The 55281-nt window shown below is 71.9% G+C and carries 53 protein-coding genes and 1 pseudogene (2 of these 54 running past the window's edge); 21 read left to right on the plus strand and 33 right to left on the minus strand.

Annotated features, from left to right (window positions below; genetic code table 11):
* Positions 1-406, minus strand: the 5' end (the start) of a protein-coding gene (locus ACIA5D_RS33880; protein ID WP_396034466.1) for a putative bifunctional diguanylate cyclase/phosphodiesterase. The gene continues 1880 nt to the left of window position 1, outside the view; 406 of the gene's 2286 nt are visible here — the first part of the coding sequence; its start codon is at positions 404-406; the stop codon falls past the left edge of the window.
* A 96-nt stretch (positions 407-502) separates the two neighbouring features.
* Between ACIA5D_RS33880 and ACIA5D_RS33885 the strand changes: the two genes are divergently transcribed.
* Positions 503-880, plus strand: a complete 378-nt coding sequence (locus ACIA5D_RS33885) for an Hpt domain-containing protein (RefSeq protein WP_396034467.1) — start codon at positions 503-505, stop codon at positions 878-880.
* On the opposite strand, the gene ACIA5D_RS33890 is transcribed toward ACIA5D_RS33885, so the two are convergent.
* The 7 genes and pseudogenes from ACIA5D_RS33890 to ACIA5D_RS33920 all read right to left on the minus strand — a co-directional run bounded on the left by ACIA5D_RS33890 (position 874) and on the right by ACIA5D_RS33920 (position 4891).
* Positions 874-1512 carry a hypothetical protein gene (locus tag ACIA5D_RS33890; RefSeq protein WP_396034468.1) on the minus strand — a complete coding sequence of 213 codons (639 nt, stop codon included), beginning with the start codon at positions 1510-1512 and terminating at the stop codon, positions 874-876. The two genes, ACIA5D_RS33885 and ACIA5D_RS33890, sit on opposite strands and share 7 nt — an antisense overlap.
* 62 nt (positions 1513-1574) lie before the next feature.
* Positions 1575-1763, minus strand: a pseudogene (locus tag ACIA5D_RS33895) (response regulator); the annotation flags it as partial.
* A gap of 16 nt (positions 1764-1779) precedes the next feature.
* A complete protein-coding gene (locus ACIA5D_RS33900; RefSeq protein WP_396034469.1) occupies positions 1780-2478 on the minus strand; it encodes a pyridoxamine 5'-phosphate oxidase family protein in 699 nt (232 codons plus the stop codon).
* Between the two features lie 20 nt (positions 2479-2498).
* On the minus strand, positions 2499-3119 hold the full coding sequence (locus ACIA5D_RS33905) for an NIPSNAP family protein (RefSeq protein ID WP_396034470.1): 621 nt from the start codon (positions 3117-3119) through the stop codon (positions 2499-2501).
* Complete coding sequence (locus ACIA5D_RS33910; protein WP_396034472.1) at positions 3116-3541, minus strand: Rrf2 family transcriptional regulator; 426 nt, start codon at positions 3539-3541, stop codon at positions 3116-3118. Before ACIA5D_RS33910 ends, ACIA5D_RS33905 begins: the two co-directional genes overlap by 4 nt.
* A gap of 45 nt (positions 3542-3586) precedes the next feature.
* Positions 3587-4009, minus strand: a complete 423-nt coding sequence (locus tag ACIA5D_RS33915) for a response regulator (RefSeq protein WP_396034473.1) — start codon at positions 4007-4009, stop codon at positions 3587-3589.
* Between the two features lie 78 nt (positions 4010-4087).
* Complete coding sequence (locus ACIA5D_RS33920; RefSeq protein ID WP_396034474.1) at positions 4088-4891, minus strand: SAM-dependent methyltransferase; 804 nt, start codon at positions 4889-4891, stop codon at positions 4088-4090.
* Between the two features lie 117 nt (positions 4892-5008).
* Between ACIA5D_RS33920 and ACIA5D_RS33925 the strand changes: the two genes are divergently transcribed.
* Positions 5009-6991 (plus strand): PAS domain S-box protein, encoded by a 1983-nt coding sequence (locus ACIA5D_RS33925; RefSeq protein WP_396034475.1) that lies wholly within the window; start codon positions 5009-5011, stop codon positions 6989-6991.
* Between the two features lie 21 nt (positions 6992-7012).
* Entirely contained in the window at positions 7013-7669 is a 657-nt protein-coding gene (locus ACIA5D_RS33930) for an aspartate/glutamate racemase family protein (RefSeq protein ID WP_396034476.1), read from the plus strand.
* 30 nt (positions 7670-7699) lie between these two features.
* Here ACIA5D_RS33930 and ACIA5D_RS33935 read toward each other — a convergent pair whose 3' ends face one another.
* Positions 7700-8440: a hypothetical protein gene (locus ACIA5D_RS33935; protein ID WP_396034477.1), complete on the minus strand. Its 741-nt coding sequence runs from the start codon at positions 8438-8440 to the stop codon at positions 7700-7702.
* Positions 8441-8724: 284 nt separating this feature from the next.
* Here ACIA5D_RS33935 and ACIA5D_RS33940 point away from each other — a divergent pair, with 284 nt between their 5' ends.
* Complete coding sequence (locus tag ACIA5D_RS33940) at positions 8725-10233, plus strand: PP2C family protein-serine/threonine phosphatase (RefSeq protein ID WP_396034478.1); 1509 nt, start codon at positions 8725-8727, stop codon at positions 10231-10233.
* A 540-nt stretch (positions 10234-10773) separates the two neighbouring features.
* A complete protein-coding gene (locus ACIA5D_RS33945) occupies positions 10774-11028 on the plus strand; it encodes a hypothetical protein (RefSeq protein ID WP_396034479.1) in 255 nt (84 codons plus the stop codon).
* Between the two features lie 695 nt (positions 11029-11723).
* On the opposite strand, the gene ACIA5D_RS33950 is transcribed toward ACIA5D_RS33945, so the two are convergent.
* Positions 11724-12110 carry an ATP-binding protein gene (locus tag ACIA5D_RS33950; protein WP_396034480.1) on the minus strand — a complete coding sequence of 129 codons (387 nt, stop codon included), beginning with the start codon at positions 12108-12110 and terminating at the stop codon, positions 11724-11726.
* Between the two features lie 3 nt (positions 12111-12113).
* Positions 12114-12452, minus strand: coding sequence for an STAS domain-containing protein (locus tag ACIA5D_RS33955; RefSeq protein ID WP_396034481.1), 339 nt, complete (start codon positions 12450-12452; stop codon positions 12114-12116).
* Positions 12453-12624: 172 nt separating this feature from the next.
* Between ACIA5D_RS33955 and ACIA5D_RS33960 the strand changes: the two genes are divergently transcribed.
* Both ACIA5D_RS33960 and ACIA5D_RS33965 read left to right on the plus strand, forming a co-directional pair.
* Positions 12625-13332 carry a laminin G domain-containing protein gene (locus tag ACIA5D_RS33960; protein ID WP_396034482.1) on the plus strand — a complete coding sequence of 236 codons (708 nt, stop codon included), beginning with the start codon at positions 12625-12627 and terminating at the stop codon, positions 13330-13332.
* Positions 13333-13416: 84 nt separating this feature from the next.
* The gene (locus tag ACIA5D_RS33965; protein ID WP_396034483.1) at positions 13417-15084 is read left to right on the plus strand and encodes a serine/threonine-protein kinase; all 1668 of its coding nucleotides are present in this window, start codon (positions 13417-13419) and stop codon (positions 15082-15084) included.
* A 176-nt stretch (positions 15085-15260) separates the two neighbouring features.
* On the opposite strand, the gene ACIA5D_RS33970 is transcribed toward ACIA5D_RS33965, so the two are convergent.
* Positions 15261-15782 carry a TetR/AcrR family transcriptional regulator gene (locus ACIA5D_RS33970; protein WP_396034484.1) on the minus strand — a complete coding sequence of 174 codons (522 nt, stop codon included), beginning with the start codon at positions 15780-15782 and terminating at the stop codon, positions 15261-15263.
* A 79-nt stretch (positions 15783-15861) separates the two neighbouring features.
* Between ACIA5D_RS33970 and ACIA5D_RS33975 the strand changes: the two genes are divergently transcribed.
* Positions 15862-16194: an ester cyclase gene (locus ACIA5D_RS33975; protein ID WP_396034485.1), complete on the plus strand. Its 333-nt coding sequence runs from the start codon at positions 15862-15864 to the stop codon at positions 16192-16194.
* 57 nt (positions 16195-16251) lie between these two features.
* Here the strand turns inward: ACIA5D_RS33975 and ACIA5D_RS33980 are convergent, their stop codons facing one another.
* The gene (locus ACIA5D_RS33980; RefSeq protein ID WP_396034486.1) at positions 16252-17502 is read right to left on the minus strand and encodes an endonuclease/exonuclease/phosphatase family protein; all 1251 of its coding nucleotides are present in this window, start codon (positions 17500-17502) and stop codon (positions 16252-16254) included.
* Positions 17503-17605: 103 nt separating this feature from the next.
* Positions 17606-18616 carry a LacI family DNA-binding transcriptional regulator gene (locus ACIA5D_RS33985; protein WP_396034487.1) on the minus strand — a complete coding sequence of 337 codons (1011 nt, stop codon included), beginning with the start codon at positions 18614-18616 and terminating at the stop codon, positions 17606-17608.
* 398 nt (positions 18617-19014) lie between these two features.
* Here ACIA5D_RS33985 and ACIA5D_RS33990 point away from each other — a divergent pair, with 398 nt between their 5' ends.
* Both ACIA5D_RS33990 and ACIA5D_RS33995 read left to right on the plus strand, forming a co-directional pair.
* Positions 19015-21156, plus strand: coding sequence for a glycoside hydrolase family 3 N-terminal domain-containing protein (locus ACIA5D_RS33990; RefSeq protein WP_396034488.1), 2142 nt, complete (start codon positions 19015-19017; stop codon positions 21154-21156).
* Between the two features lie 33 nt (positions 21157-21189).
* The gene (locus tag ACIA5D_RS33995) at positions 21190-22773 is read left to right on the plus strand and encodes a cellulase family glycosylhydrolase (RefSeq protein ID WP_396034489.1); all 1584 of its coding nucleotides are present in this window, start codon (positions 21190-21192) and stop codon (positions 22771-22773) included.
* 76 nt (positions 22774-22849) lie between these two features.
* On the opposite strand, the gene ACIA5D_RS34000 is transcribed toward ACIA5D_RS33995, so the two are convergent.
* Positions 22850-23464: a hypothetical protein gene (locus ACIA5D_RS34000; RefSeq protein WP_396034490.1), complete on the minus strand. Its 615-nt coding sequence runs from the start codon at positions 23462-23464 to the stop codon at positions 22850-22852.
* Positions 23465-23605: 141 nt separating this feature from the next.
* Between ACIA5D_RS34000 and ACIA5D_RS34005 the strand changes: the two genes are divergently transcribed.
* A complete protein-coding gene (locus ACIA5D_RS34005) occupies positions 23606-24607 on the plus strand; it encodes a LacI family DNA-binding transcriptional regulator (protein ID WP_396034491.1) in 1002 nt (333 codons plus the stop codon).
* On the opposite strand, the gene ACIA5D_RS34010 is transcribed toward ACIA5D_RS34005, so the two are convergent.
* A complete protein-coding gene (locus tag ACIA5D_RS34010) occupies positions 24604-25806 on the minus strand; it encodes an ATP-binding protein (protein WP_396034493.1) in 1203 nt (400 codons plus the stop codon). The two genes, ACIA5D_RS34005 and ACIA5D_RS34010, sit on opposite strands and share 4 nt — an antisense overlap.
* Before the next feature lie 49 nt (positions 25807-25855).
* Positions 25856-26341, minus strand: a complete 486-nt coding sequence (locus tag ACIA5D_RS34015) for an Lrp/AsnC family transcriptional regulator (RefSeq protein WP_396034494.1) — start codon at positions 26339-26341, stop codon at positions 25856-25858.
* A gap of 113 nt (positions 26342-26454) precedes the next feature.
* On the opposite strand from ACIA5D_RS34015, the gene ald reads away from it, so the two are divergent.
* Complete coding sequence (gene ald / locus ACIA5D_RS34020; RefSeq protein WP_396034495.1) at positions 26455-27570, plus strand: alanine dehydrogenase; 1116 nt, start codon at positions 26455-26457, stop codon at positions 27568-27570.
* A gap of 54 nt (positions 27571-27624) precedes the next feature.
* Here the strand turns inward: ald and ACIA5D_RS34025 are convergent, their stop codons facing one another.
* Complete coding sequence (locus ACIA5D_RS34025; protein ID WP_396034496.1) at positions 27625-28677, minus strand: aldo/keto reductase; 1053 nt, start codon at positions 28675-28677, stop codon at positions 27625-27627.
* Between the two features lie 135 nt (positions 28678-28812).
* Between ACIA5D_RS34025 and ACIA5D_RS34030 the strand changes: the two genes are divergently transcribed.
* Positions 28813-30906, plus strand: coding sequence for a glycoside hydrolase family 15 protein (locus tag ACIA5D_RS34030; protein WP_396034497.1), 2094 nt, complete (start codon positions 28813-28815; stop codon positions 30904-30906).
* 125 nt (positions 30907-31031) lie between these two features.
* Here ACIA5D_RS34030 and ACIA5D_RS34035 read toward each other — a convergent pair whose 3' ends face one another.
* Positions 31032-32282, minus strand: a complete 1251-nt coding sequence (locus ACIA5D_RS34035) for a PP2C family protein-serine/threonine phosphatase (protein WP_396034498.1) — start codon at positions 32280-32282, stop codon at positions 31032-31034.
* Between the two features lie 500 nt (positions 32283-32782).
* Between ACIA5D_RS34035 and ACIA5D_RS34040 the strand changes: the two genes are divergently transcribed.
* Together ACIA5D_RS34040 and ACIA5D_RS34045 are read left to right on the plus strand one after the other, a co-directional pair.
* Positions 32783-35044 (plus strand): helix-turn-helix domain-containing protein, encoded by a 2262-nt coding sequence (locus tag ACIA5D_RS34040; RefSeq protein WP_396034499.1) that lies wholly within the window; start codon positions 32783-32785, stop codon positions 35042-35044.
* A 64-nt stretch (positions 35045-35108) separates the two neighbouring features.
* Positions 35109-35663 (plus strand): alpha/beta hydrolase, encoded by a 555-nt coding sequence (locus ACIA5D_RS34045; protein ID WP_396034500.1) that lies wholly within the window; start codon positions 35109-35111, stop codon positions 35661-35663.
* Here ACIA5D_RS34045 and ACIA5D_RS34050 read toward each other — a convergent pair.
* Entirely contained in the window at positions 35660-36214 is a 555-nt protein-coding gene (locus ACIA5D_RS34050) for a hypothetical protein (protein ID WP_396034501.1), read from the minus strand. The genes ACIA5D_RS34045 and ACIA5D_RS34050 overlap by 4 nt on opposite strands.
* Before the next feature lie 153 nt (positions 36215-36367).
* Entirely contained in the window at positions 36368-37975 is a 1608-nt protein-coding gene (locus ACIA5D_RS34055; RefSeq protein WP_396034502.1) for a D-alanyl-D-alanine carboxypeptidase, read from the minus strand.
* Between the two features lie 190 nt (positions 37976-38165).
* Between ACIA5D_RS34055 and ACIA5D_RS34060 the strand changes: the two genes are divergently transcribed.
* Both ACIA5D_RS34060 and ACIA5D_RS34065 read left to right on the plus strand, forming a co-directional pair.
* Positions 38166-39518 (plus strand): ferric reductase-like transmembrane domain-containing protein, encoded by a 1353-nt coding sequence (locus tag ACIA5D_RS34060; RefSeq protein WP_396034503.1) that lies wholly within the window; start codon positions 38166-38168, stop codon positions 39516-39518.
* Positions 39519-39897: 379 nt separating this feature from the next.
* Positions 39898-41124: a polysaccharide deacetylase family protein gene (locus ACIA5D_RS34065; RefSeq protein ID WP_396034504.1), complete on the plus strand. Its 1227-nt coding sequence runs from the start codon at positions 39898-39900 to the stop codon at positions 41122-41124.
* Here the strand turns inward: ACIA5D_RS34065 and ACIA5D_RS34070 are convergent.
* From ACIA5D_RS34070 to ACIA5D_RS34095, 6 genes are all read right to left on the minus strand, one after another.
* Positions 41115-41783: a phosphoribosyltransferase gene (locus ACIA5D_RS34070; protein ID WP_396034505.1), complete on the minus strand. Its 669-nt coding sequence runs from the start codon at positions 41781-41783 to the stop codon at positions 41115-41117. The genes ACIA5D_RS34065 and ACIA5D_RS34070 overlap by 10 nt on opposite strands.
* Positions 41759-42406, minus strand: a complete 648-nt coding sequence (locus ACIA5D_RS34075) for a dienelactone hydrolase family protein (protein WP_396034506.1) — start codon at positions 42404-42406, stop codon at positions 41759-41761. Before ACIA5D_RS34075 ends, ACIA5D_RS34070 begins: the two co-directional genes overlap by 25 nt.
* A 79-nt stretch (positions 42407-42485) precedes the next feature.
* Positions 42486-42758, minus strand: a complete 273-nt coding sequence (locus ACIA5D_RS34080; protein WP_396034507.1) for a YciI family protein — start codon at positions 42756-42758, stop codon at positions 42486-42488.
* Positions 42755-43222, minus strand: a complete 468-nt coding sequence (locus ACIA5D_RS34085) for an SRPBCC family protein (RefSeq protein ID WP_396034508.1) — start codon at positions 43220-43222, stop codon at positions 42755-42757. Before ACIA5D_RS34085 ends, ACIA5D_RS34080 begins: the two co-directional genes overlap by 4 nt.
* Entirely contained in the window at positions 43206-43538 is a 333-nt protein-coding gene (locus ACIA5D_RS34090) for an ArsR/SmtB family transcription factor (RefSeq protein WP_396034509.1), read from the minus strand. Before ACIA5D_RS34090 ends, ACIA5D_RS34085 begins: the two co-directional genes overlap by 17 nt.
* Before the next feature lie 135 nt (positions 43539-43673).
* Positions 43674-44600 carry a LysR family transcriptional regulator gene (locus ACIA5D_RS34095; RefSeq protein ID WP_396034510.1) on the minus strand — a complete coding sequence of 309 codons (927 nt, stop codon included), beginning with the start codon at positions 44598-44600 and terminating at the stop codon, positions 43674-43676.
* A 70-nt stretch (positions 44601-44670) separates the two neighbouring features.
* Here ACIA5D_RS34095 and ACIA5D_RS34100 point away from each other — a divergent pair, with 70 nt between their 5' ends.
* On the plus strand, positions 44671-45102 hold the full coding sequence (locus tag ACIA5D_RS34100; protein ID WP_396034511.1) for a RidA family protein: 432 nt from the start codon (positions 44671-44673) through the stop codon (positions 45100-45102).
* Here the strand turns inward: ACIA5D_RS34100 and ACIA5D_RS34105 are convergent.
* Positions 45014-45913 (minus strand): sigma-70 family RNA polymerase sigma factor, encoded by a 900-nt coding sequence (locus ACIA5D_RS34105; protein WP_396034512.1) that lies wholly within the window; start codon positions 45911-45913, stop codon positions 45014-45016. The genes ACIA5D_RS34100 and ACIA5D_RS34105 overlap by 89 nt on opposite strands.
* A gap of 60 nt (positions 45914-45973) precedes the next feature.
* On the opposite strand from ACIA5D_RS34105, the gene ACIA5D_RS34110 reads away from it, so the two are divergent.
* Positions 45974-46741: an SDR family oxidoreductase gene (locus ACIA5D_RS34110; protein WP_396034513.1), complete on the plus strand. Its 768-nt coding sequence runs from the start codon at positions 45974-45976 to the stop codon at positions 46739-46741.
* On the opposite strand, the gene ACIA5D_RS34115 is transcribed toward ACIA5D_RS34110, so the two are convergent.
* The 5 genes from ACIA5D_RS34115 to ACIA5D_RS34135 form a co-directional block, all read right to left on the minus strand.
* A complete protein-coding gene (locus ACIA5D_RS34115; RefSeq protein WP_396034514.1) occupies positions 46725-47894 on the minus strand; it encodes an MFS transporter in 1170 nt (389 codons plus the stop codon). The two genes, ACIA5D_RS34110 and ACIA5D_RS34115, sit on opposite strands and share 17 nt — an antisense overlap.
* A 136-nt stretch (positions 47895-48030) precedes the next feature.
* A complete protein-coding gene (selB, locus tag ACIA5D_RS34120; RefSeq protein ID WP_396034515.1) occupies positions 48031-49788 on the minus strand; it encodes a selenocysteine-specific translation elongation factor in 1758 nt (585 codons plus the stop codon).
* A gap of 5 nt (positions 49789-49793) precedes the next feature.
* On the minus strand, positions 49794-51092 hold the full coding sequence (selA, locus tag ACIA5D_RS34125) for an L-seryl-tRNA(Sec) selenium transferase (RefSeq protein ID WP_396034516.1): 1299 nt from the start codon (positions 51090-51092) through the stop codon (positions 49794-49796).
* Positions 51093-51263: 171 nt separating this feature from the next.
* Positions 51264-51677 (minus strand): hypothetical protein, encoded by a 414-nt coding sequence (locus ACIA5D_RS34130; RefSeq protein ID WP_396034517.1) that lies wholly within the window; start codon positions 51675-51677, stop codon positions 51264-51266.
* Positions 51678-51685: 8 nt separating this feature from the next.
* On the minus strand, positions 51686-52078 hold the full coding sequence (locus tag ACIA5D_RS34135) for a winged helix-turn-helix transcriptional regulator (protein WP_396034518.1): 393 nt from the start codon (positions 52076-52078) through the stop codon (positions 51686-51688).
* A 48-nt stretch (positions 52079-52126) separates the two neighbouring features.
* Between ACIA5D_RS34135 and ACIA5D_RS34140 the strand changes: the two genes are divergently transcribed.
* Complete coding sequence (locus ACIA5D_RS34140) at positions 52127-52921, plus strand: SDR family NAD(P)-dependent oxidoreductase (RefSeq protein ID WP_396034519.1); 795 nt, start codon at positions 52127-52129, stop codon at positions 52919-52921.
* A 10-nt stretch (positions 52922-52931) separates the two neighbouring features.
* Positions 52932-55281, plus strand: the 5' portion of a protein-coding gene (gene fdh, locus ACIA5D_RS34145; protein WP_396034520.1) for a formate dehydrogenase. The gene runs 881 nt beyond the window's last position; the window shows 2350 of its 3231 coding nt (coding positions 1-2350); the start codon lies at positions 52932-52934; the stop codon falls past the right edge of the window.

Below are 55281 nucleotides of genomic sequence, written 5' to 3' on the forward strand. Positions count from 1 at the left end.
AGCGCTCGGCCCGCGCGGTCTCGCCCAGCGGCACGAAGCAGATGGCGATTATCGCGGCGACCAGGCCGGCAGTGCTGAACAGCGCGACCCACGCCGGCGGGTCCGGCCGCTCGGGGTAGGCCGCGAACGCGTACCCGGCCTGGATGGCGCGGCCGATGGCGACGCCGGCCTCGAGGCCGAGGATCAGCCACCAGAAGCGCCGTGCCGCCGGCGCCATGGGCACCGTGCGCAGCAGCGCGAAGATGGCGACGGCGCCGAGCGCGGAGGCGAGCGGCCCGCCGACGTACGCGAGGACCGAGGGCCCCCCGAATGTCAGGTAGCCCAGGTACCAGAGCGTCGACAGCCCCGCGACGGCGGCCGTGGCCAGCGTGTACCGGCGTGGCGTGGACACCCGAGGATCGGTCATGCCTGGAAATCGGCCGTGAGCCCGGCCACTGTAGGAGTTGCCTCAGGGTTGCGCGGTTTACCTTCGCCGGAAACCCCGGCGGCGCACGATGGGCGCATGGATGTGAGGACCCGGGAGGGAGAGATCCGGGCGCGGCTGGCCGACATCGGCGGCGACGATCCCGGCCCCGAGGAGCGGGCCCTGCTGACCCGCCTGATCCGTTCGTTCGCCGCGAAGACGCCCGGCGGGGTGGAGCAGCTGGGCGAGCTGCTGCGCGGCGGCGATCCGCCGGCCGTACGCGATCACGCGCACGGCCTGAAGGGGTCGGCCTCGAACATCGGGGCGGGCACGCTGTCGGAGATCTTCGCCGAGGTCGAGCACGCGGCGGGCGGCGGCGTGATCCCGGACGCCGATCTCACGCTGGGGCGGATCTGCGCCGAGCAGGCCCTGGTGCTGGGCCTGCTCGACGATCTGGCCGAAGAGCTCGATCACTGATCCAGCGCGCCGGGCACGGTCAGCACCGGCTCGACGATCTCGATCATGCGGGCGTAGTTGCCCAGGCGGTCCAGCAGCAGCGACGTGACGATCATGCCGCGGCCGATGAGGACGAGGCCGTTGGTGGCGACGATGTCCTCGGCCACGCGCATGCCGACCTCGAGGTCGGCCACCCGCAGGCCGCGTACCTTCGACGCGGTGACCTGCACGATGCCCTTGACGGCGCGCAGGTTGCCGAGAACGTCGAGGTCGCTGTGGTCGCGCTCTCGAGCACGGCGATCGCGCTCTCCACCTCGAGCCCGCGGCTCTCCAGCGGCGACCTCGATCTCCCAGAGCGCGTCCAGCTGCATCGCGTGGCAGAGCTCGGCGACCAGCGTACGGATCCGGCCGGCCCGGGCGAACGCGGCCGGGCTGGCCAGCTCGAGGACGCCGAACAGCGCCTGGATGCTGGACTTGAGGGTGGTGTCGAGCAGGTGCCGCTCGGTCGTCGACCGGCCGTGCAGCTCGACCGCCTCCCGCACGGTGGCCCGCAGCTCGTCTCTCTCGACCGGCTTCGCCAGGTAGCGGTAGACGCCGCCGGAGTTGATCGCCGCGATGGCCGCGTCGAGGTCGCTCTGGGCGGTGTGCAGCACGCGGGTGGTGTCGGGTACTCGAGCTGGACGCGGCGCAGCAGCTCGACGCCGTCCATGCCGGGCATCCGCAGGTCGCTGACGACGGCGGCGACCGGGCCGGTCCCGGCCAGGGCGAGCAGGCGCAGCGCGTCGTCGCCGCTCTCGGCGGTGATCACCCTGTGGTCGCGGCGCAGCTGCAGCGCGAGCGTCTCGAGGATCTGGGTCTCGTCGTCGACCAGCAGCACGGTCGAACGCCCCTGCTCGTTGCCCATTGTCTGACCTACCCCATCAAGCGGTACCCGTCTCTTGTCCGGCTATTCGGACGGCGGGCGCTGCGGGATGAGCGTTTGAGCCCGAACGACCGGCGATGTGCGCGGGCGGCTCGATGCCGGCGGCGAGCAGCGGGTCGGCCTCGGGCGTCCCCCAGGTGGTGACCATCGGCAGCCGCCCGGCCCAGAGCCCGAGGGCGGCGTCCGGCCCGTCGCCGTCCGAGGGGAAACCGTCGCTGATCTTGACGGAGGCCTCGGTGAGCGGCAGGGCCAGCAGCCGGGTGGCGGCCAGCTCCTTCTTCGAGGGTTGCCGGACGTAGTCCCACTGGCCGGGCGCCGAGTGCTCGCTGAGCAGGCGCAGGCCGTGGAGGATCTCGGCGGGCTCGGTGACCCGCCGGGGCGCGCCGTAGATCATCGCGCTGCGGTAGTTCACGCCGTGCTCGAACACCGACCGGGCCAGGACCAGCCCGTCCATGACCGTGACGGTCACGCACACCTCCTTCTCGAGCAGGAGGCTCCGGCTCGCCACCGATCCGTGCAGGAAGATGTGGTCCTCGTCGTAGCCGTACACGGTCGGCACCACCATCGGATGCCCGTCGATCACGATGCCCAGGTGGGCCACCAGGCCGGCCGCGAGCACCGCGACCAGGTCGGCGGGGTCGGTGCGGCCGTTCTCTTTGATCCGGCGGTGGCGGGTACGCGGCGTTTCGGAGAGCACGCGCACACTCTAGGGCGGCGTCACCGGAAAGCGGATCGGGCAGTCGGCGCGAGACGCAGCCGTTCCGTCCGGGTCACGCCGAACTGGCCCGGCACCTCGATCCCCTCGCCGTCCATGGGCCCGGTGGCTCGCGTGAACCACACGAAGGCGTGCTCGCCCTCGCGCACCGGCAGGGCCGGGAAGTCGTTCGCGGCGTACTCCGTCGACAGGACCGCCGCGCCGCCGGCGTCGCGGCCACGGAACCACCGGGTGAACGCGTCGTCGAACGGCCGGTCGCGGTACCAGATCGTCGCCGTCACCACGGACGCCGGCCGGTGATCGTCGCGGGGCGACGCCGGCGGCGGCACGATCGCGCGCAGGAGCAGCACGTCGTCGGAGTCGAGCATCGTGGCGTTCGCCGCCGGCCCGTGTTGTTTCCACACCGGCCCGCCGTAGAACTCCCGCAGGGCCCGGCCGCGCACCGTCATGTCGGGGAAGCCGCGCAGCCACACGAACGAATCGGGCCGGTCGAGGTCGCGGAACTGGCCCAGCACGGCCATGCCCAGCTCCTCCTGAGACTCGACGAACTGCCGGTCGAAGAGCTCGATCAGCTCGTCGCGACGGCCGGGGCGCAGGGTGTAGCGCCGCAGCTCGACGATCACGTCAGGATCCTTTCCAGCACGTCGGCGATCGTGCGACGGGCCAGCGCCGACCCGAACGCGGCCGTCGCCTCGTCGTACACGTCGGTCAGCACGGGACGGATCCCGCGGCCCACCGGGCACTGCAGGTTCGGTTCCGAGTGGTGCAGAGCCAGCAGCGGCTCCGCGGCGACGGCCGTCCACACGTCGTACAGGGAGATCTCGGCGGCGGGCCGGGCCAGGGCGAAGCCGGCGCCGGCGCCGCGCCGGGCGGTGACCAGACCGGCCCGGCGCAGATCGCCGAGGCTGCGCCGCAGAATCACCGGGTTGGTGTTGACGCTCGCGGCCACCTCGTCGGAGGTGAGCGACGCCCGCCCGCGCCGCCGGGCGAGCTCCAGCCACGCCAGCGCGTGCGCCGCGATCGTCAGTCTGCTGTTCGAAGCCATCGTAACTGTTTCTATTACAATGGCCGGTCGGCCGCAACCCCGCTGTCAGGCGGTCACCGGCCAATGCGCCGGGCAGCCGGTCGACGCCTCGTCGTGCGCGTGCGGTCCGCGATCGAGCAGGTCCTGGACGACCGCGCGCAGCTTGTCGTTCGGGCAGGGCTTGAGCAGCACCGCGCACACCCCTGCCGCCGTCGGCTGGCCGTCGCCGGGGTGCAGGTGCCCGCTGAGCATCACGACCGGCGTGTCCGCGAGCTCGGGATGGCGGCGGATCGCACGGGTGAGCTCGAGCCCGTCCATCTGGGGCATGCCGAGGTCGGTGAGCACGACGTCGGGGCGATCCGCCACCGCGCGCTCGAAGGCGGCCATGCCGTCCGGCGTGTGGAGCACGGTGTGCCCGGCCCGGGTGAGCAACCTGGTGAGGATCGCCGCGATGTCCTGGTCGTCCTCGGCGACGAGTACTACGGCCATGTCCGCTCCGGCACGCTGGTGGCTGACAGTTCCCCTCAGCATGCGCTCGATACGTCCCCGATGTAGGGGATTCGCGGGTTATGGCTTGACTGCCACGCCCGCGATGATCTCGCCGCGCACCGACGGCCCGGGCTCCGGATCGCCGCCGGTAGGCCGCCAGTCCGCCGCGGCCACGACGCCGGGCGCCAGCAGCGGCCAGTCGCCGAAGAAGGCCCGGAACTCCTCCTTCTCCCGCAGGATCATCGGCGAGGTCGTCTGGTTGTAGATGCGCAGGAGCTGCTTGGCGTGCGGCGGTTCCCCCTCCGCGCACGCGTGCGACATGACGAGGTGGCTGCCGGGCGCCAGCGCCTCCCGGTATCTCTCGAGGGCCCGGCCGAGCCGCTCCGTGTCCGGGATGAAATGCGCCACCGCCACCGCGAGCAGGCAAACCGGGCGATCAACGGCCAAGATTTCGCGTACGGGCTCAGCACCGAGCACGGCTTCCGCATCGGTGAGGTCCGCGAGCAGCACCCCCGACCTCGGATCACCGGCCGCCGCCCGCCGCGTGTGCACCACGGCGACCGGATCCAGGTCGACCGAGACGATCCGCGCCTCGGGCCGGATCTGCCGGGCGACCTCGGGCACCGAGCCCCGCGCGGGGATTCCGGCGCCCAGGTCGAGGAACTGGTCGATGCCCGCCTCCGCGGCGAAGGCGACCGCCCGGCGCATGAAGGCGCGCCCCATCTTCAGCACCGCGGGCAGTTCCGGCATGGCGGCGAGCGCGACGGCGGCGGCCTGCCGGTCGGCCGCGAAGTTGTGCGTGCCGCCCAGGTAGTAGTCGTACACGCGGGCGCCGCTGGGCCGCTGCGGATCGACCTCCGGCACCCCATCCAACCGCCCCACCCACCACCCTTGATCGGACTGAAGGCCCACCTGATCTCCCCAGGGTCCCGGCCACCTTCTCCGAGCGTAGGGAAACCCCCGCCCTAGCCGTGCGGAATCGATAATGTAGGTCCGGTTATGGGGGAAACGCGCGGTTCGCAGGGCTCACCGCGGCGCTCGGCGTCGCTGCGAGCCGATGACCTGCTGCGAGCGATGATCCACTCCTCCCACGACGCGATCTTCGCGATCGACCGCGACTTCACCGTGCTGACCTGGAACCCGGCCGCCGAGGCCCTGTTCGGCTACCCCGGCGAGGAGATCGTCGGGCACGGCGTCGACATCCTGATCCCGGCCGACCGGCGGGCCGACCAGCGCGAGATGCTGCTGCTGATGGAGTCGGGCGCCCGGCTCGAGCGGTTCCGCAGCCGCCGCCGGCACCGCGACGGCCACTGGCTGCAGGTCACGCTCACCATGTCGCCGCTCTACGGCCCCGCCGACGCCGCCGGCCCGGCCGACGCCGCCGGCCCGGAGATGATCGGCTACACCGTGATCGCCCGCGCGGTGAGCACCCGCGAGCGCCTCGAGTCGAGCTTCCAGGCGCTGCTCGAGGCGGCGCCGGACGCGTTCCTCGGCGTCGGCGACGACGGCCGGGTGGTGCTCGCGAACACGCAGGCCGAGACGTTGTTCGGGCTGACCCGGCACGGGCTGATCGGCAAGGAGATCGACAAGCTGCTGGCCCCGCCGCTGGCCGGCGAGGTGGCCGCGCTCCCCGACGATGACCCGCACGGGCCGACCGCGGTCGGCCACCGGGCCGACGGGACGACCGTCCCGGTCGAGGTGTCGGTGAGCATCCTGCCGACCGACGACGGGCGGATCCGCTGCGCCGTCATCCGGGACATCACCGAACGCGTACGCGCTCAGGAGAGGTTCCTGCAGTTGCAGGCCGAGGCCGACCGCGCGCACGTCGAGGCCCAGCTGCAGCGGACCCAGCGCCTGGAGGGCCTGGGTCAGCTGGCCGGCGGCGTCGCCCACGACTTCAACAACCTCATCGCGGTGATCAGCAACTACGCCACCTTCATCGCCGAGGCGGCCGCCGAGGACGGGCTCGCCGAGATCGCCGGCGACGCCGCCCAGATCACCAAGGCCGCCCAGCGCGGCGCCGACCTCACCCACCAGCTGCTCGCGTTCGCCCGGCGCGAGGTGGTGCGCCCCCGGCCGCTCAACCTCAACGACGTCGTCACCGACATCGAGCAGATGCTGCGCCGCTCGATCGGCGAGCACATCACCCTCGACGTACGCCTGGACCCGGCCATCTCCTCGATCACCGCCGACCCGGGCCAGCTCGACCAGGTGCTGGTGAACCTCGCGGTGAACGCCCGGGACGCCATGCCGCGGGGCGGGACGCTCACCATCGAGACCTGCGACCTGTCCGTCGACGGCGACTACGCGGCCGCCCGCCCGCACCTGCGCACCGGCGGCTACGTGCGGCTGCGGGTCAGCGACACCGGCACCGGCATGCCGCCCGAGGTGATCGAGCGGGCGTTCGAGCCGTTCTACACCACCAAGCCGGCCGGCAAGGGCACCGGCCTGGGCCTGGCCACCGTGTACGGCATCATCACGGCGGCCGGCGGCGACCTGAGCATCTACTCCGAGCCGGGCCTGGGCACCACGTTCACGATCCTGATGCCCACCACCGACGCGCAGCCCGCCGGCGTGGAGGAGCCCCCCGAGCCCCCGCCGTCCGACGGCCGCCGTGGCACGATCCTCGCGGTCGAGGACGAGCCGGCCCTGCGCGACGTCCTGGTGCGCATCCTCGCCGGCGCCGGGCACGAGGTGCTGATCGCCGCGGACGGCCCGGCCGCGCTGGTCCTCGCCCACGACCACCCGGGCCGGATCGACCTGCTGCTCACCGACGTGGTCATGCCGCACATGCTCGGCAAGGACCTCGCCGAGCACTTCCTGATCATCTCGCCCGGCGCGAACGTGCTGTTCATGTCCGGCTACGCCCGGCCCGCGCTGGCCTCCCAGGGCACCCTGGATCCCGAGGTCACGCTGGTGGAGAAGCCGTTCTCGAAGACGCAGCTGCTCGCCGCCGTCCAGCAGTGCCTCGAGCGTCCCTGAGCGGTGTGTCAATCTTGTGCGGTGACCACGATCGGGTTCCTGCACACCGGCGACGTCCACGTGTCCACGTTCCGCCGCCTTCGCGAGGAACTCGCCCCCGGCTGGCAGGACCTGCACATCGTCGACGAGAGCCTGCTGGCCGACGCCCGGCGTGCGGGCATCACGGCGGGGCTGGCCGCGCGGGTCGACGCGCGGCTGCACGAGCTCGCCGATCGCGGCGCCGACATCATCGTCTGCACCTGCTCCTCGCTGGGCGAGCACGCCGAGGGCCGGACCGCCGACCTGGGCGTCCCGGTGCTGCGGGCCGACCGGCCGATGGCCGAGGCCGCGGTGGCGGCGGGCCGGCGGATCGCGGTGGTGGCGACCGTCGACTCGACCCTGGCGCCGACCGGCAATCTGCTGCGCGACGCGGCGGCCCGGGCCGGACAGGACGTCGAGCTCGTCGAGGTGCGCTGCCCCGAGGCCTTCGCGCTCTTCGAGGCCGGCGAGCTCGGCGCGTACGCGGAATTGATCGCCCGGAAAGCGCGAGAGGCCGCACCCGGCGTGGATGTCATCGTGCTCGCCCAACCCAGCGCCGCGCCGGCCGCGGCACTGCTGAACGACCTGCCGATCCCCGTCCTGGCCAGCCCGCGCACGGCGGTCGGGAGGGCCATAGCAGAGGCCGGCCCGGTCCGCTAGGAACCGGGCCGGCCGATCGGCTGCGAGAGGTCAGCGGTCGCCGACCTCTTCCTCCTCGCCCTCGACGACCTCGTCCTCGGCGGACTGACGCTGCGCCGGAACCGGATCTTCGGCCTCGTCGGCGCCGTGGCGCCCGCCGCCCGACACCGGGGCCTCGACCGGCTGCGGCCCGAAGGACTGCTCCGGAAGCTCGGCGTTGACCTGCGGCTGGTCCACCCAGAGCGCCCGCAGCTGGCCCTGCATGAACGTGGTCAGGCGCTGGCGGTACTCGCGGTCGAACTGCTCCATCGCCTCGATCTGCTGCTGCAGCGCCTCGCGCTTGGTGCCGAGGCTGCCCACCACGTCGTCGTAGCGCTGGCGCGCCTGCAGGTTGAGGTGGTCGGCGTTGGCCTGCGCGTCGAGGCCGATCTGCTCGGCCGTCGCGCGCGAGTCGTTGACGATCTTCTCGGCGGTACGGCGCGCCTCTTCGGTGCGGGCGTGCGAGTCGCGGGCGATCTGCTCGGCGGCCGCCCGGGCGTCGGTGAGGATCTTCTCGGCCTCGCGGCGCACGTTGTGGGCGTGCACCTGCGCGTCGCGGGCGATCTGCTCGGCGGCCGCGAGGGCGTCCGTGCGGATCTTGTCGGCTTGGTGGTGAGCCCGGGCGACGTGCTCCTCGGCGGTGCGCTGCGCGAGCGTCAGCACCTGAAGAGCCTGGTTGGGGTGGGCCTGCGGCGGCGGAACCACCGCCTGCTCGGAGGTCTGGCTGTCCGCTGACGTCCCATTGAGAAGCACTTTGACTCGATCCTTCATGCGGTTGTCGGACAAGAGTTTGACCTCCGTGTGCCCCGGTGCCGCGGGCGGTGGCGTGATCCGGCGGGGATGTTACCAACGTGAGCAGGCATTTCGCGAGGGCCGAAGGTGCGTGATATGGCCGCAATCTTTGCGGCGGCGTTTTGTGGATAGAGCCCAGCTAGTGACGCTTGTCCGGGTCTGCCCTTCAGGCCCGGGTCGCCGCCATCGGGTTCACCCGTCTGTCGTAGTCGGATCGGCAGCCCCCGCGCCATTACGCTGAAACCGTGGCGGACGATGCGGTGACCTATGCCATACGCGAGGTGCTCTCCGTGATCCCGGCGGGGTGCACCTGGCTGCTTCCGATCAGCGACCCCGACGGCGAGATCGCCGACTTCGAGATCGCCGCGGCCAGCGGCAGCGGCGACGACATCTACCGGCGCGGCACCGATCGGGTCGCCTCGCGGCTCAGCGAGCTCTACCCGAGCATCGTGGGCGGGTCGCTCTGGCGGCTCTACCTCGCGGTGCTGCGCACCGGCGAGCCCGGGGAGATCAGCGAGTTCCGGTACGAGGAGAAGCGCGCCGGCGTCGTGCCGCGCTCGGTGTTCGACGTGACCGTCCATCGCGTGCTCGGCGGCCTGCTGGTCTGGTGGCAGCGCCTCGACGAGGACCGTCGCCGCATCGAGCGCACCGAGCAGCTGGGCAACCTCGGCTGGGCCGAGTACGACCTGATCACCGGCGAGAGCCAGTGGTCGGCGGGGATGTACCGCCTGTTCGAGCGCGACCCCGGCCTCGGCCCGATGACCCGCCTCGAGCAGGCCGCCGCGATCGACCCCGACGACCGGGGGCTGGCCGAGTCGGCGTGGCTGACCATGGAGAGCGGCGGCGTCTCCGACGTGACCGTGCGTTTCCGGGTCGGCTCGACGGTCAAGCACACCCGCATCCTCTCCGACGTGGTCAGCGACGCCGAGGGAGCGCCGCTCAAGGTGCACGCGGTGGTGCAGGACGTCACGGCCCGCGAGCAGACCCGCGGGGCGATCGAAAGGCTCAGCGACCAATTGCGTACGAGGGAGCTCACCGCCCTCGCCGAGCATCGCCTCGCCGCCCAGCTGCAGCAGATGATCCAGCCGGTGCCGGCGGCGCCGCTCGCCCTGCCCGGCCTGGAGGTGATGGTCGGTTACCTGCCGGCCGAGAGCGCGGTGCGGGTCGGCGGAGACTGGTACCACGCGCAGGAGCTGGCGGACGGCCGCACGGTGCTGGCGGTCGGCGACGTGGCCGGTCACGGGCTGGCAGCTGCCAACAGCATGGCCCACCTGCGGTTCGCGCTGATCGCGTGGCTGGCGATCGGCATCGACGACCCCGCCCTGCTCCTGAAACACCTCAACCGGCTCAGCGGCCGGTTGCGGGTCACCGGGACGGCGGTCATCGCCGTGTACGACCCCGGGTCGCGGGCCCTGACGTGGGCGCGGGCCGGGCACGCGTCGCCGCTGCTGGCCCGGGCCGGGACGGCAATGCCGCTGGAGCCGCCGGCGGGCTTGCTGCTGGGCGCCGACGACGAGTCGTCCTACCAGGTGCTGACGCCGTGCCTGTCCAGCGGCGACCTGCTGCTGCTCTACACCGACGGGCTGGTCGAGCGACGGGTGCCGGGAACGCCGAGCCTGCTCACCGACGTGATGGCCACACTCGGCGCGGCCTCGGCGGCGCCGGGTGAGGTGGCGCTCGCTTCGCTGGCCGGGCGTTTGAACCGGCCGAGCCCCGACGACGACACGTGCACGGTGGCGGTGCGGGTTCTTTAGACATCTCTTCGGGTGGGGGTCTGTTTGAGCGGGCTTTGGTGGTGATGGCCGAGCCGGGGCCGGTGTCGGAAGCGCCAGCCACGGGTGACCGCGACGGGCGGCACTCATCGTCGTTGGCCGCCCTCGATCAACTGCCGGCACATGGACGGATCTGCCGGGTGGTGGCGGGCCGCGCCCATCGACGCTCCGGGCCATGGCGGCCGCCCGGTCTCGCCACGGCAGGCTGCGGCCGCCCGGTCTCGCCACGGCAGGCTGCGGCCGCCCGGTCTCGCCACGGCGGGCTGCGGCCGCCCGGTCTCGCCACGGCGGGCTGCGGCGGCGCGGTGCGTCGACTGCGGCACCGCGGGGTGGGGCGTGCGGCGTGCCGGGCGCGATATGCCGGACATTGGTGCGGTGGGCTGCGCGAGTCTCCGTTGTAATCGGCGCCGATTTCACCCGCCCCCGTCCCACGCCGATGCGACCGGCATTTGCTATCGTCGGTGGAGGCTGTTGAATGGTGCTTACCGCTGCGGAAGAATGACGCGGAACAGCGCTGACGGAATGGTAAGCACGGCGGCCGAATATGGTCGGCGCCGCGGGCCGGGTGGTGTGGTCCTGGTCGGCGGAGTCCAGCGGCTCGGCCGCGGCAAGCATGGCCTGCTGGGTGGGTGCGGGCGGCGTGACCTGTTCGCCGGTGGCGGGCGTGGCCTGTGGGGTGGGTGCGGGCGGCGTGACCTGCCCGACCGCGGCGGGCACCGCCGGGGTGGGCTGCGTGATCTGGTTGCCCGCCGGGTGCACCACCCGCTGTGCTGGTGAGCCGAGGCCCTGGCCGGTGCGGGCGGGAGCGGGCGGCGCCACCGGCGCTACGGGGGCCACGGGGGCCACGGGGCGTCCAGGTGTGCCCGCGCCGCCGGACCAGAGCAGCCGCTCGGCCGCCGTCAAGGGTGAACCGTCGTCACCGCCGTGCAGGCGGCGCAGCTTACGAGCGTGCCGCTCGACAAGCCCCCACGCGCGCTGCCGGGCGTGCACGCGGCGGAACTCTTCACGCGCCGGCGAATAACGACGCGACCGCGTCGGATCGCGCATTTGCGCTAGCTGGGACCTGGTGAAGAACTCCATCTGCCGCACCCCAGAATTATCCCACCCCAAAGGACCCGGCGGTAAGCCCAGAACCGTTCTGGATCATGCCAATCTCAACCCGGAATAGCCGCCGCCAACAATGGTGATATCCGGTCCGATCCCGAAATAGCCGGGACAGCCCCAGCCGCGACGGCCGCTGCCCGGCGCGACCAGGCAGGCACCGGGCGATGGCATCCCCGGCCCGACCACCATCACGCCGTAACCGGCCGCACCCAAGCCGGTCGGTAATGGCACCCCGACCGGACACCACAGCCGAACCCGACCAGCCAGCCGCCAGCCGCGGCAACCGCAAACCGGCCACCCCCACAGTGGGCAACGAGAGATGCAGCACCACCAGGTGGGGGAAGCGAGACCCCAACCCCAGAACGTCGCTAGAACAGCAACGCGAGGCTGACGACGGTGCCGGCGCCGTCGGGGTGGATGCCGACCTCGTCGCAGATGCGCTCGACGATCGCGAGGCCCCGGCCGCGGGGCTGGTCGGCCGCAGGCATGGCGCGGCCGAAGCCCGGGGCGGCGCCGCCGTCGACGACGTCGCAGCGGACCCGGTCGGGCTCGGCCCAGATGCGGACCAGGCCGCCGCCCGCCGTGTGCTGCAGGGTGTTGGTGGCCAGCTCGCTGACCGCGACGGTGAGCAGGTCGGCGCGCAGGCGGGACAGGCCGAGCGCGATCGCCTCGTCGCGGACGAACTCACGGACGACGGCCAGGTCGGTGGGCTCGGTGTAGGCGGTCTCGGCGGGGCGGGTGGCGCGTGTGGACATGGATCAATGCCCGCCGTTCCGGCCGTTGCGGCTATCGCCGGGCCCCAGCAGGTCGCGGACGCCGGTCACGTCGAGCACCGCGGCCACCGAGCCGCTCGGATTCTCCACGACGACGCGGCCGCCCCGCTCGACGGCAGCGCGGTGCGCGGCGACCAACCCATGGATGCCGCTCGAGTCGAGGAAGTCCACGTCGGCGAGGTCCACGATCACGGTGGCGGATCGGCCGACGGCGGCCAGCAGCGTGGTGACGAGCTCATCGCGTACGGCGAGATCGCAGTCACCCGCGAGTGACACACGGAGCCGTGACCCCTCGTCGGAGGTCGTGGCCGCGAAGCGTGCCATCGGCGCCTCCTCCCCTGCCCGGTCGCAGCCATCATGTCATCCGCCCACCGGGGTTCCAACGGGTTCCAACCCTGGAACGACCCTAAGTGCGACTTCCTGTAATACGAGCCTTATCTACCGATTAGGATCAGTGTGTCCAATCAAACAGTGACGCGGCATCGGGGGACGAGCCATGGGATTGCGACGTTGGTGGATCGTCACGCTGGCCGCCTCGGCCGCGGTGCCGGCGGGAGTCGTGCCGGCCCAGGCCGTCGTGTCCGCCCCGGCCTTCGGGGTCTACACCGTGGCCGCCTGGGGCATGAACGAGCGGGCCGGGAGCCGGGTCATGTACGACAGCAGCGGGAACGGGTTCAACGGGTCGATCGGGCCGGAGGTCGGCACCGGCGGCATCTACCGCTTCGGCCGGCTCGAGCCGGACACGCCGCCGGCCCACCCGGGCCACCTGGTCGTCGTGCCCGACTACACCGCGCTCGACCCCGGCACCCGCGACTTCGAGATCACCATGCGGCTGCGCACGGTCTACCAGTTCGGCAACATCGTCCAGAAGGGACAGGCCACGGTCGCCGGCGGCAGCTACAAGCTGCAGATCCCCAGCGGCAAGGTGCAGTGCTGGTTCCGCGGCGCCGCCGGGCAGGTGCTCGTCACCGCCCCGAAGCCGATCAACGACGGCCGCTGGCACGTGGTGACCTGTACTCGCTACTCCGACGGCGTCGCCCTGGTGATCGACGGGAACAAGGTCGCCGGCCGCTGGGGGCCGACGGGCCGGATCGACAACTCGTGGCCGCTGTCGATCGGCGGGAAGACGACGTGCGACCAGGAGACGGTCGGCTGCGACTACTTCGCCGGCGATCTGGACTACGTCCGCATCGACGCCAGGTAGCGTCCGCGCCACGCTCCGAATGCTGGGCCGCCCGCTTGTCCCGCGAGGTTGACACTCGGGGCCGAGCCGGGCGAATGTTCGTCAATGACCGATGAGTGGCCCAGCGCGGGAACCCTGCTGGCGACGCGCTACCGCCTGGTCGCCCTGCTCGAGACCGGCGGCATGGCGCAGATCTGGCACGCCAGCGACGAACTGCTGGGCCGCGCGGTCGCCATCAAGCTCCCGACCGGCCCGCAGGTGGCCTGGCGCGAGGCCCGCATGGCCGCGAAGCTGTCGCATCCCGGCATCGCCGCCGTCCACGACTTCCGCGAGGCCGTCCGCGCCGACGGCACGGTGGCGCCGTTCGTCGTGATGGAGCTGCTGGCCGGCGAGACCGTGGCCGCGCGGCTCGTACGGGAGACCTTCTCCTGGCAGGAGGCCGCCCGCGTCGGTGCGGCCGTGGCCGACGCGCTGGCGGCCGCCCACAAGGGCGGGGTCGTGCACCGCGACATCAAGCCGGGCAACGTCATGCTCACCCCCACCGGGGTGAAGATCCTCGACTTCGGCATCAGCGCGGCGGCCGGCGAACCGGACGACGACGACACCGGAGCGACCTTCGGGACGCCGGCCTATGTGGCGCCCGAGCGTCTCGACGGGATGCCGGCCGAGCCGGCCACCGACGTGTACGGCCTGGGCGTGCTGCTGTTCGAGATGGTGACCGGGCAGCCGCCGTACCCGGTGGAGACGTGGGAGGAGCTGGACGAGGCCCGGCTGGAGGGGCCGGACACGCTGCCGTCGTCGTTGCCGGCGGACTTCCGGGCGGTGGTGGATCATTGCCTGTCGGAGGGTCCGGCGGACCGGCCGCGGGCGGACGCCATTCGCTTCGACCTGACGGCGTTGTGGCTGGCCGACCAGCCGGAGCCGGCGGAGCAGCCCGCGGCCTCGAAACCGACCCTCGCGGCCCCGGCGGCCGGCCCTGGCTCCGCCGGCCCTGGCTCCGCCGGCCCTGGCTCCGCCGGCCCTGGTTCCGCCGGCCCTGGTTCCGCCGGTCAATCTCCAGCCGTGGTCTCGCCTGCCCCTGCGGCGCCCGCCGCCCCTTTGCCGCCCGCCGCTCGTTCCGCGGAACGCCCGCCCGCCGCTCGTTCCGCGGAACGCCCGCCCGCCGAGCGGCCGCGCGTCGCCGAGCTGTGGCCCTCGCGCCCGCAGTCCCCGGACCGGCCGACCTCGCCCAACGGCTTCACCGCGGGCCGGGTGGCGGCCGCGACCCTGCCGATGGCCGAGCCGCAGCCCAAGCGCCGGCTGGCTCTCGCCCTGGCGCTGCTGGCCCTGCTGGTCACCGCCGGCGGCATCTACGTCGTGATCAACCGCCCCAAGGAAAAGACCGACGCCACTCCCCCGGCCCCGACCCATCCGGCGACCATGCTCTTCTCCCCCGAGCCGACGACCGCCCTGCCCACCACGCCCGCCACCACCGCGCCGGCCTCGCCCTCGGTGTCCCCGTCGCCCAAGCTGAGCTTCGACGACGCCGTGAGCCGCCTCCAGACCGCGGTGGAGGACGGCGCCACTGGCGGCCAGATCCGCGGCGATGTGGCCACCGACCTGTTGAATCTGATCCACTCTTTGCAGAACGCCGACGCCAAGGACGTGGACGGCCAGGTGACCCAGCTACGCCGCAAGATCGCAGGCCGCGTCGGCGAAGGCAGCCTGAGCAGCGCCCAGGCGGCGATCCTGCGGGCCCGATTGACCGATTTGGATCGCGCCGCCGGCGTGTAGTCCAGTCGGCACGCCCGGCACCGCTTCGGTCCGGGCGGTTGCCGTCGGCGGCACCCTCACCCGCCCGCACCCTGCCGCCCACGGCGCCCTGCCGCCCTGACGCGACGCAGGCCCGCGCGGCACCTGCCCGCGACGCTTGCGCCCGTCTGCGCCCTCCGGCCGGCACGCGGCGTCCGTCAGGCGCTGAGGGCGGCCTGGGCGGCGGCTATCAGCTCCGCACGGGCGGCAGGGGAAGGCGGGCCGCCCGTGGCCTCGATGTGTGCGAGGGTGCCGTTCTTGATCGCCGCGTAGGCTGCCCGCGCTCGCGGGGTGATCTGACCGCCGCCGAGGGCTGCGGTCAGCTCCTCGTTGAGCGCCTGAGACTGCGGGCGGGCGGTCGCGCGCATGGCCCGGCGCACCGACGGGTCGTCGCCGAGGAGGCGGCTGACCGCGTACATCTCGGTGGTGGTGTCGAGGATCTCGGCGAGCAGGTCGGGCGTGGAGCGCTCGGCGGCGGTGCGGGTGAGCTCGCGGTAGCGGGTCAGCGGCGCGGCGACCAGCGCTTCGAGGATCTCGTCCTTGGCGCCGAAGTGGTAGTAGAGCGCGGCCTTGCTGATGCCCAGCCGGGCGGTGATGTCGGCGATCGACGTGCCGGCGTAACCGCGTTCGCCGAACAGGTCCAGCGCCACCTCGAGGATGCGTCGGCGGGTGTCAGCCATGGTCGGAGATCGTACTTGACGACCGGTCGGTAAGTGCGCCAGGCTCCTCCTTACCGACCGATCGGTAAGGGGAACGGGCATGGATGCGACAGCCACGGTGGAGCGGATGTACGCGGCCGCGAACGGGCGGAACCTCGACGCGTTGCCGGAAATTTTCGCTGCGGATTTCTACAGTCATCCGCTCCGGCAGCGGGGCGTCGAGCCGATCCGCGCGGCCTGGAAAACAATCTTCGAAACTTTCCCGGAGCTCCGTGTCACGCCCCGGCGGATGATCGCCGCGGGCGACCGGGTCGCGGTCTGGTCGGTGATCGAGAACGTGCCGGGCGAGCCGGAGCTGATGGAGCTGATCCGGGTCGCCGACGACCGGATCGCTGAGCTGTGGGGACTGAGCAGCACGAACCTGCGGCCATAGAACGACCGCCGCGCCGTCCAGGGTGCGGGACCGGCCGGCCCCGCACCCACAAATCCCCTAGTGGTGGCCGCCGCGGGGCAGCACCAGGTCGGCCCAGACAAGACGGTGGTCGGAGGTCGGGAAGCCGTTGACCGCCGACCATTGCGGGTCGAAGACGCCGGTCAGGCGGAACAGCGGGTCGCTGCGCACCGGCCAGAAGACGCCCGAGCGGACGATCCTCGTGTCGAAGCGGGGCAGCACGTAGTCGGCGTGCAGGTTGCCGGGCGCGGTGTCGGCGAAGTCGGCCGTGTCGTAGCGCGGGTCGCCCTTGTGGGTCAGGTTGGCGCCGCCCTGCAGCGCGCTCGCCTCCACGGCGCCGGCGCTCGCCGGGAAGGTGCGGGCGTTGATCCGCGGGTTGTCGGTGAGCTGCCGCACCGCGTTCTGGTACGAGTCGCCGTCGTACGGGTCGGCGTTCTCGTCCCCGGCGATGACGAAAGTTCCACCGCGTTCGAGCCCGCCCGGGTGCCCCTTGTCGTCGTAGATGTATCGCGACTTCGCCGGGTTGATGTAGTCGGCCCAGAACCGGATCTCGTCGTGGTTACGCCGGCCGTTGCGGTCCTCCGGGCCGTCGAAAGTGGGCGGCGTCGGGTGCGAGACGAGGAAGTGCACGGTCTTCCCGCGCACCTTGATCGGCACGTCCCAGTGGCTCTTGGAGGACAAGCGCAGGACCGCCTGCTCCTGCGGCGAGTAGAAGTCCACCGGCATCGCGTTGCCGGGCATGTCCTTCCACTTGAACAGCTGGAACGTCCGGGCGTCACGAAGATCGATCGGGTACTTCGAGTAGACGACCATGCCGTACTGGCCGGGGAAGATCCCGAAACCGTACGAGTCGTCGCCGTAGGCCTGATCGCCCGGCGTCGTGTCGGTGACGCCGTTGTTGTTGAGGTCGAACCCGGACGGGATGCCGGTGTTCGACGGCGCGACGAACCGGTAGGGATATCGCTGCGCCGGGGCGCCGTTCTGCGAGACCGCGAGGAAGTTGTCGGCGAAGAGCCGGGCGGCCACCGGGTCGTAGTCGAACTCGTTGATGAGCACGACGTCGGGGTGGGCCCGCTGGATGACCTCGGCGACGTTGTGCGCCTGCCGCCGGTAGACGTCGTCGACGTCCGGGTTGGCGAGGTGCTCGCGCAGGAGGCCCAGCGCGGGCCGGTTGAGCGAAAGGTTGTAGGTCGCGAAGCGAACGGACTCGTCGTGCCTGCCCGTAGCGCTCGCCGGTGATGCGCCGATGATCGCCGTGCACAGCACGGCGGCGGTGAGGAGTCGCTTCATCACCTCCCCTCGATACCGGCCCGCGGCACGGGCGCGCAATGCCCGTCACCAACCGTTCAGGGGTTGTTGCGGGTGTCGGAGAACCAGACGAGCAGCGCGCCGATCAGGCCGAGCCGCGGATCACCAGGCGGGTGGGGAGCACGACCTCGCTGTCGCCCAGGTCGTCGCCGTCCAGCTTGGCCAGCAGGAGCCGGACCATTTCGCGGCCCATCTCGGCTATCGGCTGGTCGACGCTGGTCAGCGGGGGCTCCGTGTGGCGGGCGATCACCGAGTCGTCGAAGCCGATCAGGGCGACGTCCTCCGGCACGCGGCGGCCGAACTGCCGCAGCACGCGCAGGGCGCCGGCGGCCATCGTGTCGGACGCCGCAAAAACGCCGTCCACCTCGGGGTACTGCTCCAGCAGCCGGTACATGGCCGCGGCACCGCTCTCCTGGCTGAAGTCGCCGAACGCCACCGGGCCGTCGCCGACGACGTCGCGGTAGCCGTCCAGCCGCGCTATGCCGGCGGCCATGTCGAGCGGTCCGGTGATGGCGGCGATGCAGCGGCGGCCCTGGGCCTGCAGGTACGCGACGGCCTCCCGTGCGCCGGCGCGGTTGTCGGCGTCGACGTAGGTCCCCCGCTCGGCGTACATCGGCCGGCCCACCCGGACGGTCGCCACGCCGCGCTCCTCGAGCAGGTGCGGCAGCGGGTCGTCGCCGTGCAGCGACAGCAGCAGCGCGCCGTCGACGTGCTGGCGGGTCAGGTAGCCCTCGAGGCGGCGCCGCTCCTCGGGAGCCTGCGCGATCATCAGGACCATCTGGAGGTTGCGCGCCACCAGCACCGACGAGACGGCCTGCACGATGCGGCCGAAGAACGGTTCGGCGAAGAACCGCTCGCCGGACTCGAAGACCACCAGCGCCACCGAGTCGGTGCGCTGGGTGACCAGGGTGCGGGCGGCCCGGTTCGGGACGTAGCCGAGCTCGGCGATCGCGTCCTCGACCGCCTGCTTGGCGCGGGGGCTGACCTGGGCCGACCCGTTCACCACGCGGGACACCGTGCCCCGGCCGACGCCGGCACGCAGCGCGACCTCTTCCAGGGTCGGCCGGCCGGAGGCCCGGCTTCGATCCGCCGTCATCCGTGGCACCTCCTCCGCACGACGTCGCCCGTCGTGCCCGACAGCGCGACATCTGTCGCGCCTGACAGCGCGACTGGGGTCGCGCCCGACACAAAGTACCTGCCTCGCGCAGCGCACAACATGATCAGCCTGTCACCTTCGCCTCGTCCGACTCGGTAAAGCCACCGCGAGCGCCGCCGTGAACGCCCGAGGATCTCCGGCCGGTCGCCGAAGCTCCCCACGTCGAACGGCGGAAAACCGCGATCGGCATGGCGAGGAGTGTCGCCGCGAGGTCGGAGGACAGCACGCCGCGTACGGTGCGTGCGCGCCGATCCACGCGGGCACGGTAGCAAAACATTGAGATGGGAGCGCTCCCATGACACGATGATGTCATTCGATCGACACACTGTGGGGGCAACATGCGAGCCGGCCGGCGTCACGCCACCTGGATGGCGGCGCTCGGGCTGGGCGCGCTCGTCCTGCTGGGGACCGCGCAGGGCATGCGCAGCGCCGCCGATCACAAGCCCGCCACGAAAGTTGCCACCGGCGATCCGGCCGAGCGGGTGGAAAGTTTGATGGCCCGCATGTCGCTCGCCGACAAGACCGGCCAGATGGTCCAGGCCGAGCGGGCCGGCGTCACGCCGTCGCAGGTGACCGAGTACCGGCTGGGCTCGGTGCTCTCCGGCGGCGGCTCCGCGCCGGCCGACAACTCGCCGGCCGGATGGGCCGACATGTACGACGACTACCAGCGCGGCGCGCTGGCCACGCCGCTGCAGATCCCCATCCTGTACGGGATCGACGCCGTGCACGGCAACAACAACGTGTACGGGTCGACGATCTTCCCGCACAACATCGGCCTCGGCGCCACCCGGAACACGGAGCTCGCCGAGCGGATCGGCACGGCGACCGCCGAGGAGGTCACCGGCGCCGGGCTGGACTGGACCTTCGCGCCGTGCCTATGCGTGGCCCGTGACGACCGGTGGGGCCGCACCTACGAGTCGTTCGGCGAGAACCCCGAGATCGCGGTCCAGATGACCAGCGTCATCGACGGCCTCCAGCGCGGCCCCGCGGCAATCATGGCGACCGCCAAGCACTACGTCGGCGACGGCGGCACGACCGGCGGCGACGACCAGGGCGACACCGAGCTCAGCGAGGCCGACCTGCGCGCGATCCACCTGCCGCCGTTCAAGGCCGCGGTCGATCGCGGCGTCGGCGCCGTGATGATCTCGTTCAGCAGCTGGAACGGCGTGAAGATGCACGCCGGCAAGTACCTGATCACCGACGTGCTCAAGGGCGAGCTGGGCTTCACCGGCTTCACGGTCTCGGACTGGGCCGCCGTCGACCAGCTCGACGGCCGGCCCGGCTTCACCCAGGACGAGATCGTCACCGCCGTCAACGCCGGGCTCGACATGCTGATGGTGCCGGAGAACTGGGAAACATTCCTCGGCTACCTGCGCGGCGCGGTGGAAAGCAAGCAGATCCCGATGTCGCGGATCGACGACGCGGTCCGGCGCATCCTCACCAAGAAAGTTGAGCTCGGCCTGTTCGAGCGCCCGTTCGCCGACCGCGGCTACGCCGGCACGGTCGGCAACGCGGCGCATCGGGCGCTGGCCCGCCAGGCCGTCCGCGAGTCGCAGGTGCTGCTCAAGAACGACGACGACGTGCTGCCGCTGGCGAAAACCGGCGGAAAGATCTTCGTGGCCGGCAAGAACGCCGACGACATCGGCAACCAGAGCGGCGGCTGGACCCTGACCTGGCAGGGCGCATCCGGCGACACCGTGCCGGGCACCACGATCCTCCAGGGGATCCGTGACGTGGCCGGCGACAGCACGAAAGTCACCTACGACCGTTTCGGCAACGGCGTCGACAAGACGTATCGCGCGGCCGTCGCGGTGATCGGCGAGACGCCGTACGCGGAGGGCGAGGGTGACCGCCCCGACGGCCTCGCCCTCGACGACGAGGACCGCCAGGTGCTCGCGAGACTCGAGTCGGCCGGCCTCCCGGTGATCGTGGTGCTGGTCTCGGGCCGGCCGCTGGACGTCGCGTCGCAGGTGGACGACTGGGCGGCGCTCGTCGCGGCCTGGCTGCCCGGCTCCGAGGGCGCGGGCGTCGCCGACGTGCTGTTCGGCGACTACGCGCCGACCGGGCGGCTGCCGGTCACCTGGCCACGCACGGCCGATCAGCAGCCGGTCAACGGCGGCGAGGGGCTCTACGCGTACGGATATGGACTGAGCTATGCCGAACGCCCGCCCGACACCGCACCGCCCAGCGCGCCCGGCACCCCGATCGCGACCGCGAGCTCGCTGCGCTGGATGGCCTCCACCGACCCCGGCGGCAGCGGCGTCGACGGCTACGACATTTTCCGCAACGGCACGCTGATCGGCGCCCGGTCCGGGCTGTCGTCCCCGATCGGCGCGCTGACACCCGGCGTGCGCTACGAGTTCACCGTCGTGGCGCGCGACAAGGCCGGCAACCGCTCGGCCCCCTCGACCCCGCTGGTGATCACCGTCCCGATCGCCGGCGGTTGCAAGGCACGTCACGGACCGTGTGTCGCGACGTGACAACTCCCCGTCCCCCCACCGTAGGAGCACCCCATGTTCCGACGTGTCGCGTTAGCGACCGCCGCAGCCGGCGCCCTGATCGCCGGCGTCATCACGGCCCTGCCCGCCTCCGCCGCCGCCGGCGGAACGGGCACCGGATATCTGCACACCAGCGGAAACAAAATCCTCGACAGCGCCGGGGCCACGGTGCGGCTCACCGGCATCAACTGGTTCGGCATGGAGACCGACAACAAGACGTTCCACGGTCTCTGGGCCAGCAATCCGTGGCGCAGCCAGCTCGACACGATGGCGTCGCTGGGCTACAACACGTTGCGGATTCCCTTCTCGGACGACGCGCTCAAGACCGGAGCCGTCGCCACGGGCATCAACGACTATGTGAACCCGGATCTGGTCGGGCTCTCGCCGCTGCAAATTCTCGACAAGGTCATCGAGTACTCCGGCGGCAAGGGCATGCGTGTCATTCTCGATCGGCACAGGCCGACTTCTGCCCAGCAGACCGCGCTCTGGTACACCTCTGCCGTTCCCGAGAGCACGTGGATCGCGGATTGGCAGTCGCTCGCCCGGCGATACGCGGGGAACACGACCGTGATCGGGGCGGATCTGCACAACGAGCCGCACGCCGAGGGCACCAATCCGGCCGCAACCGGGGCCTGCTGGGGGTGCGGCGACACCGCGCGGGACTGGCGGCTCGCGGCCGAGCGGGCCGGCAACGCGATCCTCTCGGTGCAGCCGAACTGGCTGATTTTCGTGGAGGGGGTGTCGTGCCCGTCCGGTGGCCTGTCGAATGTCTGGGACGGCGACACCAGCAATGACGAGGATTGCGGTTGGTGGGGTGGAAACCTCTCCAAGGCGGGGCAATATCCCGTACGCCTCAATGTGGCCAACCGCGTCGTCTACTCGCCGCACGAGTACGCCACGTCGGTCTACCACCAGACCTGGTTCGACGACCCGACGTATCCGGCGAACATGCCGGCCATCTGGGACAAGTACTGGGGCTATCTGTACAAGCAGAACATCGCGCCGATCATGATGGGTGAGTTCGGGACGACTCTCGCCAGCGATATCGACCGGGTGTGGCTGCAGAACCTGATGGCGTACACGGGGACCGGCGTCAATGGGATGTCGTTCACGTACTGGTCGTGGAACCCGAACTCGGGCGACACCGGCGGCATCGCCAACGACGACTGGACGACCATCAACCAGGCCAAGCAGTCGATTCTTCAGCCCTATCTGATTGCGCCGGTCGGCGGTGGCGGCAGCTCGACGTCCTCGCCCACGCCGTCGGCGTCGTCGTCCACGCCGGCCACCGGTGGCTGCACGGCCACGTACAAGCAGGACAACGCGTGGCAGGGCGGCTTCCAGGGCTCGCTGACCGTCAAGAACACCGGCGGCGGGGCGGTCAACCCGTGGTCGGTCACGTGGAGTTGGCCCTCGGGCGTGACTCTCGCAAGCGGCTGGAACGCGACGGTCACCCAGAGCGGAACGACCGTGACCGCGGCGGCGCCGACGTACGCGGGCTCGCTCGCGGCCGGCGCCTCGGTGACGGTCGGGTTCACCGCCAACGGGGCGGCCAGCGCGCCGGCCACGGTGAAGCTGAACGGCGCCGCCTGCGCCTGACGGCGGCGGCGGAGTAGACCGAGCGGTGCGGGCCTCCGGGCGGCCCGCACCGCTCACCCCTTCCCAGGGCTTTCTTTCAGGACAGCAGGTCGGGTTCGCTCGGCTCCGGCGTGACATCGTCGGACGGGTCCGGGCTGGTCGTCGGGCTCGGGTCCACCGGGCTCGGATCTGCCGGGCTCGGATCTGCCGGGCTCGGATCTGCCGGGCTCGGATCTGCCGGGCTCGGGCTCGTCGTCGGGCTTGGGCTCGTCGAAGGACCCGGCTTGACCTGGGTCTTCTTGCCGCGAGCCTCGATTTTCGCGGCCGTGTAGGTCGTGCCCTGGCGAATGCCGGTCACAGTGATGCCGAAGCCGGCCGCGATGTCGGCCAGCGTCTTGCGGCCGCCGTTGACGACGATCCGGGCCGAGGCCGGGACCGTCATCGTGACCTGGCCGCGGCGGACATCCTTCGTCCCGCCCTTCACGTTGACCGTCACGGTGCCGCTGCCGACCGCGGTGACCGTGCCGCTCGCGGTGAACGTGGTCTTCTTGGCCGGTTTGGCGGGCTTGGCGGGCTTGGTCGGTTTGGCGGGCTTGGCCGGCTTCTGACTGACGGCGGCCGGCTTGCCCGCCGCCACCGCGACGGTCGAGGCGGTCGGCACGACAACAGCGGTGGCCAGCGCCGCGGCCACAGCGATGCGGCGAAAACGCACGTGAGACTCCTTGTTCCGAGGGGAGTCTCCGATGGTTGCCCCGCCACGGTGCGGACCGGTTGCGAACTCGGTTGCCGCTGAGTTGCGTCGCGACCGGAAACTCCGAGGCGATGCCGGCGCCGAGGCTCCTATAGTGGGCCGATGGCGCACAGAAGGCCGACGCTGGCCGATGTCGCCGCCGCGGCGGGAGTGTCCAAGGCGGCGGTCTCCCGGGTCATCAACGATGCGCCCGGGGTGTCGCCGCAGACCCGCGAGCACGTGCGCGGCGTCATCGCGCGGCTGGGTTTCCGGCCCGACTCGGTGGCGCGGGCGCTCGCCTCGGGGCACGGCGACCTGGTTGAGCTCGTGGTGGTCGACGATCCCTCCGTGTTCGGCAACAGCCCCTACTACGGCCGGGTCACCGCCGGGATCCTGCAGGAGCTGGCCGGCGGCACCGCCCAGCTGCGCGTGCACGTGGTCGAGCAGTCCGAGGCGGCCGCGCTGCTCGCCAAGGTGGCCGAGTCGGCGAGCCTGGGTGTGCTGCTCAGCAACGTGTCGCCGCAGCTCGCAGCCGATTTCTACGCCCGGTGCGACCGGGTGGTGACGCTCGGGCCGTCGGCGCCCGGCGTCCCGTTCGTCGACGCGGAGAACGCGGACGGCGCCTACGCCGCGATCCAGCACCTGCACGCGACCGGCCGCCGGCGCATCGCGGCGCTGCACGGCCAGGAGAGCAACCCGTGCGCCGAGGCCCGGCGCGAGGGGCACCGGCGCGCGATGCGGGATCTGGGGCTGCCGGACATCTCCGCGATCGGAAAGTTTCGCCGGGAGTCGGGCTACGAGCTGACGCACCGCCTGCTGGCCGAGGAGCCCGGGCTGGACGCGATCTTCGTCGGCTGTGACCTGATGGCGACCGGCGCGATGCAGGCCCTCGCCGACGCGGGGCGGCAAGTGCCGCACGACGTGGCGGTGGTGGGTTTCGACGACAGTGTGATCGCCGAGTGCGCCACGCCGCCGCTGTCGTCGGTGCATCAGCCGGTCGAGCAGATGGCCGCGGCGGCCACCCGGGCGCTGGTGCACCGGCAGCTCGCGCCGCACTGGCGCTGCGTCTTCCCCGCCGTGCTGCGGGTCCGGCAGAGCTCCGCAGACGTCAAGGTGAGCGTCTAGGCGACGTGGCGGGCCAGGCGGACCGTCACGGTCGCGCCGCGGCCGGTGTCGCTGTCGATGGACAGCACGCCGTCGTGGGCGTCGACTATCGCCTTCACGATGCTCAGGCCCAGGCCGGCGCCCTGCACCTCGGCCTTCTCGGCCACGGCTGCCCGCCGGAACGGCGCCAGCACCCGCCGCTGGTCCTCGGGGCTGATGCCGATGCCGGTGTCACGGATCTCCAGCCGGGCGTCGCCGCCGCACGCCGAGGCCGTGACGGTGATTTCCCCGCGCGGGGTGAACTTGATGGCGTTGAGCACCAGCCGCTCGAGCGCCTGGGCCAGACGCTGCTCGTCGGCGTGCACCAGCACCGGCTCGGCCGCGCGCACGGCCAGACGCAGATGGCGGCCGGCGGCCAGCACCTGGTTGCGAGTGACCGCGGCGCGGGCCAGCTCGGCCAGGTCGATCACGGTCTTGTGCAGCCGCAGGGCGCTCTGGCCGGCCTGCGCGGCCAGCAGCATGTCGTCGACCAGCGCCATCAGGCGGTCGGAGTTGCGGCGGATGCGGGCCAGGAACTCCTTCCCGGCGTCGGGCGCCACCGCGGAGTCGCCGAGCACCTCGAGGTAGCCGTTGATCGAGGTGAGCGGGGTGCGCAGCTCGTGGGTGACCCGGGAGAGGAACTCGTCCTTGATCCGGTCGGCGTCGCGCAGGCGCTCGTTGGCGATGTCGAGGCCGCGGGCGTACTGGCGCAGCTCCAGCTGGGCGATCACGTGCCGGGCGAGCGTGCGCAGGCCGGAGAGCTTGGCGGGGACGAGCCGGCGCGGCTCGTAGTCGATCACACAGAGGCTGCCGAGGGGCTGCCCCTCGGGGCTGATCAGCGGGGCGCCGGCGTAGAAGCGCACGTACGGTTCGCCGACGACCAGCGGGTTGTCACGGAAGCGGGGGTCGAGGCGGGTGTCGGGCACCTCCATGACGTCGGCGCCGAGCATGGCGTGCGCGCAGAAGGAATGCCTGCGGGCCACGTCGCAGCTGTCGAAACCGACCCGGGCCTTGAAGAACTGGCGGTCGGCGCCGATGAGGCTGACCGCAGCGGCCGGGGTGTGGCAGAGCTGGGCGGCCAGCATGGCGATGTCGTCGAAGTCGGCCTCGGGCCCGGTGTCCAGCACGTCGTAGCTGCGCAGGGCGGCGAGCCGCTTCTCCTCCGCCACCATGTCCGACATGTCAGAAAACTACCCCTGAGGCAAACCCTACACGTACGGGATCGCGCGCCTACTGTCCTCGCCGGTGCTCGAAGATCAGGTGGGTCTCGGTGCCGGCGACCAGGTGGGTGCCGCTGAGCCGCTCGGTGATGATCGAGCGCAGGTCTTCCACGTCGGCGGTGGCCACGTGCAGCAGGAAGTCGTAGGAGCCGGAGACGAAGTAGACGTCGCGGACCGCGGGAATTCCCGCAAGCGACTCGGCGAACTTGCCGATCGCGTCGCGCGCGTCGGAGCGGATCCGCACGGCGATCATGGCCTGGATCGGGCGCCCTATCCAGGCCGGGTCGACGTCGGCGTGGAAGCCGCGGATCGCACCGACCTCGCGCAGCCGGCGGATGCGGGTCAGGCAGGTCGAGGGCGCGATGCCGACCCGCTCGGCGAGCGCGTTGTTGGGCATCCGGCCGTCGGTCTCGAGCAGCGCGAGCAGCTCGAGGTCGATGTGATCAAGACCTCGAAGATCCTTCGGCGAATCGGGCATCATGAGCGAGCGTTCCACATCTTCTTCGGATCGCTGATCGTACACAGAATCATCTGCGGCCCCATTGCGCGAAACCTGCACATCGTTTCACTCTAACTCACGACAGCGACGTCGCGAAAAGGGAGCGCAGCATGATCGTCGGGGTGCCGACCGAGGTCAAGAACCACGAGTACCGGGTGGCCATCACCCCCGCCGGCGTGGCCGAGTTCGTCCGCCGCGGGCACCAGGTGCTCATCCAGGCAGGCGCCGGCAACGGCTCGGCGATCACCGACGACGACTACGCCACCGCGGGCGCCCGCATCGTGCCCGACGCCGACACCGTCTGGCAGCGGGCCGACCTGCTGCTCAAGGTCAAGGAGCCGATTGCCGTCGAGTACCACCGGCTGCGCGCCGGGCAGGTCCTCTTCACCTACCTGCACCTGGCGGCCGACGCCGCCGGCACGAAGGCGCTGCTCGATTCCGGGACAATCGCCATCGCGTACGAGACGGTGCAGCTGCCCGACGGATCGCTGCCTCTGCTCGCCCCGATGAGCGAGGTCGCCGGCCGCCTCGCCCCGCAGGTCGGCGCGTACTCACTGATGCGCAACTCCGGCGGCCGCGGCGTGCTCCCCGGCGGTGTTCCGGGCGTGAGCCCGGCGAAAGTCACCGTCATCGGCGGCGGCGTCTCCGGCGTGAACGCCGCGACGATCGCGCTGGGCATGGGCGCCGACGTGACCGTGCTCGACCTCAACATCGGCCGGCTGCGGCAGATCGACGCCCAGTTCGGCGGCCGGGTCAAGACGCTGGTCTCCAGCTCCTACGCGATCGAGCAGTCGGTGATCGAGGCCGACATGGTGATCGGCGCGGTGCTGGTGCCGGGCGCGAAGGCCCCGACGCTGGTCTCCAACGACCTGGTCAAACGGATGAAGTCCGGCTCGGTGCTGGTCGACATCGCCATCGACCAGGGCGGCTGCTTCGAGGACTCGCACGCCACCACGCACGAGGACCCCGTCTACCGGGTGCACGACTCGGTGTTCTACTGCGTGGCGAACATGCCCGGCGCGGTGCCGAACACCTCGACGTACGCGCTGACCAACGCCACCCTCCCGTACGCGCTGCGCCTGGCCGACCTCGGCTGGGAGGTCGCGTTGAAACAGGACCCGGCGCTCGCCGGCGGCCTGAATATCCACGCCGGCCAGTTGACGAACGCGTCGGTCGGTGAAGCGCTGGGCCTCCCTTCGGTCGAGGTCTCGTCAGTCCTCGCCTGACCCAGCATCGAAAGGCCGCCGCCCCGGGACCCAGACCCCGGGGCGGCGGTCTTTTCACGAAAGATGCCGGGAGATCTGCGAAAGGTCCGCGGCGCTCAGCCGGTCGTTGCTGGTCTTGGCCTGGTGCCAGAACGGGTACCGCAGCGGCTCGCCACTCACATCGTCGAGCGCCGTGATCTCGTCGGCCGTCAGCTCGAGGTCGGCCGCGGCGAGGTTGTCGCGCAGTTGCTCGGGCGTGCGCGCCCCGACGATCACCGACGTGATCCCCGGCTTCTGTGCGATGTAGGCCAATGACACCCGCGCCGCCGACACCCCGTGCGACTCGCCGATCTTCACGGCGACCTCGATCGTGTCGTACAGCTTGTCCTCGTCGTGCACCGGCGGCTCGTCCCACTCGGTCAGATGCCGGCTGCCGGCCGGGGCCTGCACGCCGCGGCGGTACTTGCCCGACAGCAGGCCGCCGGCGATCGGGCTCCACACCAGGATGCCGACGCCCTGGTCGAGGCAGGCCGGCACGATCTCGGTCTCGATGTCGCGCGCCTGCAGCGAGTAGTACAGCTGGTTGCTGGCGAAACGCTCGAGGCGCCGCGCGTCGGAGATTCCGAGCGCCTTCATCATCTGCCAGGCCGCGTAGTTCGAGCAGCCCACGTAGCGGACCTTGCCGCTGCGCACCAGGTCGTCCAGCGCCGTCAGGGTCTCTTCGAGCGGGGTCTGCCCGTCCCACTCGTGCAGCTGGAAGAGGTCGATGTGGTCGGTGCCCAGCCGGCGCAGGCTGGCCTCGGCGCCGCGAACGACGTGATGGCGGGAAAGGCCGGCGTCGTTCTGGCCGTCGCCCATCGGCATGCGCACCTTGGTGGCGATCAGCCAGTCGTCGCGGCTGCCGCCCAGCGCCTGCCCGATGATCTCCTCGGACAGGCCGGCCGAGTAGACGTCGGCGGTGTCGATGAGGTTGACGCCCGCCTCCTTGGCGATCGCGATCTCCTCCTTGGCCCCGTCCACGCCGATCGTGCCCACGGGATTCGCCCAGCCGGTGCCGCCGAAGCCCATGGTGCCCAGGGTGAACGAGGAAACCCTCAGGCCGGTGCGGCCGAGCTGCCGGTACTGCATTGGTCATCGCCCTCTCTGCGGTTCGAAAGTGCCTCGCCCAGCCTTCCCCGGTCCGGTGCCGGTTGTCCACCGAATGCGGTTCTGCCCACGCCGGGGTATACCGAGGAGGTCTGTCGTGTCGGCAAGGAGGCCGAAATGGCGTACCCGTGGATGGTGGCCGCGTTACTGGCAGCGACGGCCGGTCTCGCTCCCGTTTCTGGCGGCGCTCCGCAGTCCGGCGCTGCTCCCGGTGCTCCCGGCGCCGACGAGCAGTACCTTCCCGCGGACAAGGCCGGGCTGGTCACGTCGCGCACGACAACCAGCAAGGTATGGGCGACGGTGCAGCGTGAGGGCGGGCTCGGCGAGATCTTCCATCCGACGATCGGCGGGCCCAGCGCGCGGGCGCTGCGTTTCGTGGTGGCCGACCGGCACGGCCACGCGACTGTCGCCCGGGCCTCGCAAACTTTCGCGGACGACCGGAGCCTCAGTTTCCGGCAGACTTTCGCCGGCCCCGGCTGGCGTCTCGCCGCCTCCTATGTGACCGACCCGTCGCGGGACACCGTGCTGGTCGACCTTTCGCTTTCCGGCCACGGCCACGACCTGTTCGCCGTATACGACCCGGCGCTCGGCAACTCACGCGGAGGCGATGCGGGATCAACTTCCGGCAACGCGCTGATCGCGTCCGACGGCGGCGTCTCCAGCGCCCTGGTCGCTTCTCCGCCGATCCGTGCGGCGTCGAGCGGTTTCGCCGGCGTCAGCGACGGCCTCACCGACCTGCTCGCCGACGGCCGCATGGACTGGCGCTACTCGTCGGCCACCGCCGGCAGCCTCGTGCAGACCGCGGCCCTCGCGCCACGGTCGACGCTCGCGCTCGGTTTCGGCCCGGCCGCCGAGAATGCGAAGACCACCGCGACTTTCTCTCTGCGGCGTGGCTTCGGCCGCGTTCTCCACGATTTCTCGTACGGGTGGGAGCACTACCTCGCCGGGTTGCGGCAGCCCCCGTCGTCCGCGTCCGCGAGCCTGTATCGCACATCCGCGATGGTGCTCGCCGCCAGTGAGGACAAGACGCACCCCGGCGCGTACGTCGCGGCCCCCGCGTCGCCCTGGGCGTTCGGCCGCGACGACCCGTCCGGCCCGTACCACCTGGTGTGGTCGCGCGACCTCTACCAGATCGCCACGGCCCTGATCGCGGCCGGCGACCGGGCGGGCGCCACCCGCGCCCTCGACTTCCTCCTCGGCGTCCAGCAGAAACCGGACGGCTCGTTCCCGCAGAACTCGCAGGTGGACGGCACACCCGTCTGGGGTGGCCTCCAACTCGACGAGGTGGCCCTGCCGATCGTGCTCGCCTACCAGCTCGGCCGCACGGACGCCGCCACCTGGGAGCACGTGCGCCGCGCCGCCGACTTCCTGGTCGGCTTCACCCAGGACGGTTTCGCCGCGCCGTGGAGCCCGCAGGAGCGCTGGGAGAACCAGTCCGGCTACTCCCCCGCGACGATCGCCGCCGAGATCGCCGGCCTGGTCTGCGCCGCTTCCCTGGCCGAGGCCAACGGCGCGGACGGCTCGCGGTACCTGGCCGTCGCCGACGAATGGCGGGCGAAAGTCAAGCAATGGACGGTGACCAGCTCCGGCCCGTACGCGTCGAAGCCGTATTTCCTCAGACTCACGAAAGACGGCAACCCGAACGCGGGCACCACCTACAACATCGGCGACAGCGGGCCGGCGAACGTCGACCAGCGGCGCGTCGTCGACCCGAGTTTCCTGGAGCTGGTGCGTCTCGGCGTGCTGCCCGCGAACGACCCCGACGTGCGCACCACGCTGTCGGTGATCGACGCTCAGCTGGGCGTGTCCACCCCGAACGGCTTCTTCTGGCATCGCGCGTCTTTCGACGGCTACGGCGAGAAGGCGGACGGCAGCGCCTGGGACTACGGCCTGCCCGACGGCTCGCTGATCACCCGCGGCCGCGCCTGGCCGCTGCTCAACGGCGAGCGCGGCGAGTACCTGCTGGCGCTGGGCTCCCGCTCCGGCGCCCACGCCCAGCTGGCCACGATCGCCCGCGCCGCCGGCCCCGGCCGCATGCTGCCCGAGCAGGTGTGGGACCAGTACCCGCCGGCCTTCGCGCCGGGGACGCCGACGTTCTCGGCGACGCCACTGGCGTGGACGCATGCGCAGTACATCCGGTTGGCCTGGAACGTTCAGCAGGGCCGCGTCACCGAGCAGCCGGCCGTGGTGGCGGCCCGCTACCTTCGCTGACCCTGATCTCAACCCCGCCGGGCCCGGAGGAGGACGCGGTGCGCGCGGAAGCGAATCGCGGGCCGCCCAGATCCGGCGAACGGCGTAGGCGAGCGGGCGTCAGCGAGCGGCGTCAGCGAGCGGCGTCAGCGAGCGGGCCGGCTGATTCCGAGGCGGCGCGCGGTCTCGTCGGCCGGCGCCGGCGCGCCGGCGCGCGGAACGCGGACGGCGAGCATCGCGATGTCGTCCGAGCAGTTGCGGGCCAGGTCCGCGGCCACGTGGTTGAGCAGGTCGCGCGGTCTCGTGGCGTCGTGGCGGCGCAGCCGGCGGTGCAGCCGGGCGAAACCCTCGTCGATGCTGTGCTCGCGGGTCTCGACCAGGCCGTCGGTGTGCAGCAGCAGGGTCGAGCCGGACGGCAGCGCCGCCGTGTAGGTGTGGCGCGGGGTGTTGCGGCGGGCGCCCAGCAGGGTGTCGTTGCCGGTCAGCGGTCTGACCTCGCCGGTCGGGGTGATCAGGACCGGTGGCGGGTGGCCGGCGTTGGACCAGCGCAGGCGGTGGCCGCCCTGCGGGGCGCGGTCGATGAACGCCACCACGGCCGTGGCCATCGTCGGCTCGCCCAGGGCGTGGTTGGCGGCGTCCAGGCGGCGCAGCAGGGTGGACGGCGGCTCCCGGCGGTCCACCAGATACGCGCGGAGCATGTTGCGCAGCTGGCCCATGCGGGCGGCCGCCGCGGGGTCGTGGCCGACGACATCGCCGATGACCAGGGCCAGGCGGTCCTGGGGGCCGGGGATGACGTCGTACCAGTCGCCGCCCACCCGCTGGGCGTCGGCGGCCCGGTAGTACGCCGCCAGGTCGTAGTCGTCCACCTGGGGCAATTGCGAGATCATGGCCTGCTGCAGGGCCTCGGTGATCGCCGTGCGGGCGTCGTGCTTCACGGCGCGGTCGAGGGCCTGTCCGACGTAGAGAGCCAGGGTGGCGACGACGGCGCGGTCGAAGACGTAGAACGTGCGGGGCTCGTCCCAGGCCAGCAGCAGGGCGCCGGCAGCCGCACCGGACTCGCCGGGCAAGGGGGCGCAGACGGCCGCCTGCCAGCCGAGGTGGGCCAGGTCCTCGGCCAGGACCGGGTGCTCGACGGTCAGGTCGATGGCGCTCTCGTAGAACTGGGAACGGCGGTCGCGGATGGCGGCGCCGGTCAGGATCTCGGACACGGCGGAGACGGCGCCGCTGGGCGGCCCGGCGGGCACGACGGCGGCGTGCGTCGCGCCCATCGTGTCGCGCAGCAGGGCCGGGACCGTCACCAGGACGTCGGCGGTGGTGGACGTTGCCGACAGCGCCTCGCTCGCGTGCAACAGCAACCGGCTGCGACGTAGTGCCGCCTCGCTCTTCTCGATCATCATCGGCAGCTTCCCCCTTGCATGATGCATATGAGCGTGACAATTCCGGGGCGGCGGAGCATCCGCCGTTTTACTGTCCGTGTGACCGGGTCATTGCACGATCTGTGACAGCGGGAGTCACGCGACCGATGCCTGACGCAGGCGGACGAGGCGATACCGATGATCTCGGGGTCGCCGGTGAGCCCGGACGCGGTGCGGTGCAGCTCGAGCGTCCAGGCCGGCTCGCCCGCGCGGCAGGCGGCGACGATCGCCTTGGCGTAGCGGCGGCCGTCCGTAAGAGCGCTCCCAACTCGGCCGGTTCCCGGCCACGGCCTACCAGTACCGGCGAAACCATGTCGACTCCCCTCACCGCGACAGGTCTGCCGAACCACCATGAACAGGGTCCGACGGCGGTTACGCACGCTATTTGACCAGGGGAAGCGAGCCGTGCACCACGAAGAAGGCACGAAGAACGAGCCGCGTGACAGAGTGAATGCTCACAGACCTGGGGGAATGTGCGAGACATGGCGGAGGACGTCGCGTTCGGAGCGCTGTTGCGCCGGCTGCGCACGGCGGCCGACCTGACGCTCGAGCACCTCGCCGAGGCGTCCGGCGTCACCGACCGGGCGATCAGCGACATGGAGCGCGGGGTCAGCCGCGGGCCGCGGGTGCGCACGGTCGAGGCGATCGCGGACGGGCTCGGCCTGACCGGGGACGACCGGACGGCGCTGTTCGCGGCGGCCCGGGCCGGGCGCGAGAGCGCGGCGCCGCCGGGGCCGGGCGGGCTGCCGCTCCCCCGCCGGGTGCTCGACTTCACCGGCCGCGACGCGGAGCTCGGCCGGATCGCCCGCTGGGTCGCGGGAGCCTCCGACGAGAAGCCCGCCCCGGCCGTTGTGATCAGCGGGCCGCCGGGCGTGGGCAAGACATCGTTCGCCGTGCAGGCGGCGCAGGCGTGGCCGGTCGAGGAACAGGTCTTTGTCGACCTGCGCGGACTGGACGCGCGGCCGCTCACCCCGTCGGCGGTGCTCGGCAAGCTCATCCGGGCGGTCAGCCCCGAGCGGCGGGCCGTGCCGCGCGACGTGAGCGAGGCGTCGGCGCTGTGGCACACGCTGGTGCGCGGGCGGCGGCTCGTGGTGGTGCTGGACAACGCGATCGGCGAGAGCCAGGTGCGGCCGGCTCTGCCGCCGCACGGACCCGCGTCGGTCCTGGTGACGAGCCGGCGTGCGCTCAGCGGCCTCGAGGGCGTACGCCGGTTGCGCCTCGACGCGTTGCCGGAAGCGGACGCCGTACGGCTGCTGTCGGTCATTCTCGACGATGCCGGCGCCGCGCCGGAAAGCTTGCGTCGCCTCGCCGGGATCTGCGTCAACATCCCGCTGGCCCTGCGCATCGCCGGCAACCGGCTGCTCAGCCGCCCCGGCTGGACCCTCGACGACCTGATCACCCGGCTCGCGGCCGAGGAGCAGCGGCTGTCGGCGCTCGCGGCCGGGGACCTGCAGGTCGAGGCCGCGTTCCGGCTCTCCTACCAGCAACTGTCCGACGTGGCGCGGCGGCTCTTCCGGCGCCTCGCGCTGGTGCCGGGACCCTCGACCGGTGTGACGCTGGCCGGCGTGCTCGCCGACGAGCCGGTGCCGGTCACCGAGCAGGCCCTCGACGAGCTCGTCGAGCTCTGCCTGCTGCAGCAACGGCCCGACGGGCGGCTCGAGTTCCACGACCTGCTGCGCCTCTACGCCGGCGCCGAGCTCGACCGCGAGGAGACCGCCGCCCAGCGGGCCGAGGTCGTCCGCCGCCGCGACGACTGGCTGCTCGACACGGTCGTCACGGCCGGGCGGTTCTTCGAGCCCGGATACGGCACGCCCGCGCCCGGCGCCGTCCCCGCGAACGCGCCGGCCACCGAGTCCGAGGCCGGCGCCTGGCTGCGGCACGAGGCCGACAACTGGCTGCCCGCCCTGCAGCGAGCCGCCCGCGACGGCGACGACCGGCGGGTGGTCGACGTGGCCGAGTCGCTGCACTGGTTCTCCGACAGCTGGGGCATCTGGCCGCACTGGCTGGACGTGTTCACCCTCTCCAGCCGCGCCGCCGAGCGCCTCGGCGACGCGCTGCTCGCCACCCACCTCGGCTATCTCGCCTGGGTCCACATCATCTGCATGGAGCAGCCGGAGGTGGCCGTCCGCCACGCCCGCCGCGCGCTCGCCGCCGCCCGCCGGGCCGGCGACCGGCGGCAGGAGGGATGGGCCAACTACTACGCCGGGTGGGCGCTGAGCCGGCAGGACCGCTGGCCGGAGGTCCTCGAGTACGCGCGGCCCGCGGTCGCCTGCTTCCGGGAGACCGTCGACAAGGAGGGGCTGCCGAACGGGCTGATGCTCGCCGCGATCGCCGCCAAGGGAATGGGACCGGCCGACGACTCGATCCCGCTGTTCGAGGAGGCGATCGTGGCGGTCACCGACCCGGCCACCGCGCCGCCGCCGCACATCGCCCTGTTCGCCGAGTCGGTGGCCCGCTCGTTCCTGGCCGGCATCGAGTTCGACGCGCAGCGCTGGCCGACGGCGCTGCGCCGGCTCGACGAGTCGATCGGGGTGGCCGAGCGGCTCGGGCAGCCCAACGAGCCGCTGCTGACCGCGGTGTCGCACCGCGCCCTGGTCCACGCCCGGCTCGGCGACCTCGAGCCGGCCCGGGCCGACCTCACGTGGGTCTACAAGATGTACGACGAGATGGGCATCCGGGCGCCACGCACCCAGGCGCTGCGCGACCGGATCGCCGAGGTGCGGCGCCTGGTCGACGAGGGGTAGTCACCCGTCATCGTCAGGGATACCGGAATCCGTGCTCCGATGGGTGTCGGCAGTCAAACTACCAATGCAGGCGCCCCCTGTCCGGTGGAGGCTCGTACCGGTCGGGCACTCCACCGGCGGCGGCGAGGTCGTCCGCTTCGCGGCCCGGCACGGCGCCGGCCGCGTCGCCAAGATCGCCACGGCGGGCGCGGTGCCGCCGGTCATGGTGCAGTCCACCGCCAACCCGGAAGGGCTGCCGATCGCCGTCTTCGACGACATCCGCGCCGGCGTCCTCGCCGACCGGTCGGCGTTCTACCTGGACCTGTCGGCCGCGTTCTTCGGCACCAACCGGCCCGGCTCGACCATCTCGCAGGCGCAGCGGGACCAGTTCTGGCGGCTCGGCATGCAGGTCGGGCTCAAGGCCGCGTACGACTGCATCAAGGCGTTCTCGGAGACCGACTTCACCGAGGACCTCAAGGCGCTCGACGTGCCGGTGCTGATCGCGCACGGCGACGACGACCAGATCGTGCCGATCGCGGACGCCGCCCAGAAGGCGATCAAGCTGGTGAAGGACGGCACGCTGAAGGTGTACCCGGGCGCGCCGCACGGCATCGCGACCGCCGGCCCGCCCAGGTCCTAGATTCGGCCGCGGCGGCCGCGCTTGGCGCCGGTCAGGGCCGGGACCTGGCTGGTCAGGCGGTCGGGCCAGGTGAAGACGACCTTGCCGATCGCCTGGTACTCGACGGCGAGCTCGGCGAGGACGTCGACGGTGGCGGCGATCTGCTGGTCGGTCCAGGGGAACGGCTCGGTGTTGAAGATGCCCCAGCTGCGGTGGGCGCGCTCGAGAGTGGACTTCTCGTCGTGCTCGACGGCGTCGTGCACGACACCGGCGAGGACCTCGGCGATGCCCAGGGACTGCTTGTTGGCCGCGAGCAGGCGCTTGCTGCGCTCGGCGGCGTCGTGGCGCGGGTGGCCGGCGACCACGCGCATGTTGTCGAAGACGCCGCCGCCGGCGATCGAGCCGAACACGCCGCCGGTCATGCCGAGCTCGCGTTCGGTCACGGCGTGGGCGAGGTCGTGGGGCACCCGGTACTTGCGGTCGTAGCCGGGCAGTTCGAGCACCACCCCGTCGCCGCGCCGGATGGTCGCCAGGGTGGATCCGCTCAAAGCCCGGGCGAAGGTGATGAGCATCATCCGATGGTGCACGCCTCGCAGGGCTCTGGCCAGCGGTTATTCGTTTGTTTCCAGGATCTGCTCGAGACGGGCGATCTCGGCGGCGACGGCCGCGGCGCCGCGGGCATGGTCCGCGTCGGACATTCCGGGCGTACGGCGGTCCGGCGCCTGCTACGGGCGGCGGGTCAGTTTCCACCAGAAGCTCGGTGGTGTCGTTGCCGCGTCTGTGGACAGCTCCACCCGTACACCCGCGGCTTGGACATTGCCCACCACCTGGCCGGACGTGACCTCGGCGCCGGGGTCTGCCCTGGTGGTGGCGACCTTGACGGGAAGGCCGGGCCAGCCGATCACCTTGAGCGGCGCGGTGGGACTGATCGTGGCGGTGGAGCCCCAGGCGGTCGTGACGGCGCCGGCGGGCTTGTCCTCCAGCAGGGTGTACTGCTTGACGGTGGTCTTGACCGCGGTGAGGAGCTTGCGGACCACCCTGTTGACCTGGGCGAGCTGCTCGGGGGTGTGGGCGCCGGGCTGGTTGAAGACGGCGCCGACCAGGGTGAGGGTCTTGCCGCCGACCTCGAGGTGAGCGGCGAAGAGCAGGTTGCCGCCGGCCTCGCCGGTGGAGCCGGTCTTGATGCCGAAGACGCCCTGCTCGCCCAGGAGGTCGTTGTAGTTCTTGATGGCGCCCGCCACCGGGATCTCGGCGCTCTCCAGGGCGACGATCTCGGCGAACACGGGGTCTTTCAGGGCGGCGCGGCCGAGGATGACCTGGTCGGCCGCGGTGCTGGTGGTGGTGGGCAGGAAGCCGCTCGGGTCGGTGTAGCGGGTGTTCTTCATGCCCAGCTCGGCGGCGGCGTCGTTCATCTTCGTGAGGAACGCGTCCTGGCTGCCGGCGTCCCAGACGCCGAGCATGTGGGCGACGTTGTTGGCCGAGGGGAGCATGAGGGCCTCCAGCGCCTCGCGCTCGGTGATCTTCTCGCCGGCCTGGACCGGGACCAGGGACTGTCCCGACGGGATGCGGGACTGGTAGTCGGCCACATCCGCCTGGGTGACGGTGATGGTGGGGCCTTCCTCGTCGCCGGTCAGCGGGTGGCTCTTGAGGATCAGGTAGGCGGTCATGACCTTGGCGACGCTGCCGATCGCCTCGGGGTCGTCGTCGCCCGAGCCGCCCAACCGGCCCAGGCCCTCGATCATCAGCTCGGCCGAGCCGGACTTGGGCCACGGGAGGGCCGGGAGCTTGCCGGGGATCTTGAGGGTGGTGGCGACCGTGGTGGTGAGGTTGGCGGCCGGGAGGGCGCGGTTGAGCTGGACCGCTACGCCGGAGCCGGCCAGGGCGATGAGGAGGACCGCGGGCAGGAGTACGGCGAGCAGAAGGCGTTTGCGGGATTTCGGCCTGGCCGGCGGGGGCTGGTCGAAAGCTTGCGCGGGGATGGGCTGGGGGGTGGGGCGGGGCGGGGCCGGCTGGGGCATGGCCGGAACTGCCTGCATCGGCTGCGCCGGCATCGGGACGGAGGCCTTGCCCGCGGCCGGGGACGTCGGGGTGGCCTTGCCCGCGGCCGGGGACATCGGGGAGGCCTTGCCCGCGGCCGGGGAAGTCGGGGTGGCCTTGCCCGCGGCCGGGGGCGTCGCCTGGGCCGGGACGGATGCCTTGCCTGCGGCCTTGGGGGCGGGCGTCGATGTCGCGGGGGCGGGCTGGCCGCCGTACACGGTGCCGCCTCTCGGAGCCGGCGGCGCGCCCGCCGGGGTGACCCGCGCCGAGCCGACCGCCGGGCCCTTTTCCGGCATTTCCGAATTGTCAGGCACAACATCCTCGCCCGGCATCCCCGTGAGCCCTCCTCCGCCCGCCCGGAATCCCCGGACGTCCGACCAGTATTCCCGGCCGACGCCAACTCGTGTCACCTCCCTGGTTGCGCACTGAACCCGGTTCCGCTACCTGTGGTACACGCCGGCAACGCCAGCAGCGGGGAGATATCGGATGACCGCCGTGACACAGCCCCAGACCCGCGCCGCGACGACCGCTCGCAGCGCGCACATAGCCCTCTGGATCTTCCTGATCGCCAACCTGGCGATCGTCGAGTTGATGTTCGCCACGGCCGGCCCGCCGGCGCACAACACGCTCACCTCGATCGGCCGTTTTCTCGGCCTGCACCTCGCTTTCGTCATGGCCCTGCAACTGCTGCTGATCGCCCGGCTGCCGTTCCTCGACCGCCGCATCGGCATGGACAAGCTCACGACCTGGCACCGCTGGACCGGTTTCACGCTGTTCTGGCTGGTGCTGCTGCACCCGACTTTCGTGCTGCTCGGCTACTCGTCGCTCGACAAGATTTCGTTCCTCGCCGAGATACCGAACCTGGCCGGCCAGATGCCCGTGCTCCTCGGGATGATCGCCGCCTGCCTGCTGGTCGTGGTCGCCGCCGTCTCGCTGCGCGCGGTGCGCCGCCGGGTTTCGTACGAGACGTGGCACACGCTGCACCTGCTGGTCTACCTGATCGTGACGCTCGGAATCATCCACCAGGTCTACGAGGGGTCCGCCTTCAAGACCAACATTTTCACCCAGGTGTACTGGTGGGGGCTGTGGGCTTTCGCAATCGGCGCCCTGTTCACCGGCCGGTTCCTGACCCCGCTGGTGCGAAACGGGCGCCATCAGCTCAAGGTCGCCGCGGTCGTCCCCGAGGCCGACGACGTGGTGTCGGTGTACATGACCGGCCACAATCTGGGCCGTCTCGAGGCGCGGGCCGGGCAGTTCTTTCTGTGGCGGTTTCTCGGCCACAACCCGTGGTGGCAGGTCAACCCGTTCTCCCTGTCCGCGGCCCCCGACGGCCGTTCGCTGCGCCTGACCGCGAAAGGCATCGGCGGCACCAGCGCGGGCCTGCGCGCACTGCCGATCGGCACCCGCGTCTTCGCGGAGGGACCGTACGGCGCGTTCACGTCCGGTCAGCGCGTCACCGACAAGACGCTGCTGATCGCCGGCGGCATCGGCGTGACGCCGATCCGCGCCCTCCTCGAGGACGACCGCCTGCCCGGCGACATCGTGGTGCTGTACCGCGTGCACGGCCAGACCGAGGCGGTCCTGCTGGGCGAGATGCAAAACCTTTCTTCCGTACGGGGGGCAAAGCTGCACCTGCTCAAGGGCCGCACGGGGGCCGGAACCCCGCCGAACCAGCCGTTCAGCCCCGAGGGCCTGATCGCCCTGGTCCCGGACATCGTCGAGCGGGACGTGTTCGTGTGCGGTCCGGCCGCGATGACGGATGCGGTGCTGCGGTCGTTGCGGGCCTTGAAGGTGCCGGCCCGGCAGCAGCACGCGGAAACTTTCCGCCTGGCCAGTTGACAGCCCTGGGTGCGCGTCGCCGTCGGTGCGGTGCGTGAGGTCGACCTGCGGCGGGCGGGCGCTGCGCGGTCGCGGACCCACCGCCTGCCCGCTCCCGGCCCACCGCGCGTCGCCGCTCGGCCGCGCGCTCGTCCGCTCCTGGCCCAAGCGCGCCTGTCGCGCCTGTCGCGCCTGTCGCGCCCCGCTGGCCGCAGATCTTGATGATCTGCGGTTCGGAGCGTGCGCAAGTCTTCACCCTGCGAAGCCGTGGCCGTCGTCGCCGGGAATTATGCCGGATAGATACGGATATCTAGTGATAGGGGACATGGGAGTTCGGGGTGATTGGGGACGGTGAGCGCCGTGGGCTGGGGGTTTGCCTTGAGCCGGTAGGGTGCGCCGGGTGATCACGCTGAATCGGCGACGGGTCGTGCTCGCGGCCGTGTGCGCGGGGCTGGTGGCGCTTCCGGCCGTGGGCGGCTGGAGCGCCGGGCAGGCTCTGCGTACCGCCGCCGCACCGTCGGCCCGGCCTTCCGCGTCGGTCGACGCCGTCGGCGGACCGATGGGTGCGCCAATTCTCGATCTCACCGCGCCGGCCACGCCGGGCGACTCCGCCTCGGCCACGCCATCCGCCGGGTCAGCCTCGGGCGCGCCATCCGCCGGGTCAGCCTCGGGCGCGCCATCCGCCGGGTCAGCCTCGGGCGCGCCATCCGCCGGGTCAGCCTCGGGCGCGCCGGGCAACGGCGGCACACCAGGAACGCCGAGCTCCGGCGGCACACCGGGAGCGCCCGGCTACGACGGCGCTCCGGGAGGACGGGGTGACGGTGGGACGCCCGGACGGCAGGGTGACGGCGGGACGCTCGGAGCGCCGGGCTACGGCGGGACGCCGGGTGGGCCTGCCCTCGACCTGAGCCTGGGCGCGCCCGTCGGGTGGCAGCTCAGCGACATCCCTGCCTTTCCGCCCCGGCCCGCGCCGGAACCGATCGTGCTGCCGGAAGGGGACGAGGTTCCGTACCTGTCCCGGGTGCCGGTGACGCAGCCGGTCGCCTTCCTCACCATCGACGACGGGTATCTCAAGAACCCCGAGGCTCTGAAACTTTTCGCGGCGGCCGGGATTCCGGTGACCCTGTTTCTCACCACGGAAGCCATTCACGACAACGTGGCTTTCTTCGACCGCCTCCGCAACTACGGGGCGGTGATCGAGGCGCACACGATCTCGCATCCGGAGCTGGCCGGGAAGTCGTACGGCTTCCAGCGGCGGCAGATCTGCGAAGGGACCGACCAGCTCGAGCAGTGGTACGGGCGCAGGCCGGTGCTGTTCCGGCCGCCGTTCGGCGACAAGGACTCGACCACGCTGCGGATCGCCAAGGAATGCGGGATCAAGGCGGCCTTCATGTGGAAGGAGACCGTCGACAAGGGAAAGGTGCGCTACCAGGAGGGCAAGGGCGTCCAGCGCGGCGACATCATCCTCATGCATTTCCGCCCGGCGTTCGTGAAGGATTTCCTGGCCGCGTTGCACGCGATCCACAACGCGGGGCTCACCCCGGCGCTGCTGGAGGACTACGTGCCGCTGGACGACGGGACGCCGCCGCATTCGGGGCGGACGCCCGGCGTACAGAATCAGGTGTGAGCGAAACCGCTCATCGCCCGCGCGACGTCTTCGTCGGTGAGCTGGCTGAAGTCCTGGTACCACTGGCCTACGGCCCGGAACGACGGCGGGGCGCTCAGGCAGATGACGGTGCCGGCCTCGGCCGCGAGACTTTCCGCCGCCAGCGGGGCGCAGACCGGAACGGCCAGGATGGTGCGGCGCGGGGACTGGTCGTGCAGCCAGCGCAGCGCGGCCCGCGCGGTCACGCCGGTGGCGAGGCCGTCGTCGACCAGGACGACCGTGCGACCGGTGACCTGCGGGGCGGGGCGGCCCTCGCGGTAGCGGTGGACACGGCGAGCCAGCTCCGCGCGTTCCCCGTCGACCGTGCCGGCCAGATCGTCGGCGGTGATGCCCAGGTGATCAAGGGTGCCCTCGTCGAAGACGGGAGGGCCGTCCTCGGCGATCGCGCCCACGCCGAACTCGGGGCGGCCGGGTGCGCCGATCTTGCGGGCCAGGACGATGTCGAAGTCGCCGCCGATGCGGGCCGCCACCTGGACGGCCACCGGCACTCCTCCGCGCGGCAAGGCGAGCACGAGGGTGCGGGAATGGTCGTGCTCGAGGTGACGAGCCACCTCGACGGCGAGCATGCGGCCGGCCTCGTCGCGGTCGGCGAAGATCAGCGGAGATGTGTCGCGAACCATGTCCCGGCCTCCTCGGCCACGATCTCCAGGGCGCCGGGCTCCTCGAACAGGTGCGTGGCGCCGGGGACGATCCGCAGCTCGGCGCTGACGGTCATCGCGTTGCGGGCCTGCTCGTTGAGCTCGACCACCGGAACGTCCCGCTCCCCCACGATCAGCAGCGTAGGCGCGTCGACCTGGATCAGCGCCGGGCCGGCCAGGTCGGGACGGCCACCGCGGGAAACGACCGCGGCGACGCGCTCGGGGTGGGCGGCGGCGGCGACCAGGGCCGCGGCGGCGCCGGTGCTGGCGCCGAAAAGGCCGACCGGCAGGCTGCTGGTCTCCGGGTTGTCGCCGAGCCAGCCCACCAGGCCGCTCAGGCGGTCGGCGAGCAGGCCGATGTCGAAGCGCAGGTCCCGGGTGCGGGCGTCCCCGACCTCCTCGGCGTGGGTGAGCAGGTCGACGAGCAGGGTGCCGAGGGACCGGCGGTTGAGCTCGGCGGCGACCAGGCGGTTGCGCGGGCTGTGCCGGGAACTGCCGGTGCCGTGCGCGAAGACGACGATGCCGTTTGCGCCGGCCGGCAGGACGAGGTCGCCCTCGAGCTCGGTTCCCGCGGTGGGGAAGCGGGTGGTGGTCGCCGTGGTCATGACGGGTCTCCCTCCGGACGCGCGGCCTCGGGCTACCCCGTACCCCTGTAGGGAGATCCCATACGTCTGACTTGGCGAATCAGGAGTAGATGTCGTTCCAGTCGCGGATCTCGTGGCCGCGGACGACGCCGTTGAGCCGGAACGGGTCGCCCTCGACGAACTTCTCGGCGGCCGCACGCGAGGCGAAAACGGCCATCGAGCCCTCTTTCGCGATGTCGCCGAATGTGCCGACCATCAGGAGGTCGCCCGCGGCGTGGAACTCGTCGAGCCGCGCCTTGTGCGCCGGGAAGAGCGCCGGGGCCTTGGCGGCGAAATCGTCGGCGGACTGGTAGAGAACGACGGCGTATTTCATGCGTTGGCCACCGCGGCGAACGCCTGGAGAGTGCCGTTCCAGGCGTCGGGGCCTTCGAAAGTTTCCCGCATCGCGGCGGCGCCGGCGCCGAAGGCGTCGAGGTCACGGTGTTCCAGCCGTACGCGGGTGCGGTTGTCGCCCTCCGGCTGGAAGGTGACCTCGACGGTGGTGACGAAATCGTCGTGGTACTGCCAGTCGGCAGCGATCTGCCAGGTCACCACCAGGCGGGACGGCGGCTCCCAGGCGGTCACGAAGCCGGTGTACGTCTGAGTGCCGTCCTCGTGGCGGGTGAACCAGCGGCCGCCGGTGCGGGGCTCGATGACGATCTCGGCGATCGGCGCCGAGCCGATGTGGTGCCTCGCCGGCCACCACGAGGTCATCTCGCCGGTGAACAGCTCGAAGGCGCGGGCGGGTGGCACGTCGACAACGACCTCCCGGCGTATCGCCTCAGTTGTCCCGATCATGGTCTTGTTTCTCCCGGTCCTGGTTGGCGTGCTGCTGAAAGGCCGCTAACGACCGCTCCCAGAACCCGTCGAGGTGCGCTCGCAGCGCCGCCAGCCCGTCCGGGTCGACCGAGTAGAGGCGGCGGGTGCCGTCCTGCCGGTCGGTGACGAGGCCGACGTCCTTGAGGACCTTGAGGTGCTGGGAGACGGCCGGACGGCTGACCGGCAGGACGTCGGCGAGCTGGCCGACCGCGAGTGGTCCGTCGGTCAGCCGCTCGAAGATCGCCTGCCGGGTCGGGTCGCCCAGCGCGGTCAGCATCGCGGTTGCGTTCGTCATGGCTTACCGTAAGCTACGACTTACCGAGCTACCCGTCAAGCACTCACGAGCAACGCCCGCAACGGCCGTTCCGCCACCGCGAAATCGACCCGGCTTCCGCTGACCAACTCTGCCCGGGCCCGTCCGGCGGCAGCATCAGCGAGTACGAGACGAACTGCCCCCACCGCGGCTGAAGGGGAGCGCCGCCGTCGTCAGGTGCTCCAGAAATCGGGTGACGGCGGGGGACGGGGAACGGCCGGGCAGCGTGGCCGCGTAGATGTGCCGGACCGACTCGTCGTCCGGGTGCAGGCGCAGCACCGCGACGCCCGCCGGGACCCGGCCGGCGGCCAGGGCGGGTACCAGTGCCACGCCCAGGCCGGCGGCCACGCACCCCAGCTTGCCGGTCCACTCGGCCGCCGTGATTTCGATCCGCGGACGAAAGCCGGACGGCAACGAGGCCCGCAGCAGCGTCTCCTCCGCGCTGGCCGATCCCGCGATGAACGCGTCCCCGGCCAGCTCCTCGAGCCGGACCGTGCGCCGCCGGGCGAGCGGGTGGCTGCGGGCAACCGCGACCAGCATCCGCTCGTCGAGCAGGTGGCGCAGCTCGAAGCGGGCGCGATCGAGCGGCCCGGCGGGCGACGAGCTCACCACGGCGACGTCCGCCTCGCCGGCGGCGAGCCGTTCCAGCAGACCGGGGGTCAGGCCTTCGACGAGGGTCAGACCCACTTCCGGGTACGCCTGGCGGAACGTCGCCAACGCGGTCGGCACCAGGGCCGCAACCGCCGTGGGGAATGCGCCGACCCGCAGCCGTCCGCTGCCCAGCGACCGCACGTCGCCGACCGCCCGGCGCGCGCTTTCGAGCCCGTCGAGCACCTGCGACACGTACGGGAGAAGGGCGCGGCCCTCCTCGGTCAGCGCGACCCCGCGCGGCAGCCGGTCGAAGACCCGGCTGCCCAGCTCCGCCTCCAGAGCGCCGATCTGCCGGGAGACCGCCGACTGGGTGAACCGGAGGCGGCGCGCGGCCGCCGTGATCGAGCCGAGGTGCGCGACCGTCCGGAAAACTTCCAGGAGCTGCGTATCCATGCCGTCGAAGCATGCCAGCCATGCGAGACATTCGCTGGTCGCATCGCTCGCGAAAACCTAGCGTTGCCGCATGAAACTCACCCTGGACAACCCGGAAACTGTCGCCGCGCCTTTCGGGGACCGCTTCGCGCACGTCGCCCGGCTCGACCTGCCGGGCGGCGCCCTGTTGATGCTGGCCGGCCAGGTGGGAGTCGACAACGACGGGAAAGTTGTCGCGCCCGGCGACGCCGGCAAGCAGGCCGAGCGGATCTTCGAGATCATCGGCGGCCTGCTCGCCGCGCACGGCGCCACGCTCGCCGACGTGCTGCATATCCGCACGTTCATGACCGACCTCGGCGACCTGCCCGCCTACGGCGCGGTCCGCCGCCGCCGCTTCCCCGGCACCCCGCCGCCCGCCAGCACGACGGTGCAGGTCAGCGGCCTGTTCCTGCCGGGGGCGGTGCTGGAGGTGGAGGTGACAGCGGCGGCGCCGGCAGCGTCCGCAGCCGCTGGGGGTCGTTGAGGACGTCGATCGCGACGATCCGCCCCTCGCGCACGGTCAGCGCCATCACGGTCAGGGTGCGCCCACCGGCCACCATGACCAGCCCGGCCGCGCCGTTGACCAGCGCCGGGCGGGCGTAGGGCGTGAACCGGCCGAACCCGGTCGCCTGCCCGGCGATGTCGCGGGCGCCGCGCAGCACCGCCGTGAACTGCGGCCGCCCCGGACCGCCGTCGGCCCGCAGCACCGCGTCCGGATGCAGCACCTCGACGAGCCGGTCGAAATCGCCCTCCCGCGCCGCGGCGAAGAACGCGTCGACGATCTCGCGCTGCCGGCCGAGGTCGGGATCGGGGGCCGGCGCCTGCTCGCGGACCCGCCGCCGCGCCCGGCTCGCCAGCTGCCGGGCCGCGGCGGCGTTGCGGTCGAGCAGCACGGCGACATCCTCGAACGGCACCGCGAAAAGGTCGTGCAACACGAACGCGAGCCGTTCGTCCGGGCCGAGCGTGTCCAGCACGACCATCAGCGCCATGCCGACCGCGTCGGACAGCAGCGCCTGCTGCTCCGGGTCCGGCCCCGACGGCAGGCTCACCACCGGGTCGAGCATCCGCACCTCGGGATGGTTACGGCGGCCGCGCAGCACGTTGAGGCAGACCCGCCCGACGATCGTGGTGAGCCAGCCCGGCACGTTCGCCACGTCGTCCCCGCCCGCGCCGCTGGCCCGCAGCCATGCCTCCTGCACCGCGTCGTCGGCCTCGCTGAACGAGCCGAGCATCCGGTACGCCACCGCGCGCAGCCGCGGCCGCTCCACCTCGAAGTCCTCGGTCAGACCCTGCATCGGTCACATTCTCGCGCCGCCGGGTGTCATGCGGGAAACCCACGACGTGAAGGAGACGCCATGTTTCTGGTGACCGGCGGAACCGGCACCCTCGGCCGGCATGTGATCCCGCTGCTGCGGGAGGCCGGCGCCGAGGTGCGCATCCTGACCCGCCAGACCATTCCGGGCCACCTGACCGGCGATCTGGAGACGGGTCTCGGCCTCGACGAGGCCCTCGACGGCGTCGACACGGTGCTGCACCTGGCCGGCAGCCCGAAGAACGACGAACAGAAAGCCGCCCATCTCGTACGCGCGGCCGGGCGCGCCCGCAAGCCGCACATCGTCTACGTGTCGGTGGTGGGCTGCGAGCGGATCCCGGTGACCAGCGCGATCGACCGGGGCATGTTCGGCTACTTCCAGCGAAAGAGGGCGGCCGAGGTCGTCATCGCGGAGTCCGGCCTGCCCTGGACGACGCTGCGCGCGACGCAGTTCCACGACCTCACCTGGAAAGTTGCGGAGGCCGCCGCGAAACTCCCCGTGCTGCCGGCCCTCGCGGGCGTGCGCTTCCAGCCGGTGGAGACCGCCGAGGTCGCACGTCACCTCGTCGAGCTGGCCCTCGGCGGCCCGGCGGGCATGCGTCCCGATCTGGCCGGGCCGCGGGTCTACCCGATGGCCGAGCTGTTCCGGATCTGGCTGCACGCCACCGGCCACCGCCGCGTGGTGCTGCCCGTGCGTGCGGTCGGGGGCGCCTACCAAGCCGTACGCGATGGCGGTGTTCTGCCCGGACCCGACGCCGACCTCGGCGCAGTGACCTGGGAGGACTACCTGAAGGTCAGAACGAGCCGGTGATCGGGGCCGGGCGTCGGGTGAACGCGAGCAAGGCGCCGGCGGCGACCAGGACCGCCAGGACCGCGAAGCCGACGCTCAGGGTGGTGAGCGAGGCGATCGCGGCGACCAGGAGCGGGCCGCCGGCGTCGCCCAGCTCGCGGCCCAGCTCGGCGGCGCCCATGGTCTGGCCGAGGCGCTCGGCCGGGGTCCTCGCGGCCAGCGCGGCGAAACCCAGCGGGGTGATCAGGCCGGTGCCGGCGCCGATCAGCGCGGCGGCGGTCAGGACCCCAGCCAGGCCCGGCAAGGTGGCCGCGGCCAGGCCGGTGGCGGCCAGCAGCAGGCCCGCGGTCAAGCCGGTGCGGGTGGTGAGCCGCCCCGCGTCGAAAGCACGGCCGGCTCCGGGCTGGGTGAGGGCCGCGCAGAGCGCCAGCACGGACACGGCGGCGCCGGTGGCGACGGCGCCGAGGCCGGCTTCGCGGCCGGTGACGGGCAGGAAGCCCACGCCGACGGACAGGGCCGCGGTGGCGGCGGCCAGCGCGGCGGTCGGGCCGAGGAAGGCGGGGGCGGTCAGGCGGCGGGCGAGGTCGAGGACGGTCTGCCTCTTCCTGGGCAGTGGTGGGACCACCGGTACAGCCAGCAGCGCCCAGACCGCTACCGCGGCGGCGAGCAGGGTGAGGACCGCGAAGAGCAGCCGCAGGCCGCTCGCCCAGACCAGTAGGCCGCCCAGCAGCGGGCCGAGGGTGTAGCCGATCGACTTGTAGAAGCCGTACGAGCCGAAGGCCCGTCCATGTTTCGCGGCCGGGTTGAGGCGGGCCACCAGGGCGGACGCGGCCGGGGAGAACGCGGAAGCGGCGGCGCCCTGGCCGAGGCGGGCGGCCCACAGCCAGCCGGGGCTGTCGGCGAGCACGTAGACCGCCGACGCGAGGGCGAAGGCGACGAGACCGCCGAGCAGCAGCGGGCGGGCGCCGACGCGGTCGGCGAGGCTGCCGAAGACCGGCTTGAGCAGGACCTCGGCGCCGTCGTAGAGGGCGAGCAGGCCGCCGAGCACCAGCAGCGAGGTGACCGCGTCGCCGGAGAAGCCGCCGAGGTTCGCGGCGATCGCGTGCGCGCCGAAGGCGGTGGTGAAGCCCGCGGCGTACAGGGGCGCCATCTGCCGCCGCGGGGTCACGACCATGACGGCCAGACTACGGTCACTGCTGGCTGACGCCCGGCGTTCCGTCTCGATGTTGCCGACCAGGCGGCGACGGTAGGCAGGGTCGACGTCGCTTCCCGCCGGGCGTCGTCGTGTGGAAGACCGCGCCCGCGCCCTTCTACTGAAGGTCTGCGTTGGGCGAGATGATGCGACGGTCGTCTTCCTGCCTCGTCGTGAGCCCCCGCTTGTCCAGAAACTCCAGCAGGGGTACGGCGACGCGGCGTGTCGTGTCGAGTGCCTTTCGCGCCTCGCTGAGCGTGAAGGGCTGCGATATTTTCCGGAGCTCTTTCACGGCGCGCTCGGGGGCGCCGGCCCGCAGGACGACGGCGGGGGCCAGCTGGACCAGCAGGCCGGCGCGGACGGCCGCGGCCAGTTGGCGGGCGCCCAGCCCGTGGTCGGCCAGGTCGTAGGCCTCGGGGGCGGTGAAGGGGCCCTTTCCGGCGAATGCCCGGTCGATGGCCTGGGTGAGCTCGGGCGGGATGCCTTGCGGGGCCGCCGTGGTGACGCGGCCCGACCGGATCGCCAGCGGGGGTTTGACGAGGGCCTCCACCAGGGCGCGGTCGGGGAGTTCCATCCGGTGGCGCAGGGCCTCGAGCGGGATGCCGGGTTCGAGGGGGTGCTCGGCTTTGTGGCGGGCCACCTCCTGCGGGAGGCGCTCGGCCAGGGCCGCCCAGTGGCCGGGGTCGGCGAACCACTGCCCGGCCACGGGAGCGCGGTCGATCGGCACGCCCATGGTGGTGAGGTCGTCGCGCTTGACGATCAGGCGGCGGCGCAGCTCGGCGGTCAGGCTCGGGAGGCCGGTCTCGTCGGCCAGGTCGGCGGCGCGGGCCGCGGCGGCGCCCCGGCGGGACAGGCCGGGCGGGGCGACGTCCAGGACGGTGACGCCGCCGGCGATATGGCGGCGGCCCGGGTCGCGCAGGAGGGCACGGTCGCCCAGGCGGAGCGGAAGAGGGTGGGACAGGCGCAGCCGGGCGGTGTCGTGACCCAGGGGACGGACTCTCGCGGGGACGGCCGATGATCCGATGTGGAGGGTCAGGGTGGCGGGGAGCTCCTTGGTGGCGTCGCCGTGGATGCGCACGTCGATGAGGTCGGTGAGGCGGAAACGGCCGGGGGTCAGCAGGGCGTTGCCCCGGGCGGCGCGGTCCTTGTCCGTGCCGCGGAGGTTGATGGCGATCCGGGACACGGCGGCTACCTCGGTCCTGGCTTCGCCGAGCGTTTGCAGGCCGCGTACGCGTACGGTTTCGCTGCCCAGCTGGAGCTCGTCGCCCACTCGGACGGCGCCGGCGCCCAGCGTGCCGGTCACGACCGTGCCGGCGCCCTTGATGGTGAAGGCCCGGTCTATCCAGAGGCGGACGGGGGCTTCGCTGCCGGGCGTGGGGAGCTTGTCGACGAGGCGGTCGATGGCAGCCTTCAGGTGGTCCATGCCCTCGCCGGTCGGGGCGCTGACCGGCACGGCCTCGGCGCCGGACAGGGTGGTTCCGGCCAGCTGGGCGCGGGCCTGCGCGGTTGCGTCCTCCGGGGCGGCGAGGTCGGAACGGGTGATGACCAGCAGGCCGTGGCGGACGTCGAGGGCGTTCAGGGCAGCCAGATGCTCGGCGGACTGGGGCATCCAGCCCTCGTCGGCGGCGACGACGATGAGGGCGGCGGGAACCGGGCCGACGCCGGCGAGCATGTTGGGGACGAAACGTTCGTGGCCGGGGACGTCCACGAAAGCGACCGTCGCGCCTTTCGGCGTCGTGGTCCAGGCGAAGCCCAGGTCGATGGTCATGCCACGGCGGCGTTCCTCGGCCCAGCGGTCGGGTTCCATCCCGGTCAGGGCTCGGACCAGGGTGGACTTGCCGTGGTCGACGTGGCCGGCGGTGGCCAGGACGTGCATTTCCGCTACCGGTTTCCGGCTGCGCGCAGGACGGCGGCCACCACCTCGGCGTCGGCCTCGGGTGGGATGCAGCGCAGGTCCAGCAGGAGCCGCCCGTGCTCGACGCGGCCGACCACCGGTGGTGTGGTCGTGCGCAAGCTTTCGGCGTACGTGTGCGGGAGGGCGAGGGACCAGCTGCGTAGCTGGAGGTTCGGCGCGCCGCCGCCACCCACGACGGCCTTCGATGCGACGAGGGTGACCGGGACACCCTGCTCGGCCAGCCGGTCGGCCGCCTGCCGGGTGCGGGCCTCGAGGGTGTGCTCGTCCATGCGCAGGGCCTGCCAGGTGGGTGTTACGGGACCGGTGAGGGTGGCCTGCAGGGCGGCGAGCGTGAGTTTGTCGACCCGCAGGGCGCGGGCCAGGGGGTGCCGGCGGAGGCGCTCGATGAGGGTGGCGTCGCCGAGGAGCAGGCCCGCCTGAGGGCCGCCGAGGAGTTTGTCGCCGCTGGCGGTGACCAGGGCGGCGCCCTTGCGCAGGCTGGTGGCGGCGTCGGGCTCGTCGGGCAGGAGTTGGTCGGGTTTGAGCAGGCCGGAGCCGATGTCCACGACGACCGGCGGGCCCAGGGTGGCGAGCTCTTCGATACTTGCCGCGCTCGTGAACCCGCTGATGACGAAATTGGACGGGTGAACTTTCAGGATGAACCCCGTGTCCGGATTTATTGCCTTTTCGTAGTCAGCGATGGAGGTGCGGTTCGTGGTGCCGACTTCCTTCAGGCGGGCGCCGGTCGATGCCAGGAGGTCGGGGAGGCGGAAGCCGTCGCCGATCTCCACCATTTCGCCACGGCTGACGACAATTTCCTTCCCGTTCGCCAGGGCCGTGGCGGCAAGCACCAGGGCGGCGGCGCCGTTGTTGACCACGTGCACATCGGCGGCGTCCGGGACCGCGTCGGCCAGGGCGGCCAGGGCCGTGCGTCCCCGGCGGGCCCGGCGGCCGGTCTGCAGGTCCAGCTCGACGTCGGTATGGCCGGCCGCGGCGACGACCGCGTTTCGCGCCGCTTCGGAAAGTGCGGCGCGGCCGAGGTTGGTGTGCAGCACGACGCCGGTGGCGTTCAGGACGGGCCGGAGGCCGCCGGCGGTGGCGGGGAGCGCTTGCACGGCCGCGTCGGCCACCTGCTCGGGCGGAAGGTCCCCGGCGCGGGCACGCTGCTGGGCGGCGACGACGGCGGCCTTGACGGCGGCCCGGCCGATTTTCGTTGCGGCGTCGGCCAGGCGAGGGTCGGCCAGGACCACATCGGTACGCGGCACGTGCCGCCGCGGATCCGTCATCGCTCGAATCTATCCGCGATCATTCACCGGCGCGCGGGCCCGGGCCGTTCCTCACCCGGCGGTATGCCGGACGAAACGCATCGCCTCCTCCCGGGCGTGCGCGGCCAGGTCTGCGGAGCGCTCGAGGGACCAGGCATCCGTGACCTGCCGGCCGACGGCAGCGGGCCACGGTCAGGAAACCCAGCAGTAGAGGGACGCGCCGGCCCGGACCGCCTCGGTGGCCAGGGCCGCGACCTCGGCGAGCAGCTCGGCCGCGAGCTCCTCGTCGATCTCCTCGCCCGCCTCGGCCCGCAGGTCGAGCCACTGGTCGGTGACGTCGGCGAGCTCGCCACCCGACGCGGCGGCGAGGGCGGCGGTCACGGCCGGCGGTATCAGCAGGACCAGGGGTTCGTCGTCGCCGCCGGCGACCACCTCGGCGCCGCCGGTGTAGCCGCCGGTGAGGATCTGCTCCCACTCCTCGATGGTGGACAGGACGTCGAAGTTGCCGTAAGAGGCCGTCTCGTACTCGTCGGACGGGCCGCCGTCGATGACGTCGGCCGCGGCGTCGGGGTCGGGGGCGACGAAAAATTCGATGATCGAACTCACGCGGGGGATTATGCGCGAAACTCGGCCGGTCGGCTCGCCCAGCCGACGGCCCAGTCGGCGAGGGCGGACAGCGGCACGAGCAGGCTCTCGCCGAGCGGGGTGAGGCGGTACTCGACGCTCGGCGGAACGCTCGGGAAAACCGTGCGCGAAACCAGGCCGTCGTTCTCCAGGGAGCGCAGCGTGCGGGTGAGCATGCGCTGGCTGATGCCCTCGATCGCCCGGTGCAGCTCGTTGTAGCGGTAGGGCCGCTGCCCGAGCAGCGACAGCACCAGCACGGTCCACTTGTCCCCCACCCGGCGCAGGATCTCGGTCACCGGGCAACTGTCGTGCTCGGCGGCCGGCACCGGCGTCGGCAGGACGTGGGCGAGCATCGAGGGCACATCGGTGTTCGTTGCGGACATCAAACTGCCTTCTTTCCGCAGGCCGGACCGTCTCCGACGATGGTAGGCGTGACGAAGACGATCGTGGTGAGCGGCGGAACCGACGGCATGGGCCGGGCCATCGCGCTGGCGAGGGCGGCCCGGGGCGACGAGGTCATCACCTTGGGCAGCAATCCCGACAAAGGCGCGAAAACCCCGAATTTCGTCCGGGTCGACCTGAGCGACCTCGACGACACGCGCAAGGCGACCGCCGAGATCGCGGAAAGGTGGCCGAAAATTGACGCGCTTCTTCTGTTCGCCAACCGGCAGGCGCCCCGGCGGGAGGAGACCAGGCAGGGACTCGAGAAGACTTTCGCCCTCTACTACCTCTCCCGCTATCTGCTCGGACGCGACCTGCGCCCCAACCTCGATCGTTCCGGCACCCCGGTCATCGTCAACGTCGCGGGTGTCGGCGTCACCAAGGGCCGCATCGCTTGGGACGACCTTCAGCTGACCCGCGGCTACAGCATGCTCCGGGCCCAGCTCCAGGCCGGCCGCTGCAACGACCTGCTCGGCCTGATCCAGCGCCCGCACTACGTCCTCTACCACCCCGGCTTCACCCGCAGCGGCGACCTCACCCCCTTGCCGGCAGCGCTGCGAACGGCCATCCGGATCGCGGCGAAACTCAAGGCCCGGCCCGTCGAGGAGGCCATCCGCCCGATCCACGACTGGATCGACCACCCGCCGCCCGAGCCGCTCACCGCGGTCGATCGGGGCCGGAAACTTTCGCTCGACCTGCCCACTCTGCGTGCGGCGGATGCGCGACGGCTCGCCGAGGCGACCGAACAACTCCTGGCCCGTGCGGACGCCTCCGGGAGGCATTAGGGTCGATCTCGTGGGCGTCCGGACCTGGATCGAGGGCTGGCCGGTCTACCGGCAGCTGACCGGGACCGACCCGTTGGGCCGTGGCGCGGCCGCCCAGTCCGAGCGGTCCAGATCGCTGACACCACACACCAAGAACGCCGACCGGGTCGCGCGGTCCGTCTGCCCGTACTGCGCGGTCGGCTGTGGCCAGCGCATTTTCGTGAAAGACGAGAAAATCGTCCAGATCGAAGGCGACCCGGACAGCCCGGTCTCCCGCGGCCGGCTCTGCCCGAAGGGCTCGGCCAGCCTGAGCCTGGTCACCAGCGACCGCCGCCAGCAGCACGTGCTCTACCGCCGGCCGTACGGGACGCAGTGGGAGCGGCTCGACCTCGACACGGCGATGGACATGATCGCCGACCGGGTGCTCGCCGCCCGCGACGCGACCTGGGAGGACGAGGACGAGAAAGGGCGGCCGCTGAACCGGACGCTCGGCATCTCGAGCCTGGGCGGGGCGACGCTCGACAACGAAGAGAACTACCTCATCAAGAAACTCTTCACGGCGCTGGGCGCGATCCAGATCGAGAACCAGGCGCGTATTTGACACTCCTCCACCGTCCCCGGTCTGGGGACCTCCTTCGGCCGTGGCGGGGCCACCAGTTTCCTGCAGGATCTGGCCAACGCCGACTGCATCATCATCCAGGGCTCGAACATGGCCGAGGCGCATCCGGTCGGGTTCCAGTGGGTGGTCGAGGCCAAGAACCGTGGCGCGAAAGTTTTCCATGTCGACCCGCGGTTCAGCCGGACGAGCGCGCTGGCGCACACGTACGTGCCGGTGCGCGCCGGGGCCGACATCGCGTTCCTGGGCGGGGTGATCAACTACATCCTCGGCAACGAGAAGGACTTCCGCGAGTACGTGCTGGCGTACACCAACGCGTCCATGATCGTGGGTGAGGACTTCAAGGACACCGAGGAGCTGGACGGCCTGTTCTCCGGCTTCGATCCCGAGACCAACACGTACAGCCAGGACAGCTGGGCGTACGAGGGGATGGACCAGCACGCCGAGCCGCACCCGGACACGGCCGAGCCGATGCGGCACGAGTCGCACGGGCCGCCGGTGCCGCCCGACTCGCCCCGAGACCCGACGTTGCAGCATCCGCGCTGCGTGTACCAGATCCTCAAGCGGCACTACGCCCGCTACACGCCCGCGGTTGTCGAGCGGCTCTGCGGCGTACCCGAAAGTCTTTTCTTGGAAGTCTGCGAAGCCTGGACGGAAAACTCGGGCCGGGAGCGCACGACCGCGCTGGTGTACTCGGTGGGCTGGACGCAGCACAGCGTGGGCGTGCAGTACATCCGCACCGGCGCGATCATCCAGCTGCTGCTGGGCAACATGGGGCGGCCCGGCGGCGGGGTGCTCGCGCTGCGCGGCCACGCCAGCATCCAGGGGTCGACGGACATCCCGACGCTGTTCAACCTGCTGCCCGGCTACCTGCCGATGCCGAACCACGAGAAGCACGAAACTTTCCAGCAGTGGATCGACGCGATCCGCCACCCGGGCCAGAAGGGCTTCTGGGCAAACGCGGAGTCGTACGCGGTCAGCCTGCTCAAGGCGTATTTCGGCAGCGCCGCGACCGAGGACAACGACTGGGGCTTCGACTGGCTCCCCCGCCTGACCGGCGACCACGGCACCTATCAGCAGGCACTTTCCATGATCGACGGAAAGATCAAGGGCTACTTCCTGCTCGGCCAGAACCCGGCGGTCGGGTCGGCGCACGGCCGCGCCCAGCGCCTCGGCATGGCCAACCTGGACTGGCTCGTGGTCCGCGACCTTTTCATGATCGAAAGCGCGACTTTCTGGAAGAACGGCCCGGAGACGAAGACGGGCGAGATCACCCCCGAGACGTGCCGCACGGAAATTTTCTTCATGCCGGCCGCCTCGCACGCCGAGAAGGAAGGCACGTTCACGCAGACCCAGCGGATGCTGCAATGGCGCGAGAAAGCGGTCGATCCGCCGGGCGACGCGCGCAGCGAGCTCTGGTTCTTCTACCAGCTGGGCCGGCGCATCCGGGAACGGCTGGCCGACTCGGTGCTGCCGCGCGACCAGGGCATCCGCGGCCTGACCTGGGACTACGGCGACGACGAGCCGAGCTGCGAGGCCGTGCTCAAGGAGATCAACGGGTACGACCTGACCACCGGCCGCCTGCTCTCCGGGTTCACCGAGATGAAGCCGGACGGGTCCACCTCGAGCGGTTGCTGGATCTACAGCGGGGTCTTCCAGGACGGGGTCAACCAGGCCAACCGGCGCAAGCCCGGCCGCGAGCAGAACTGGGTCGCGCCCGAGTGGGGCTGGGCGTGGCCGGCCAACCGCCGCACGCTGTACAACC

Source organism: Actinoplanes sp. NPDC051513 (genome assembly GCF_044454685.1).
Lineage (GTDB): Bacteria > Actinomycetota > Actinomycetes > Mycobacteriales > Micromonosporaceae > Actinoplanes.

Excerpts from the sequence above, each read along its gene's own strand:
- ACIA5D_RS34070 (WP_396034505.1), bottom strand. The coding sequence starts at position 41,783 with ATGGTTCGCGACACATCTCCGCTGATCTTCGCCGACCGCGACGAGGCC.
- ACIA5D_RS33950 (WP_396034480.1), bottom strand. The coding sequence starts at position 12,110 with ATGTCCACACGCGCCACCCGCCCCGCCGAGACCGCCTACACCGAGCCC.
- ACIA5D_RS34050 (WP_396034501.1), bottom strand. The coding sequence starts at position 36,214 with ATGCTCATCACCTTCGCCCGGGCTTTGAGCGGATCCACCCTGGCGACC.
- ACIA5D_RS34035 (WP_396034498.1), bottom strand. The coding sequence starts at position 32,282 with ATGATGATCGAGAAGAGCGAGGCGGCACTACGTCGCAGCCGGTTGCTG.
- ACIA5D_RS33975 (WP_396034485.1), top strand. The coding sequence starts at position 15,862 with ATGGATGCGACAGCCACGGTGGAGCGGATGTACGCGGCCGCGAACGGG.
- ACIA5D_RS34115 (WP_396034514.1), bottom strand. The coding sequence starts at position 47,894 with ATGGTCGTGACCCCGCGGCGGCAGATGGCGCCCCTGTACGCCGCGGGC.
- ACIA5D_RS33885 (WP_396034467.1), top strand. The coding sequence starts at position 503 with ATGGATGTGAGGACCCGGGAGGGAGAGATCCGGGCGCGGCTGGCCGAC.
- ACIA5D_RS33965 (WP_396034483.1), top strand. The coding sequence starts at position 13,417 with ATGACCGATGAGTGGCCCAGCGCGGGAACCCTGCTGGCGACGCGCTAC.
- ACIA5D_RS34110 (WP_396034513.1), top strand. The coding sequence starts at position 45,974 with ATGTTTCTGGTGACCGGCGGAACCGGCACCCTCGGCCGGCATGTGATC.
- ACIA5D_RS33955 (WP_396034481.1), bottom strand. The coding sequence starts at position 12,452 with ATGGCACGCTTCGCGGCCACGACCTCCGACGAGGGGTCACGGCTCCGT.
- ACIA5D_RS33910 (WP_396034472.1), bottom strand. The coding sequence starts at position 3,541 with ATGGCTTCGAACAGCAGACTGACGATCGCGGCGCACGCGCTGGCGTGG.
- ACIA5D_RS34030 (WP_396034497.1), top strand. The coding sequence starts at position 28,813 with ATGGCGTACCCGTGGATGGTGGCCGCGTTACTGGCAGCGACGGCCGGT.
- ACIA5D_RS33925 (WP_396034475.1), top strand. The coding sequence starts at position 5,009 with ATGGGGGAAACGCGCGGTTCGCAGGGCTCACCGCGGCGCTCGGCGTCG.
- ACIA5D_RS33995 (WP_396034489.1), top strand. The coding sequence starts at position 21,190 with ATGTTCCGACGTGTCGCGTTAGCGACCGCCGCAGCCGGCGCCCTGATC.
- ACIA5D_RS34040 (WP_396034499.1), top strand. The coding sequence starts at position 32,783 with ATGGCGGAGGACGTCGCGTTCGGAGCGCTGTTGCGCCGGCTGCGCACG.
- ACIA5D_RS34005 (WP_396034491.1), top strand. The coding sequence starts at position 23,606 with ATGGCGCACAGAAGGCCGACGCTGGCCGATGTCGCCGCCGCGGCGGGA.
- ACIA5D_RS33985 (WP_396034487.1), bottom strand. The coding sequence starts at position 18,616 with ATGACGGCGGATCGAAGCCGGGCCTCCGGCCGGCCGACCCTGGAAGAG.
- ald (WP_396034495.1), top strand. The coding sequence starts at position 26,455 with ATGATCGTCGGGGTGCCGACCGAGGTCAAGAACCACGAGTACCGGGTG.
- ACIA5D_RS34090 (WP_396034509.1), bottom strand. The coding sequence starts at position 43,538 with ATGACGAACGCAACCGCGATGCTGACCGCGCTGGGCGACCCGACCCGG.
- ACIA5D_RS34100 (WP_396034511.1), top strand. The coding sequence starts at position 44,671 with ATGAAACTCACCCTGGACAACCCGGAAACTGTCGCCGCGCCTTTCGGG.
- ACIA5D_RS34085 (WP_396034508.1), bottom strand. The coding sequence starts at position 43,222 with ATGATCGGGACAACTGAGGCGATACGCCGGGAGGTCGTTGTCGACGTG.
- ACIA5D_RS33945 (WP_396034479.1), top strand. The coding sequence starts at position 10,774 with ATGGTAAGCACGGCGGCCGAATATGGTCGGCGCCGCGGGCCGGGTGGT.
- ACIA5D_RS34135 (WP_396034518.1), bottom strand. The coding sequence starts at position 52,078 with ATGTCCGCAACGAACACCGATGTGCCCTCGATGCTCGCCCACGTCCTG.
- ACIA5D_RS34025 (WP_396034496.1), bottom strand. The coding sequence starts at position 28,677 with ATGCAGTACCGGCAGCTCGGCCGCACCGGCCTGAGGGTTTCCTCGTTC.
- ACIA5D_RS33980 (WP_396034486.1), bottom strand. The coding sequence starts at position 17,502 with ATGAAGCGACTCCTCACCGCCGCCGTGCTGTGCACGGCGATCATCGGC.
- ACIA5D_RS34060 (WP_396034503.1), top strand. The coding sequence starts at position 38,166 with ATGACCGCCGTGACACAGCCCCAGACCCGCGCCGCGACGACCGCTCGC.
- selA (WP_396034516.1), bottom strand. The coding sequence starts at position 51,092 with ATGACGGATCCGCGGCGGCACGTGCCGCGTACCGATGTGGTCCTGGCC.
- ACIA5D_RS34055 (WP_396034502.1), bottom strand. The coding sequence starts at position 37,975 with ATGCCGGAAAAGGGCCCGGCGGTCGGCTCGGCGCGGGTCACCCCGGCG.
- ACIA5D_RS34095 (WP_396034510.1), bottom strand. The coding sequence starts at position 44,600 with ATGGATACGCAGCTCCTGGAAGTTTTCCGGACGGTCGCGCACCTCGGC.
- ACIA5D_RS34045 (WP_396034500.1), top strand. The coding sequence starts at position 35,109 with ATGCAGGCGCCCCCTGTCCGGTGGAGGCTCGTACCGGTCGGGCACTCC.
- ACIA5D_RS33990 (WP_396034488.1), top strand. The coding sequence starts at position 19,015 with ATGCGAGCCGGCCGGCGTCACGCCACCTGGATGGCGGCGCTCGGGCTG.
- ACIA5D_RS33915 (WP_396034473.1), bottom strand. The coding sequence starts at position 4,009 with ATGGCCGTAGTACTCGTCGCCGAGGACGACCAGGACATCGCGGCGATC.
- ACIA5D_RS34010 (WP_396034493.1), bottom strand. The coding sequence starts at position 25,806 with ATGTCGGACATGGTGGCGGAGGAGAAGCGGCTCGCCGCCCTGCGCAGC.
- ACIA5D_RS34105 (WP_396034512.1), bottom strand. The coding sequence starts at position 45,913 with ATGCAGGGTCTGACCGAGGACTTCGAGGTGGAGCGGCCGCGGCTGCGC.
- ACIA5D_RS33970 (WP_396034484.1), bottom strand. The coding sequence starts at position 15,782 with ATGGCTGACACCCGCCGACGCATCCTCGAGGTGGCGCTGGACCTGTTC.
- ACIA5D_RS33960 (WP_396034482.1), top strand. The coding sequence starts at position 12,625 with ATGGGATTGCGACGTTGGTGGATCGTCACGCTGGCCGCCTCGGCCGCG.
- ACIA5D_RS34075 (WP_396034506.1), bottom strand. The coding sequence starts at position 42,406 with ATGACCACGGCGACCACCACCCGCTTCCCCACCGCGGGAACCGAGCTC.
- ACIA5D_RS34080 (WP_396034507.1), bottom strand. The coding sequence starts at position 42,758 with ATGAAATACGCCGTCGTTCTCTACCAGTCCGCCGACGATTTCGCCGCC.
- selB (WP_396034515.1), bottom strand. The coding sequence starts at position 49,788 with ATGCACGTCCTGGCCACCGCCGGCCACGTCGACCACGGCAAGTCCACC.